Source organism: Acinetobacter sp. YH16032 (assembly GCF_013417345.1).
Taxonomy (GTDB): Bacteria; Pseudomonadota; Gammaproteobacteria; order Pseudomonadales; family Moraxellaceae; genus Acinetobacter.
This window is the reverse complement of the sequence record NZ_VPEE01000018.1, coordinates 1-56,521: the sequence shown is the minus strand read 5'-3', so window position 1 is coordinate 56,521 and position 56,521 is coordinate 1. Positions and strand designations below refer to the sequence as shown.

General features: G+C 37.6%; 50 protein-coding genes and 1 pseudogene. 18 read left to right on the top strand and 33 right to left on the bottom strand.

What is annotated here, in order from left to right:
- Positions 1 to 115 precede the first annotated feature (115 nt).
- A pseudogene (locus tag FTV32_RS10475) lies at positions 116 to 601 on the bottom strand (HAD family hydrolase); the annotation flags it as partial.
- 297 nt (positions 602 to 898) lie between these two features.
- On the bottom strand, positions 899 to 1,279 hold the full coding sequence (locus FTV32_RS10470) for a DUF962 domain-containing protein (protein ID WP_180028595.1): 381 nt from the start codon (positions 1,277 to 1,279) through the stop codon (positions 899 to 901).
- Positions 1,280 to 1,493: 214 nt separating this feature from the next.
- Here FTV32_RS10470 and FTV32_RS10465 point away from each other — a divergent pair, with 214 nt between their 5' ends.
- On the top strand, positions 1,494 to 2,960 hold the full coding sequence (locus FTV32_RS10465; protein WP_180028594.1) for a CYTH domain-containing protein: 1,467 nt from the start codon (positions 1,494 to 1,496) through the stop codon (positions 2,958 to 2,960).
- Positions 2,961 to 2,999: 39 nt separating this feature from the next.
- Here FTV32_RS10465 and FTV32_RS10460 read toward each other — a convergent pair whose 3' ends face one another.
- Positions 3,000 to 3,647 carry a TetR/AcrR family transcriptional regulator gene (locus FTV32_RS10460; RefSeq protein WP_180028593.1) on the bottom strand — a complete coding sequence of 216 codons (648 nt, stop codon included), beginning with the start codon at positions 3,645 to 3,647 and terminating at the stop codon, positions 3,000 to 3,002.
- Between the two features lie 117 nt (positions 3,648 to 3,764).
- Here FTV32_RS10460 and FTV32_RS10455 point away from each other — a divergent pair, with 117 nt between their 5' ends.
- The 3 genes from FTV32_RS10455 to FTV32_RS10445 all read left to right on the top strand — a co-directional run bounded on the left by FTV32_RS10455 (position 3,765) and on the right by FTV32_RS10445 (position 6,717).
- A complete protein-coding gene (locus FTV32_RS10455) occupies positions 3,765 to 5,003 on the top strand; it encodes an MFS transporter (RefSeq protein WP_180028592.1) in 1,239 nt (412 codons plus the stop codon).
- A 416-nt stretch (positions 5,004 to 5,419) separates the two neighbouring features.
- Positions 5,420 to 5,644: a hypothetical protein gene (locus FTV32_RS10450; protein ID WP_180028591.1), complete on the top strand. Its 225-nt coding sequence runs from the start codon at positions 5,420 to 5,422 to the stop codon at positions 5,642 to 5,644.
- A gap of 383 nt (positions 5,645 to 6,027) precedes the next feature.
- Positions 6,028 to 6,717, top strand: a complete 690-nt coding sequence (locus FTV32_RS10445; RefSeq protein ID WP_180028590.1) for an aspartate/glutamate racemase family protein — start codon at positions 6,028 to 6,030, stop codon at positions 6,715 to 6,717.
- Positions 6,718 to 6,885: 168 nt separating this feature from the next.
- On the opposite strand, the gene FTV32_RS17770 is transcribed toward FTV32_RS10445, so the two are convergent.
- From FTV32_RS17770 to FTV32_RS10430, 3 genes are all read right to left on the bottom strand, one after another.
- Positions 6,886 to 7,146, bottom strand: a complete 261-nt coding sequence (locus FTV32_RS17770) for an ATP-binding cassette domain-containing protein (RefSeq protein ID WP_373683346.1) — start codon at positions 7,144 to 7,146, stop codon at positions 6,886 to 6,888.
- Positions 7,147 to 7,159: 13 nt separating this feature from the next.
- Entirely contained in the window at positions 7,160 to 8,596 is a 1,437-nt protein-coding gene (locus FTV32_RS10435; RefSeq protein WP_180028589.1) for an ATP-binding cassette domain-containing protein, read from the bottom strand.
- 144 nt (positions 8,597 to 8,740) lie between these two features.
- Entirely contained in the window at positions 8,741 to 9,373 is a 633-nt protein-coding gene (locus FTV32_RS10430) for a hypothetical protein (RefSeq protein ID WP_180028588.1), read from the bottom strand.
- A 115-nt stretch (positions 9,374 to 9,488) separates the two neighbouring features.
- On the opposite strand from FTV32_RS10430, the gene FTV32_RS10425 reads away from it, so the two are divergent.
- Together FTV32_RS10425 and FTV32_RS10420 are read left to right on the top strand one after the other, a co-directional pair.
- Positions 9,489 to 9,878 carry a DUF3144 domain-containing protein gene (locus FTV32_RS10425; RefSeq protein ID WP_092767127.1) on the top strand — a complete coding sequence of 130 codons (390 nt, stop codon included), beginning with the start codon at positions 9,489 to 9,491 and terminating at the stop codon, positions 9,876 to 9,878.
- Between the two features lie 141 nt (positions 9,879 to 10,019).
- The gene (locus tag FTV32_RS10420) at positions 10,020 to 11,084 is read left to right on the top strand and encodes an amidohydrolase (protein WP_180028587.1); all 1,065 of its coding nucleotides are present in this window, start codon (positions 10,020 to 10,022) and stop codon (positions 11,082 to 11,084) included.
- A 54-nt stretch (positions 11,085 to 11,138) separates the two neighbouring features.
- Here FTV32_RS10420 and FTV32_RS10415 read toward each other — a convergent pair whose 3' ends face one another.
- The 5 genes from FTV32_RS10415 to FTV32_RS10400 form a co-directional block, all read right to left on the bottom strand.
- Positions 11,139 to 13,928: a pitrilysin family protein gene (locus tag FTV32_RS10415; protein ID WP_180028586.1), complete on the bottom strand. Its 2,790-nt coding sequence runs from the start codon at positions 13,926 to 13,928 to the stop codon at positions 11,139 to 11,141.
- 72 nt (positions 13,929 to 14,000) lie between these two features.
- Positions 14,001 to 14,828 carry a PhzF family phenazine biosynthesis protein gene (locus FTV32_RS10410; RefSeq protein WP_180028585.1) on the bottom strand — a complete coding sequence of 276 codons (828 nt, stop codon included), beginning with the start codon at positions 14,826 to 14,828 and terminating at the stop codon, positions 14,001 to 14,003.
- A 173-nt stretch (positions 14,829 to 15,001) separates the two neighbouring features.
- Positions 15,002 to 15,127 (bottom strand): hypothetical protein, encoded by a 126-nt coding sequence (locus FTV32_RS17505; RefSeq protein ID WP_257219857.1) that lies wholly within the window; start codon positions 15,125 to 15,127, stop codon positions 15,002 to 15,004.
- A gap of 104 nt (positions 15,128 to 15,231) precedes the next feature.
- Positions 15,232 to 15,423: a hypothetical protein gene (locus FTV32_RS10405; protein ID WP_180028584.1), complete on the bottom strand. Its 192-nt coding sequence runs from the start codon at positions 15,421 to 15,423 to the stop codon at positions 15,232 to 15,234.
- 238 nt (positions 15,424 to 15,661) lie between these two features.
- Positions 15,662 to 16,201: a M23 family metallopeptidase gene (locus FTV32_RS10400; protein ID WP_180028583.1), complete on the bottom strand. Its 540-nt coding sequence runs from the start codon at positions 16,199 to 16,201 to the stop codon at positions 15,662 to 15,664.
- Positions 16,202 to 16,505: 304 nt separating this feature from the next.
- Between FTV32_RS10400 and FTV32_RS10395 the strand changes: the two genes are divergently transcribed.
- Positions 16,506 to 17,288, top strand: a complete 783-nt coding sequence (locus FTV32_RS10395) for an rRNA large subunit pseudouridine synthase E (protein WP_180028582.1) — start codon at positions 16,506 to 16,508, stop codon at positions 17,286 to 17,288.
- 126 nt (positions 17,289 to 17,414) lie between these two features.
- Positions 17,415 to 17,810 (top strand): hydroxyisourate hydrolase, encoded by a 396-nt coding sequence (uraH, locus tag FTV32_RS10390; RefSeq protein ID WP_180028581.1) that lies wholly within the window; start codon positions 17,415 to 17,417, stop codon positions 17,808 to 17,810.
- A 108-nt stretch (positions 17,811 to 17,918) separates the two neighbouring features.
- Here the strand turns inward: uraH and FTV32_RS10385 are convergent, their stop codons facing one another.
- Positions 17,919 to 18,530: a hypothetical protein gene (locus FTV32_RS10385; RefSeq protein WP_180028580.1), complete on the bottom strand. Its 612-nt coding sequence runs from the start codon at positions 18,528 to 18,530 to the stop codon at positions 17,919 to 17,921.
- Positions 18,531 to 18,657: 127 nt separating this feature from the next.
- On the bottom strand, positions 18,658 to 20,361 hold the full coding sequence (locus FTV32_RS10380) for a M61 family metallopeptidase (protein WP_180028579.1): 1,704 nt from the start codon (positions 20,359 to 20,361) through the stop codon (positions 18,658 to 18,660).
- 179 nt (positions 20,362 to 20,540) lie between these two features.
- Here FTV32_RS10380 and FTV32_RS10375 point away from each other — a divergent pair, with 179 nt between their 5' ends.
- The 4 genes from FTV32_RS10375 (at position 20,541) to FTV32_RS10360 (ending at position 25,426) form a co-directional block, all read left to right on the top strand.
- Positions 20,541 to 21,851 carry a D-alanyl-D-alanine carboxypeptidase family protein gene (locus FTV32_RS10375; RefSeq protein ID WP_180028578.1) on the top strand — a complete coding sequence of 437 codons (1,311 nt, stop codon included), beginning with the start codon at positions 20,541 to 20,543 and terminating at the stop codon, positions 21,849 to 21,851.
- Between the two features lie 123 nt (positions 21,852 to 21,974).
- Positions 21,975 to 23,261, top strand: a complete 1,287-nt coding sequence (locus FTV32_RS10370; protein WP_180028577.1) for an NAD(P)/FAD-dependent oxidoreductase — start codon at positions 21,975 to 21,977, stop codon at positions 23,259 to 23,261.
- 135 nt (positions 23,262 to 23,396) lie between these two features.
- Entirely contained in the window at positions 23,397 to 23,879 is a 483-nt protein-coding gene (locus tag FTV32_RS10365; RefSeq protein WP_092767151.1) for a peptidylprolyl isomerase, read from the top strand.
- A gap of 131 nt (positions 23,880 to 24,010) precedes the next feature.
- Positions 24,011 to 25,426, top strand: coding sequence for a deoxyribodipyrimidine photo-lyase (locus FTV32_RS10360; protein WP_180028576.1), 1,416 nt, complete (start codon positions 24,011 to 24,013; stop codon positions 25,424 to 25,426).
- On the opposite strand, the gene FTV32_RS10355 is transcribed toward FTV32_RS10360, so the two are convergent.
- The gene (locus FTV32_RS10355) at positions 25,415 to 26,044 is read right to left on the bottom strand and encodes a metal-dependent hydrolase (RefSeq protein ID WP_180028575.1); all 630 of its coding nucleotides are present in this window, start codon (positions 26,042 to 26,044) and stop codon (positions 25,415 to 25,417) included. The two genes, FTV32_RS10360 and FTV32_RS10355, sit on opposite strands and share 12 nt — an antisense overlap.
- A gap of 33 nt (positions 26,045 to 26,077) precedes the next feature.
- Positions 26,078 to 26,857, bottom strand: coding sequence for a peroxide stress protein YaaA (gene yaaA / locus FTV32_RS10350; protein ID WP_180028574.1), 780 nt, complete (start codon positions 26,855 to 26,857; stop codon positions 26,078 to 26,080).
- Positions 26,858 to 26,980: 123 nt separating this feature from the next.
- On the opposite strand from yaaA, the gene FTV32_RS10345 reads away from it, so the two are divergent.
- Positions 26,981 to 27,610: an alpha/beta hydrolase gene (locus tag FTV32_RS10345; RefSeq protein WP_035267316.1), complete on the top strand. Its 630-nt coding sequence runs from the start codon at positions 26,981 to 26,983 to the stop codon at positions 27,608 to 27,610.
- A gap of 67 nt (positions 27,611 to 27,677) precedes the next feature.
- On the opposite strand, the gene FTV32_RS10340 is transcribed toward FTV32_RS10345, so the two are convergent.
- The 4 genes from FTV32_RS10340 to FTV32_RS10325 all read right to left on the bottom strand — a co-directional run bounded on the left by FTV32_RS10340 (position 27,678) and on the right by FTV32_RS10325 (position 32,962).
- A complete protein-coding gene (locus tag FTV32_RS10340) occupies positions 27,678 to 28,052 on the bottom strand; it encodes a hypothetical protein (RefSeq protein ID WP_180028573.1) in 375 nt (124 codons plus the stop codon).
- A 111-nt stretch (positions 28,053 to 28,163) separates the two neighbouring features.
- A complete protein-coding gene (locus FTV32_RS10335; RefSeq protein WP_180028572.1) occupies positions 28,164 to 30,410 on the bottom strand; it encodes a bifunctional prephenate dehydrogenase/3-phosphoshikimate 1-carboxyvinyltransferase in 2,247 nt (748 codons plus the stop codon).
- A 19-nt stretch (positions 30,411 to 30,429) separates the two neighbouring features.
- Positions 30,430 to 31,539, bottom strand: coding sequence for a prephenate dehydratase (gene pheA / locus FTV32_RS10330; protein WP_035267321.1), 1,110 nt, complete (start codon positions 31,537 to 31,539; stop codon positions 30,430 to 30,432).
- Between the two features lie 280 nt (positions 31,540 to 31,819).
- Complete coding sequence (locus FTV32_RS10325) at positions 31,820 to 32,962, bottom strand: acyl-CoA dehydrogenase family protein (RefSeq protein WP_180028571.1); 1,143 nt, start codon at positions 32,960 to 32,962, stop codon at positions 31,820 to 31,822.
- Between the two features lie 211 nt (positions 32,963 to 33,173).
- Between FTV32_RS10325 and FTV32_RS10320 the strand changes: the two genes are divergently transcribed.
- Positions 33,174 to 34,175, top strand: coding sequence for a glycosyl transferase family protein (locus tag FTV32_RS10320; protein ID WP_180028570.1), 1,002 nt, complete (start codon positions 33,174 to 33,176; stop codon positions 34,173 to 34,175).
- Positions 34,176 to 34,224: 49 nt separating this feature from the next.
- On the opposite strand, the gene FTV32_RS10315 is transcribed toward FTV32_RS10320, so the two are convergent.
- Positions 34,225 to 34,491, bottom strand: a complete 267-nt coding sequence (locus FTV32_RS10315; protein WP_035267325.1) for a YeaC family protein — start codon at positions 34,489 to 34,491, stop codon at positions 34,225 to 34,227.
- Between the two features lie 2 nt (positions 34,492 to 34,493).
- Complete coding sequence (locus FTV32_RS10310; protein WP_092767167.1) at positions 34,494 to 35,435, bottom strand: NAD(+) kinase; 942 nt, start codon at positions 35,433 to 35,435, stop codon at positions 34,494 to 34,496.
- 227 nt (positions 35,436 to 35,662) lie between these two features.
- On the opposite strand from FTV32_RS10310, the gene mrcB reads away from it, so the two are divergent.
- Both mrcB and FTV32_RS10300 read left to right on the top strand, forming a co-directional pair.
- Positions 35,663 to 38,059: a penicillin-binding protein 1B gene (gene mrcB, locus FTV32_RS10305; RefSeq protein WP_092767169.1), complete on the top strand. Its 2,397-nt coding sequence runs from the start codon at positions 35,663 to 35,665 to the stop codon at positions 38,057 to 38,059.
- A 26-nt stretch (positions 38,060 to 38,085) separates the two neighbouring features.
- Positions 38,086 to 38,655, top strand: coding sequence for a tetratricopeptide repeat protein (locus FTV32_RS10300; RefSeq protein ID WP_180028569.1), 570 nt, complete (start codon positions 38,086 to 38,088; stop codon positions 38,653 to 38,655).
- 31 nt (positions 38,656 to 38,686) lie between these two features.
- Here FTV32_RS10300 and FTV32_RS10295 read toward each other — a convergent pair whose 3' ends face one another.
- A complete protein-coding gene (locus FTV32_RS10295) occupies positions 38,687 to 39,589 on the bottom strand; it encodes a thiamine phosphate synthase (RefSeq protein ID WP_180028568.1) in 903 nt (300 codons plus the stop codon).
- Positions 39,590 to 39,725: 136 nt separating this feature from the next.
- On the opposite strand from FTV32_RS10295, the gene hemP reads away from it, so the two are divergent.
- Complete coding sequence (hemP, locus tag FTV32_RS10290; RefSeq protein ID WP_035267337.1) at positions 39,726 to 39,896, top strand: hemin uptake protein HemP; 171 nt, start codon at positions 39,726 to 39,728, stop codon at positions 39,894 to 39,896.
- A gap of 101 nt (positions 39,897 to 39,997) precedes the next feature.
- On the opposite strand, the gene FTV32_RS10285 is transcribed toward hemP, so the two are convergent.
- The 5 genes from FTV32_RS10285 to tsaA all read right to left on the bottom strand — a co-directional run bounded on the left by FTV32_RS10285 (position 39,998) and on the right by tsaA (position 45,239).
- On the bottom strand, positions 39,998 to 41,332 hold the full coding sequence (locus FTV32_RS10285) for a sensor histidine kinase (RefSeq protein ID WP_373683343.1): 1,335 nt from the start codon (positions 41,330 to 41,332) through the stop codon (positions 39,998 to 40,000).
- A gap of 9 nt (positions 41,333 to 41,341) precedes the next feature.
- The gene (locus FTV32_RS10280; RefSeq protein ID WP_180028567.1) at positions 41,342 to 42,007 is read right to left on the bottom strand and encodes a response regulator transcription factor; all 666 of its coding nucleotides are present in this window, start codon (positions 42,005 to 42,007) and stop codon (positions 41,342 to 41,344) included.
- 146 nt (positions 42,008 to 42,153) lie between these two features.
- Positions 42,154 to 42,525: a NirD/YgiW/YdeI family stress tolerance protein gene (locus FTV32_RS10275; RefSeq protein WP_373683345.1), complete on the bottom strand. Its 372-nt coding sequence runs from the start codon at positions 42,523 to 42,525 to the stop codon at positions 42,154 to 42,156.
- A 108-nt stretch (positions 42,526 to 42,633) separates the two neighbouring features.
- Positions 42,634 to 44,391, bottom strand: coding sequence for a GspE/PulE family protein (locus FTV32_RS10270; RefSeq protein WP_180028566.1), 1,758 nt, complete (start codon positions 44,389 to 44,391; stop codon positions 42,634 to 42,636).
- 128 nt (positions 44,392 to 44,519) lie between these two features.
- The gene (gene tsaA, locus FTV32_RS10265) at positions 44,520 to 45,239 is read right to left on the bottom strand and encodes a tRNA (N6-threonylcarbamoyladenosine(37)-N6)-methyltransferase TrmO (RefSeq protein WP_180028565.1); all 720 of its coding nucleotides are present in this window, start codon (positions 45,237 to 45,239) and stop codon (positions 44,520 to 44,522) included.
- 105 nt (positions 45,240 to 45,344) lie between these two features.
- On the opposite strand from tsaA, the gene FTV32_RS10260 reads away from it, so the two are divergent.
- Positions 45,345 to 46,124 carry a ferredoxin--NADP reductase gene (locus tag FTV32_RS10260; protein ID WP_180028564.1) on the top strand — a complete coding sequence of 260 codons (780 nt, stop codon included), beginning with the start codon at positions 45,345 to 45,347 and terminating at the stop codon, positions 46,122 to 46,124.
- 236 nt (positions 46,125 to 46,360) lie between these two features.
- Here the strand turns inward: FTV32_RS10260 and FTV32_RS17345 are convergent, their stop codons facing one another.
- The 6 genes from FTV32_RS17345 to FTV32_RS10235 form a co-directional block, all read right to left on the bottom strand.
- Complete coding sequence (locus FTV32_RS17345) at positions 46,361 to 46,831, bottom strand: transposase family protein (RefSeq protein ID WP_218947401.1); 471 nt, start codon at positions 46,829 to 46,831, stop codon at positions 46,361 to 46,363.
- Complete coding sequence (locus tag FTV32_RS17340; protein WP_218947400.1) at positions 46,779 to 47,189, bottom strand: transposase family protein; 411 nt, start codon at positions 47,187 to 47,189, stop codon at positions 46,779 to 46,781. The genes FTV32_RS17345 and FTV32_RS17340 overlap by 53 nt, the downstream gene beginning before the upstream one ends.
- Positions 47,190 to 47,245: 56 nt before the next feature.
- Positions 47,246 to 47,701, bottom strand: coding sequence for a hypothetical protein (locus FTV32_RS10250; RefSeq protein ID WP_180028563.1), 456 nt, complete (start codon positions 47,699 to 47,701; stop codon positions 47,246 to 47,248).
- 18 nt (positions 47,702 to 47,719) lie between these two features.
- Positions 47,720 to 52,432 (bottom strand): RHS repeat-associated core domain-containing protein, encoded by a 4,713-nt coding sequence (locus FTV32_RS10245; protein WP_180028562.1) that lies wholly within the window; start codon positions 52,430 to 52,432, stop codon positions 47,720 to 47,722.
- A gap of 17 nt (positions 52,433 to 52,449) precedes the next feature.
- Positions 52,450 to 56,025 (bottom strand): type VI secretion system Vgr family protein, encoded by a 3,576-nt coding sequence (locus FTV32_RS10240; RefSeq protein ID WP_180028561.1) that lies wholly within the window; start codon positions 56,023 to 56,025, stop codon positions 52,450 to 52,452.
- 257 nt (positions 56,026 to 56,282) lie between these two features.
- The coding region (locus tag FTV32_RS10235; RefSeq protein WP_180028560.1) for an FAD-dependent oxidoreductase at positions 56,283 to 56,521 on the bottom strand (239 nt) is incomplete at its 5' end.

Sequence of the window (56,521 nt, the reverse complement as noted above, 5' to 3'; positions counted from 1 at the left end):
TCGGTTAATTAAGGCGCGGTTATAGGATGACCAATTGGTTGTACGGTAGATTTTAGAGGCAGGCTTATTCATTTTGAAATTATATTGCTGAATAAGCTTTTGATGCTAGGTTTGTGCAACAAAGCCGGTTACAAGCGTAAGCAAATATTTTTTTATCGGGCTTTCTCAAGCCAATCGCTTCTGAAACTATGATAGTCGAGAAATATTCGGTAAGACCTAAAGCATAAAAATTATGTTCCTGAAATGGGCTTTTTCCATTGGAGACTAACCCAATCTTATATCCCTTTTGATAAAGATCTGAAATGACTTTTTGGACGTCATCAAAACCAATTGAAAATTTATTGAAATCAGTAATGTAAGAATTAAGTAATTCATCAACAGTAAATTTTTTTATATTAAAATCTTTGATTAATTGACTGTAAACGATATCTTTCCAAACATTTCCATTATCATCCAATTCAATAAATTTTTTTATAAATGCATCTTTTAGTTCTTGTGGTACTAATTGGAAAAAATTTACTTGCCAACTTATAAAACGAATAAGTGACTCATTCCTATTCAAAATAGTTTGATCCAAATCAAACAGAAGTATGTTTCGCATTAAAAATACTCACTCTCATAATAAAAGTTCTATATATAGTTCATCTTCTTTTTTTTCAGTATTATTTAAATTAACATAATATGTATTATATGCGGTTTAACAGAATAATACCGTTAACTCATCTAACTGAATACGTTAATTTTTTTTATTTAATCCCAATATTTATAATTTGGATTTATTCATTGGATCTTAAGCCTTTCCAGCTATCATATAATCATATTTTTGTGTAGCTTTCTTAAAACATTTCATGACAAAAAAAGCCCAGAATCTGCTGAGCGTTTTTAACAATATATAAATTTAGCTATCAATTTTATCAAATTTACGATCTTTCAAACTCAAGTTTCCGCGCAAAATATCCGATAACATTCTCCAGTCTGAAATAAAGCTATACAACGGTTGTTTAAAGCTTGCTGGCTTATTTTTTTCAAAAACAAAATGCCCCACCCACGCGCATGCGTAGCCTGAAACTAATCCGTAGACTAGATATTTAGCTTTACGCTGACGAATCGCTTGAGTAAAAAAATAAATACCGATTGAGCTACCTGCTGCATGTAAACGACGACTCATAATGCTGCGGTGTTCAGTCAAATAAAAACGATAAAATTCTGAGTAATTCTTGATGGGTAATTGAAATTTAGCTTCTTCTTGCGATGAAGACGGCTCTACATAAGCATTCATTGTTGTATTCCTGTCCTTTTTTAGACCACCTTAATTCAAAAAATTGCACTTGAAAAGCTTATCTTACAAATATTGTGATTAATCATTCATTCAAGTAAATGTAAGTGAATTGTCAAGATTGTGGTTCTAACTGAATCAGTTACAATTCCCTTAAATTAAAAGGCAATCAAATGTCTTACTTCTATGAAAATGATTGATCAATTAGGAAAATCACATGCTTGAAATTGAATTAAAGTTTCAGATCCCAGAAGCTCGACGGAATGCGATTTTAAAAGCAATCGATCCAAAAAAGTCTGAACTCATTCAAATGCAAGCAAAGTACTATGACACTCCTGATCGCCTACTCTCTCAGCATGGGATAGCCATTCGACAACGTCTTGAAAATACCAATTGGGTTCAAACCTTAAAAGCGACGAAAAGTAAAAGCCATTTACACCGTTTCGAACATAATCATGATTTAGGTAATCTTGAGGCTGCACCGAATTTAGATTTATCTATTTATTCAGATAATTCCGAAGCTTATGAGGTCTTAAATGACGCATTGAAAGGTGATTTTGACCAATTAGTCTTGCAGTTTGAAACAGACATTCAACGTACAGTTCGAGTGATTAGCTTTGAAGATGCTGAAATTGAAGTGTGTCTAGATATTGGCGTTGTACGATCAGGTGATCGAGAACATGAGATTCATGAAGTAGAGTTTGAACTCAAACAAGGAAAAGTTGAATCATTACTAGCGTTTAGTTTTGAGTGGGTCAAAAAATATCAACTTTGGCTAGATGTTCGAAGTAAAGCTGAGTTTGGAAATTTATTGGTTTCAAATTTAGTTGTAAGCCCAGCGCGAACTGAAAAAGAATGGATCGTTGCAAAAAAAGAAAGCGCAGAAAAAACGATTCGAATGATGATCGGTCATCATATGCAACATTTGCTGCCGAATATTGCTGCGATTTCTGCGGAAGTGGCTGAACATGAACACATCGAACAAGCACATATTGCTTTGAACTATTTGTTTTTAAGTCTATCTATTTTTAAAGACTGGACATCAAAGAGCACAGATAAATGGGCACATCAGTTATCTGCATTTAAAAGTCATTTTGAAAACCTAAAACATTATGAGCATATGCAACACACCTTAGGTGCTATTCTGCAAAACCCTAAAACTGCTGAAATGCTCAGCAAAGATGTGCTCTACGCCCGAGAAAAATTAAACAACTTAGTCAAATCTACCCAAAACGTTCAACACTATCTTGAACTTTTGAGTTTTAGTTTAGGCAATTCTAAGAAGGTGCAACCCCAAGACCTCAAAACCTATGCTCAAAATACGCTTCAACAACAGTATAAAGTTTTACAGGAATGTCTAAATGAAGCTGATCCCTCTAACTTTGAAAGTCTTGACCAATTGGCAATACATTTAAGTGAATTAAGATTCAGTTTCCCAGTCTTAACACAAATTTTTGATGTGAAAAATTTACAAAAATACGGCAAGGCGCTTAATGATGCACATTATGCAGCTGAACAATATCAAGTATTATCTTCCTCATCATCCTACTTACAGCAAACAGAATTAGAAGCCAGTGACTGGTTCGCCTTAGGTTGGTTGACGGCAAAGCAAGAAATTTACGCTGAAAAACTTTTGGAAGCGACTGAACAATTCCTAGTCAGTCGAAAATTTATCAAGTCATAAAATTCAAGTCAGAACTTTTCGTCAATGAGAAGTTCTGACTTAAAAACAATCCCAAGTTTGCATCGCCATGTGTACAACACTTTCCAATTGTTCAAAAGTTGCTCCATCACGTGCTTGCAAGCTTAGCCCTTGTAAAATCGTCATATAATAATCTGTCATTGCCTGAATATTAGTTTGTGCACTAATTTCACCTGAGGCTTGGGCAGCTAATAATTTTTCAATTAAATTCGATTTAGATAGCTGTCTTTTTTCCGAAATTGATTGTTGTATTTGTTGATTTTGAATCGAACAGTTCATTGTCGACACGACCAACATACATCCTTTCGGTTTGTCTTTCTGCACCAGTCGTTTTAGATTTTCAATCAAATAGAGTTCCATTGCTAATTTTATGGAATGTGCCTGTTTAAAAATCATTTCCATCGAGCATGATTCATGCTTGAGATAATAGTCAATGCAACGATTAAAGAGCTCAGATTTATCACCATACGTACTATAAAGACTAGGTGCAGTGATTCCCATGGCGAATGTTAAATCACTCATTGACGTGGCTTCATAACCGTATTTCCAAAATAGTGTCATGGCTTTTTCAAGTGCTTGTTCTTCATTAAAACACTTAGGACGTCCACGCCCCTTAGATATTGATTTGGCACTATCCATTTGATTTATTGGCTTTGAACTTTCCTGCATATTCAACCCAATTAATTTTATAATGATCATTAATAAATTAATTGACCCAGATCTTAAATTCAAATATTTTATTTTTATAACAATCATTATGAAATTATTTTCAAGGAGCGTTGGTCAATGAATTCTGAATCTCATCTGACTGAAACCGCTGTTAATTCTCCATCTCCTACAAAAAATCAAGGAAATTGGTTTGCTGTTATTACACTTTCTATCACCGCTTTTATATTAGTGACCAGTGAGTTTCTCCCTATTGGTGTGCTCAATGCAATCGCATTAGATCTCAACATTTCAGTCGGTACTGCTGGCCTGTTCATTACCCTTCCAGGCGTGATGGGTGCTTTCGCAGCACCGCTTATCTCGGTCTGGGTGAAGCAACTTGATCGACGCTATTTATTAATCGCACTCACAGCGGTCATGGTCATTGCAAATTTCATTACGAGCTATTCAGAAAGTTTCACTTGGATTCTATTGAGTCGCTTTTTCTTGGGTATCGCGATAGGCGGATTCTGGGCAACTGCAATCGCCTTAAGTGGTCGTGTTGCACCTCCTCACCTACCCATCGCCAAAGCAACAGCTATCGTCATGGCTGGCGTGACTCTGGCAACTGTGCTGGGTGTTCCGGTTGGAACATGGCTAAGTGAAATTTACGGTTGGCGTAATGCCTTTATGATCACCTCGGTGATTGGTGCCATTATTCTGTTTTTTGAAATTAAATTCCTACCGAAATTACCGCCGACTTCAGCTATTCAATATAGTGATCTACCCGCATTGTTTCGAGATCCAAAAGCTCGTAAAGGGTTAATCATTGTTTTATTTATCGGATTAGCGCATTTTTCAACATACAGTTACTTGGCGCCTTTCTATAAAAATGAAGCAGGATTTGATGGTTCAACCATCAGTTCTTTACTTCTTATTTATGGAGCAGCAGGCTTCGTAGGCAATGCATTCTCCGGTTATAGCAGCAATATCAATGTCCGCTATACGCTTTTTGCTGTTGCATTGTGTTTAGCAATCGTATTCCTTACATTCCCTGTTTATGCCAAATTCTTAACTGGTGCATATATTCTTACAGCATTATGGGGTTTTGCTTTTGGTGCCTTTCCTACGACAGCCAATATCTGGATGTTTTTACATGCGCCACATGCGGTTGAAAAAGGGATGCCTCTTTTTGTCAGTATGTTCCAAATCATGATTGCAGCAGGCGCTTTATTTGGTGGTTTTATGGTAGATCACTTCAATACCAGTACCTTAATTTACAGTGTATTGATTTTTATCTCTTTAGCTGTAATTGCTGTATTTACACATAGTCGAGGATTGAATAATCCTAAAGCTCAGCAATGTACATCAATTAATTGAGTTGAGTTGAGTTGAGTTGAGTTGAGTTGAGTTGAGTTGAGTTGAGTTGAGTTGAGTTGAGTTGAGTTGAGTTGAGTTGAGTTGAGTGTAATTTTTTACGCTCAATTCTTAAATAATTCTATGAAATATAAACTCATTTCGTTGAGTGAAATCAATTCAAGAAATTAACGCGCTAAATTCTCAACCATCATTCAAATCGATCAATGCACCAATTCGGTGACATTTGCACAAAAATGATGAATTTTTTCATGAAAAATCCGTTAATCACTCCTCCATATTATTAATTATACCTAAATTATATATTTATCATTATTTATTAGTTGGCATACAAAATGCATTCATTATGATGAGTCTATCGTTTAACGCTAGTTATTCGATTTACTTGAAAATAAAATCAAACATGAATGGTGAATACAATGAATAATTCAAATCCAACAACTTTAAAAGAACTTACATTAGATGAAATTGAAGCAGTATCTGGTGCAGGTTTAGTGACTAATTTGCTTGGTACTGTCGGTTCTCTTGTAGGATTAAAAGATCCTTTAGTGAAAATTGGCACTGGCGTAAATGAAACACTTAATGGAACAATTGATTCACTAGGATTAGGTGTATTAAAAGGTGTTGTAGACACGTTGATTTAATTTTAAAAATCTTATGAACAATAGACTTTTTAATCTTTCAAATCACTCATCAAAAGGCTCGTGAATGAGCCTTTTGATTGATATCCTACAAGATTTTGAACTAGAATGCTCTATACATGGATTGTTCAGCAATACAATAATTTTCCTCTATTTATGGCATCTAAGTTCGGGGTTAATGTGAATTCTTCCGATGAGAAGCTTACTCAACCATAAGATTGGTAAATTCTGCTGCTAAACTTATATACATTCATCCCTAAAAATACACATCAAAAGCTGAACTTTTCTCACTTTGATTAAGTCATTATTTTAAAAAGTAGCAATTTCATACTCGATAATTTTCATTATATTGATAAATTAAATATTTAATTTTTAAAGGTGCGAACTTGAAGACAATTGGTTTATTAGGTGGGATGAGTTGGGAGTCGACTGATTTGTACTATCAACAAATCAATAAGATGGTTCAAACGAAACTTGGCAAGTTACACTCTGCTAAGGTTATTCTTATTAGCGTTGATTTCGCTGAAATTGAGGAGTTACAACGCAAAGGATTATGGGAAGATGCAGGAATCTATTTAAGAGATCAAGCCATACAATTAGAAAAAGCAGGTGCAGATGGCATAGTACTTTGTACAAATACAATGCACAAAGTAGCAACTTATATTGAGGAATCAACCAACGTACCATTTATTCATATAGCAGATGCGACAGCCATGGAAATCATGAGCCAGAAAATTACAAAAATTGGGCTGCTTGGTACTGCATTTACGATGGAACAAGATTTTTATAAAAGCAGATTGGAGGAAAAAGGACTTAAAGTAATAACACCTAATAAAGCGAGTAGAAAAATTGTTCATGATATTATTTACAACGAATTATGTTTAGGCATAATTAGCGAAGCTTCGCAAAAGAAATATATTCATATTGTCGAAGAATTAATATCTTCTGGCGCTGAAGGAATTATTTTAGGATGCACTGAGATTTGTATGCTTATAGGAGATCTAAAATTCTCAGTCCCTCTATTTGATACAACTTCTATTCATGCGCAAGCAGCTGTAGATTTTGTATTATCATAAATATTTCATAGCATAAAAATCATTCAGCTCATGCTAAAAAATATTTAACTGACATCAAAATCTATCATCAAGTACATGAATCGTTGCTCAAGACTAAATTTAATCAAATAAATACATATTTTAAAAAACGCTTTTTTTGATTGATATTCATGCCACAACAATCATCATTTAATCCTCATCGATAGAATTTAGAATGATGTTGAAATCAATAATTTCATCTGCGATTTCTGTCGCCATACGTTCATGAGAAATCATAATGACCGTTTCAACTCGCTCTTGAATAATTTTTAAAATTTTCGAACTTGTTTTCTCATCTAAGGCTGCTGTAGGTTCATCTAAGATCAGAAGCTCTGGTTTTTTTAATAATGCACGAATGATGTTTAATCGTTGTTTTTCACCACCAGAGAAGTTTTTATAAATTTCTTGTATATCATCGTCTAACTCAATTTGATTTTTTTTCCAGCAAATGGAGTAAATCGAACTCTTTTAGCCAATGTTTAAGCTCCTCATCAGAATATTTGATCTCAGTATTTTGAATCAAATTTTGTCTTAATGAGGTTGAATAAACGATCGGAGTTTGGCTGACCACAGCGATCTGATCAAATATCTTTTCTGAAAATACTGAAGTGATCTCTAAATTTCTAAAGAATAGTCGTCCAGATTTGATCTTTTCTATTCCCACCAAATAATTGAGGAAACTTGATTTTCCAATACCTGTTCGACCTTGAATTAAATATATTTTTCCACACACGATGTCTAAATTAAAATTTTCAATCGTCTGCTGACCTAGATCAAATGTCACATTTTGAAACGAATACGCCACCGCACTTTCTTTCTGTTCCTCAGCTGTTAGATCATTCGTACTGAATGACTCATGTTCCAATTCAAAATATTCTAGGTACTGATCAATAGCCACAATATGACCTTTCAAATGAATGATATTTTGAGACATCATCATTAAAGGAATGGTTAAACCTATAATATAGGTACTGACTAAAACAAAATCACCTGAACTAAAACTTTGATATTCAAACATATAGACTGATAAAACCATGAATACCAAAAGAAAAAATGACACAAATAACAGTTGATATATCATGAGATACTGAAGTTTTTTATAGGTATCCTGAGTCTTTATTTTATAGTCATCGATTCTGCGGCTAAACTCTTCAAATTCGTAATATTTCGAATGACTGAGTTTGATATCATAACTTTGTTGGAGTTTTTCAATCACAAATTGATTCAGTTGATTTCGAGCACCATACATAATCGTAAAGATATCTTGTGTCTTAAAGGTAATGATGAGCGATAAAGCAACTGTACAAGCTGAGAATACGAAAAAATACACACCAAATTCTAGGTTGATCGTATTTCCGAGCACATACACCATACCTAAGATTTTAAATACCGTAGGAACAATAACAAAAAATATAGTAAAAATAATTGTACCAAGTGCTTCGCTGCCACGAATTAAATTTGCATTAAATACACCGATATCTTGTTGACGTTGATCTTTTAATTTCAAATCTAGAAAATTAAATACACCAGCTTTAAGCATGGATGCATCAACATTTCTGATCATCATAGACATGGCAAAATTATTTACATTCTTCATCCCCTCATTGAAAAACCAAGCGAGTGCATAAGCAACGGCGAATAAATAGAGTAGATGAATTTGAAAAAAGTCTTGAATCGAATAGTAATGATCAGGCTCACTGGTCTGGTCAATCAGCAGCTTAAACAAATACGGTAAACCAACACTCGTACCAATAATTAAAATTTGAAGTATGGCTAAAACGAAGAATACACTTAATCCATTTTCATCATGTTGACGGAATAACATCCACGCCTTTTTAAATTGTTTAATCTTTTCAGTCATCATTCTTTAAATTAGTTATTTTTTGTGATGACTATTTTAAACAATACTAATCAATAAGTTTGGATATTGATCGTAGAAGCTTTGTACTTATAAAGTAGCTAATCATTGATTCTAATGCCTAAAAACTAAGTTCAATCAGCTCAACTAACGATATTTACCATAAATACGCCACGTGTTGTTATCCGCCAATGGATCGCTATATGAGTCATTTCGTTGCTTACGTGGTTTATCGCGAGCATCAACCAACTCGAAATGAGGCTCAACACTTAAGACAATACCATTTACATAAAAACGTGTTCTCGTATATTCACTTTGCCCATGCTGAAATACATAAGTTCTTAAATCTATAAATTCGCGATGCGCAACTAATGCAGCAGTGTCATCATGATCCAACCAACGACTCATTGCCAAAACTTGTTCAGGCTCAAACTGTCCACACTTCTCTACTACACTAGCAATACCACGAAAAGTCTTTGATTCCTTTGCACGTGTTTTGTTAATGCGAATTCGGTCTACATGAAAATAAAACAGCGGTAAATTTAGATGACTCGGTAAATGAATGGCATCTAAAACCTCATCTTCCATAAAAGGTTGAAATAAATCTTGTGCCCTTTCGATTAGACCTGTCCACTGCTGGTAATATGCAGCTACTTGCTCTTTGCTTCCATAATAAATGGGAAGACCTTCGACATTCGCAAGATCAACAGGTGGCCAAATATTCTGTCTCAGTAACGCAATATCACTTTTTAAACTTTGAACTGCGATAGCATCTTGCATAGAAAAGCTCATAAAAAAATTACTTAGGCTATTTTTAGATTAAGTGAAAGGTTTAGTTTATGCAAGCCTTTGCCTATAATAGTGCTTGAATTAAGTTATTTATTAGGAACAATTCATGGTTCAAAAGATTCAAGCGACTGATGTCACTGAAGAAGAAGCATTGAATGCGATTTTCTTCGAACGTGCTGATGAATTTATTAAGCAAGCCAATGAATTTTGCCGTGTTGAAAAAGGTTCTACTGTTAAACCAGCCGATGCTCGTGGTCAAGTCAGTGCTGCGATGCTATTTGGTACTGCTCGTTTTAATACATGGGTTGCTGCCAATAACTTTAAAGATGGCAATGAAATGCGTGATGCTAAAGAACAAGTGATGTCTTATATCATGCAACAGTTTCATATGATGCTTGAAGATAATTATGACGAATACTGCGAACAGTTTGAGAACTACCTTCGCTTCCGTCGTAATGAAGAGTTTCATGCAAATAAACATGACCACGAACATTAAATAGATTTGCATTGTGTGCATTGGGCCTCCTTTAGGGGGCTTTTTTAATGCTTAAACTCTAATATTCAAACGAAAATGCAATTCAAAAATTGATCAATTTCTCGTATGTTATTCTTATTGATGACTCAACTAAGGATAGCGATGAATCAACTCAACTTTCCCATCGTCGATGCTCATATCCATCAATGGGATCCTTATCACACGCCGCATGCTGCCGCTTTAGCTGTTAAGCTTTTTGGAAAACATCCAAAAATATTGGATAAAGTCGTTCGTCTCGTAAAACCTAAAGATTTAATTGATACAGTAGGACTTACAGATTACATCACAGCACCCTATTTACCAGCGGATTACCACAAAGACATTGGACACTATACTGTGAGCCGTGTTGTACATGTCGAAGCCAGCTGGCATCATCAAAAAGGGACTGGCGTTGTAGAAGAAACGCAATTTATTCAGCAGCTTCCTTTTTCTCAAGAAAACATCAAATTGGCTGGAATCGTTGCAACAGCTGATCCTCGTGAAAGTAATTTCAAAAAAATTCTTAAAATGCATAAAAAGGCATCTCCGCATTTTCGTGGTATTCGAAAAATGGCTGCACATCATGAAGATGCTGGAATTCATGCATGGAACGATGATCCCCACCTCTACACTGATCGAAAATTTTTAAAAGGTTTTGAAGCCTTAGCCCAGTACAATTTAAGCTTTGATGCTTGGGTTTATTCTAGCCAGCTTAAAGATGTTATTGCTTTGGCAAAACGTTTTCCTGAGACTTCGATTGTCTTAGACCATTTGGGCACACCAGCAGGTTTATTCGGCCCAGTAGGTAAACACACAGGAATCACCCAAACTGCGCGAGACAATATCTATTTCCACTGGAAAGAAGATCTTGCAGAATTAGCTCAATGTCCGAATGTATATACAAAAATGTCTGGACTCTTCATGCCTGTTTTAGGTCATCAATTTCATACACGACGAACACTAGCATCTAAACAACAAATCATTGAATTGGTCTCTCCTATGATTATTCATGCTTTACAATGTTTTGGGCCTTATCGTGTCATGTTTGCATCCAACTTCCCGATGGATAAAGTGAGCACATCACTCACAAATATCATTGATGCCTTTAGCGACATTGTCGCTGCCTATAATTCAGATGTTGTTGAACAGATATTTTGTAAAAATGCGCAGCAATTTTATAAGCTTTAAAAAAAAAAGCTCATTCACGATCGAATGAGCCTTTTTGAATCGTACATTGTGGTTCTAAGTTTTAGGCTTTGAAATCATGTCAGGTTGTGGTTTACCATACTGATCTGCCATAACTTCAACCAAAAACTCAGGCTTAATATATTTTTTGATCACTGCATCTATATCTTGCTTCGTCAGTTTTGCAAATGCCTGATCTCGCTCTAGTCTTGAAAGCTGTGTTTTATTTTGCTCAAGCTGACTGTTCAATCCACGATGAATACGGCGCTCATCCTCTAAATTCGTGACACGCTGTTTCATAATATTGGCTTTAGCCGCTTCAAGCTCTTGCTCCGTCACACCATTCTTTAATAAGTCAGTGAATACTTTATGCACACCTTGAGAAACTTGAGCTGATTTTCCTGCTGCATAATTAGCATTTACACCTAGAGCACCAGCATTGATAAAATTATCCAAACTCAAACTACTTCCAAAGCTGTAAACCAACGCATTTTTTTCACGTAACTCCATGGCAAGGCGTGATGATAATTGTGACTCGCCTAGAATATGGCTCAACACATATAATGCTTCTGCATCAGGATGATTATTACCAACTGGAATGGCAATAACCGCTTGATAATTACCAAATTGACGCTGTTCAGCCAGCGCATGAACTTTTTGAGCAGGATAATCTATATGACTGCCCTGCAAACGTTGGTATGGTTCTTTTGTCTTAGACTGACCTAAAGATGAGTTCAAATATTTCAGAATGGCTTTGTCATCAAAATCACCAGTCACCGATATTTGACCATTTTGAGTTGTAAAATACTTTTGGTACAAAGCTTTAATTTGATCATTGGTGATGGTTTCAATTTGCTGCTTTGCTAGCTCAGGTTCAAAATGATATCGCAAATCACCTGGTTCATATCGCTCTACGATTCTAGCGATAGTCAGTCCTGCAACAGTTTCAGGCTCTGTATATGGTCGATTTAATGACGACAATGTTTGCGATTTGATGAGGTCAAACTGACTTTGCTCAAATTTCGGATTATTCATAACGTCGACAATAAACTTGAAGAATTCTGGAAATTTTTCTTTCTTCGCAGATACGTTAATCACAATACCATTATCAACAGCAGACGCAGATGCTCGACCACCCGCCTCGATTGATTTGTCTGCAATATCTTGCAGGCTATACTGCTCAGATGCTCTCAATAGCAAATAAGACATAAAGCCTAGTGCTTCACCTTGATGCTTGAGTGATTGTGCTGTCCCGAAATTTAAAGATATCGATGCGTAAGTTTTGTCATCGCGTGTTGACGTTGGGAATAGTGCATACTGCATCCCATTTTTCAAAGTACCACGCTTGATTTTTTTCTCTAAATTTTCAACATACTGTTTGGAATTTTTTAGGTGCTCAGCCACTTCAGCTTTATACACAGCTGGGTCTTTTAAAGGCTCTTCTTGAGTTGTAACTTGATCTAAAGTTTTTGATTCTTGCTCATGAGCGTCTAGCTCGAGTGCCTTTTTTTGATCCTCAGGCGTAGGTTGTATGTCTCCCGAAATACGATGCTCAGCAACCAAGAATTGATTTATTGCCTGATTAACTTGATCGACATTTAAACTTTGTATCTCTGCTTGATCTTTAAAATATTTTGCCCAATCCCCATTGGATGAAACAACATAATCACTAATGAAACCGCCCACAGAAGAAGCATTGGTCATCATGCTCTCTTGACCATTTTTAATCATGTTTTTGACACGATTTAATTCTGTTTCATTAAATTGATGCTTTTTCTCAATTCCTTTTTCTAGAGACTGGGCAACTTTTTTCTCATCATGATTAGGAGCATACACTGCCCCCATAAAAACAAGATTAAAATCAGGTGTTAACCATGTCGTCGATTGAACCTGTGTAGCTGTACCTGTTTCCACAATATCTTTGTACAAATGACCACTAGGTTGCATTGTAAATAAATAAGGTGCTAAAGCGAGTGCGGTCTGTGTTTTTTGCTGGGCACCATTGAGATAAATATTGTATTTACCTAAATCACTTCCCTTTTGCACGATAAATTGACGATCTTTGATCTTGGTCGAATCAAGCACTGGAACTTGGGTTGACTCAGGAATTTGACGCGCAGGAATTTGATTAAAATTTTTATCCACTGCTTTCAGGATATCCGCTTTATTAAATTTACCTGCAATCACTAGAACTGCATTATTCGGTGCATACCATTGTCGGTAAAATTGATTCAGTTCCTTCATGTTGATTGACTGAAGCTCAGTTAAATCACCAATCGGTAGACGACCTAGATACTGATTTCCGTAAGCAGATTTCCAAATTTGATCCATCAATACTGAAAAAGGTTGATCCATTCGAACCTCACGCTCTCGTTTTACGATTGCGATTTCTGACGGAACAAATTTTTCCTGAAGTACGAGCTTATCCATTCGCTCTGCCTCAAGATACAGCATTTCATCAATGGCTTTTTTTTCTGGACGGATGACACTCATATACTGGGTAGAGTAGTAGTCAGTCATCGCATTACTCATGAGCGTATGCTGATCTAGACGACGTTGAAACTCATCTCCTTTTACATTTTCTGTGCCTTTGAACGCGAGATGCTCAAGTAAATGTGCTAAACCACCTTTACCTTGTGGGTCATTCAAAGCTCCAGTTAAATACACCATATTCATAAAAATTTTATTTTCTTTAGGTATCGGTGCCAAAATTACCCGCAAACCATTTTCTAGTTTGTATTCTTCAATATTTTGTTCAGTCTTGACCAAAATAGGTTGTGCTAAACCGCTAGAACTGACCGCAACGATCATTAAAGTAAGTGAAAGTTTTTTAAAACGAGTTAGCATTGTTCTTCCAATTATTGATATAAAAAAATTGATCACACGACTGCTAAGGGTGTGATCAATAGGGTTTATGCTTTAAAGGTAAATTTCAGCTTTCATATAAAGTTTGGCATAGCCAGAAATTTCAATTCTTTGATTCTCTTTAAGTTGGCAATACAACACGCCACCTCGTTCTGAGCTTTGAAAAGCAATAAGTTCTGTTTTATTCAATTTCTCAGCCCACAAGGGTGCTAATCCTGTATGCATAGAACCTGTTACAGGATCTTCATTGATGCCTTTATGTGGTGCAAAATAACGTGCCACATAATCATATTGTTCTGATGCTGCAGTTATAGCAATATCGGGATGATCGGATGCTGTAATACAAGTACTAACCTCATATGCTTCAGCAATCGCATTAATATTGGCAAAATTAGGTTTGGCATCAAGCACATCTTGTTCACTTTCCAAGACTAAAATATAAGCCTGTTGATTTAGATAAATTTCCTTGATTGGACGATCAACCACTTCTTTTAATAATTCAGGAAACTCTTCAGTTAAATGAGGGATTCGAACTGGGAAATTCATTGAGATTTTTCCATCGTCTTGTCGCATGATGGTAAAAATTCCTAAATCTTTAACATGAAATTTAATTTGTTTCGCTTGAGTAAACTCATTAAATAGTACATAGCTGCTCGCTAAAGTGGCATGACCACAAAAATCGACTTCAACTTTAGGTGTAAACCAACGAATTTCATAATTTTCATCATCAATAATTTTAACAAAAGCCGTTTCAGCCAAATTATTTTCAAATGCAATATTTTGCATGAGTGATGTATCAAGCCATTCTTCACTGACCACTACAGCTGCAGGATTCCCCTTAAACAAAGCTGTAGTAAAGGCATCAACTTGATACATTTTCATAAAAAACACCCTAATATTTCCAAACTTCTAATTGAGAATAATAATCTTTTATTATTTCAAATCATAGATTAATTTCACTCTTGACTATAAATTATTGCTTCACAGAGATTCGTTCATGAACTGTATATTTCTAATGATCTTCCATAAAAAAACCCTCACATGAGGGTCTTTTACTATTTACGCTTTTTGAGCGCTTTCTTTAAATCTTTCAACTTAGATTCATGCTTAGAAATTTTCTTAAGTCTCGATTTAATTTGATCTTTTAAATCTTTAATTTTTAACTTGGACTTATTCGCCATACCTTATCTTCCTCGTGTCATTCACTTGAAATCGTTAATAATTGAGTTTACTGACAAGAATGGGGCTTCATCCCTAAATTCCCATTCGATTTAAAATTAATGATTTAACGATTTTGTTGATCTAAATCAGATTGCAGTTGTGATTGTTGACGGGACTGTTGCTGATTCTGTTGCTGTTGATCTTGTTGCTGTTGCTGCTGATTGGGCTGCTGTTGATGTGGCTGTTGACCTTGTTGACGTTGCTGGTGATTTTGTTGCTGTTGCTCATTTTGATCTTGATTGTATTGATTACTCATTTCATATCTCCATGATTATCAGATTTTGATACTGATCTTGAATTCTTTTTCACTTGAATGAATTAGACCAGTACAAATAACCATAACCCTTTTGCATGAAACTGCGACCATAGAGCTGTATCAAAATACTGCATCGTAACTTTCATTCTGTAAGCTATATAAATTTCAGAGGATTAAAATTGATACGTGTTACGAGGCTTACAAGGCTCTCTCATTTGTTTACTTGTATTAACGAGACTTATTCCTTTAGTTTTAAATATGGATATGGATTTGTAGCACCACTCGTTAAATAAATCCCATAATGTAAATGTGGAGGTGTATTGATCGCATTGCCAGTATTTCCCACATATCCTAATACTTCACCGATTTCAATCCAGTCACCTTCTTGGATGTGTGCTGCATATTCATCTAAATGTGCATAGTAATGGCGACTTAACTGAGGTCCTACCACCCAGACGACTTTACCTCCCAAACTATTTGTGCCGATACGACTTACAATACCTTGAGTTGCACTCAATACAGGCGTACCTCGTTTGGCAAAAATATCAATTCCTTGATGTGTACGACCATTTGAACGTGCCGCGCCCCAAGTATCTGCTAATTGAGTTTCTTTTACGCCTTCAACAGGTATCGCTAATGGCACTGTCAACGCTTGCTGTTGAAGTGTCCAGTACAAATATGGATATTGTATTCCTGCTGTTTCGCCCGAAGTTGGGGGCTGACAAGCAGTAAGCATCCAACTGATTGCAATGAGTGATCCAATAATCCTTTTTTTCATATACAACCTAACATCTTAAATTGAGTTAAATTTTAGCGTCTGATCGACGTTTGCATTGTATTGATTAAATTAAAAGCACTTGTCATAAACCAATAAAAGCCTGCTTATACCGATTAAATCGTCAGAATTACATATTTTTTTTGATCAATACGATACTTTCTTTTTTGAATCACGCATAATAGTCACCAATTCCCCTATTTATTTTGTTTGACTTCATTGATCGAATCCTCAGATCAATTCAGGATGTTCATAAATTCTTGATAAGTCAGACCTTTCACTATTTGCACATTATTGAAGTTTTTATATGAAAATCGTCATTCTCAATAAACCTTATGGCGTTCTCTCCCAGTTTCGTAAAGACGAAGCACATATGACAATGTCTGATTTCGTTGACGATCCGACTTTACGTCTTGCTGGACGTTTAGACATGGACTCTGAAGGTCTAGTGTTTTTAACCGACCATGGTGGTTTAAATCAGTACATTACCAACCCTGCCAATAAGAAATTTAAAACTTATTTGGTTCAAGTTGATGGTGATGTGACTGAAGAGGCTTTAGAACAGCTTCGTAAAGGTGTAGAGCTTAAAGACGGTATAACTCTACCTGCAAAAGCTGTAAAAGTTGAACAGCCTGAGTGGTTATGGGATCGTGATCCTCCTGTTCGTTTCCGTGCTTCTGTACCTACTTCTTGGGTTGAAATTTCGATTTGCGAAGGTCGTAACCGCCAAGTTCGACGTATGACTGCAGCAGTGGGTTTCCCAACTTTACGTCTTATTCGCACTAAAATTGGATCAATCGACTTAGTACAGATGGGTCTTGAATCTGGCGAAACTAGAGAAATTGAACCATTACTTTATCCTGACTTTCAAAATGTTCCTGCAGAAGAGCCATACCGCTCACGCTCTTATGTGAAGAAACCGGGCGGTACAGGTGGCAAGCCGATTAATAAGAAAGTCAATAAAGATGGTACTAAGAAAAAATCGGGTACTAAACGTATTTGGCAAATGGAAGAACATGAGAAACCACGTCGTAAGACCAATGGTACTACTCGCCCAAATACAAAAGCTCCACGTGGACGCGCACGCTAAGCTCAAGCTATTGTAAAAAAAGTAAAAAGGATGCGATTGCATCCTTTTTTTATACATAAATTAACTTAAATAATCTCTCATTTTAAGTACACTTTTCGATTATTTGCTTACTGTGAGTTGATACTTATGAAAAAATTTACGCTTGCTCTTTCAAGTTTTGCATTTTCAACATTCACTTTGGCAAATCCTTTAAGTGTTCATGTGCTTAATCAAGAAACTGGTCTTCCGTCTTCTAATATTGCAGTTACACTTGAAGCGCAGCAGGGTGAAAAATGGGTAAAGCTCAACGAAGCTAAAACGGATGAAAATGGTCGTATCAAGGGTCTATATCCAACCGAAACAGATCTTCAAAAAGGTGTTTACAGAGTAACTTTTAAAACTGGCGACTGGTTTAAAGCAAACAACAAGCGTACTTTCTTCCCTGAAGTGCCAGTGGTTTTTGTGATTGACGGTAGTCTAAATCATTACCATATTCCGTTGTTATTAAGTTCATATGGTTATTCAACCTATCGGGGTAATTGATTTTAGAAGACATCCTTCAATCTAAATCAATCCATTTCTCTATCTTTTCTAGTAGCTCTGTCATATTGAGTTCAAATAAACCACTTGAGAAATCTAGTTTTTTATCTCCTAAGCGCCAACCTGAGTCAATTTTTTTCTATGAAACTCTGGATAAAATTTACCAATTTGTGCAATGTTTCTAGCCATTGAATCCCAGAGTTCACCATGCTTAGGAGATACTTCGTTAGCAGTTATGCTCAAAAAATTAAAAAGTTCAAAAGAAGATTCACAAATTTCATAAAAAGCTTTTTCTGCTAATGAATTATAAATTTTTTTATTATCTAATTGATCTTTTACTTCTTTTAAGAAAATTAAATGTTTTTTCTCAAATGGTAGGCAATGAATATAATGTTTATCCCAACTGTACGGATTACCATTTTTTGCTTCAATAATTAACATCAAAGCTTTATTTAATCTCTTTAACTTGGAGTTTTTAACTCTATTTTCTGGTAAATAAATATTTAAATACCAAAAAATTGAACTAACTAATATACCAATACTCAATGCATTTAATATGTTATTCCCTTCTGCAAATTGATAAAAAAAGCTTTCTAAAAAAGTACCTTGAATTAATGAAAATATAGGATCACTACTTGTCTTAAAATAAACTAACAATGATACTAAACATAAAACAACCATAGAGTAAAGTTGCTTCTTATTTTCAGAAAAATTATTTAACATTTTGATTTTGATAAAATTATATATAAGTATCATTATTATATTATCTGTTTTTAATTTTCAATTTTTTATAAAACTTTTCAAAAAAAACCAGTGCATAAACACTGGTTTTTTTAAATCCTAAGTTAAATTAAGCTTTAAGCCATTTATCAACTTTAGATTGATCGGAAACCTTAAGTTCTACTTCAGGGAGTTCACTACCACCTGATTGAACTTCAAATTGCATTAATTCATCACGACGGAAAGCATGCACATTAAAAGTACCTTCCAATTTTGCATACTTATCGAGTTGCTTAGTGGTCGCCTTTAAACCATCAACTGCGATGATAATATCATGAGCAGAAAGCCCAGCTTTAACACCAGCGCCATCACGACGAGCAGACTGAATTAATACACCTTCAGGTTTATCTACAAGTTTTAAACCAAATGGTAAAGATTTATCATGCTTTAAAACATAGTCTAAGCCAAATTCAGGGAACAATTGATCAAGCGGTAACTCATCCGTGGTATTAATCAAATGATTAATTTGTTCAGACCAATCATCACCTGTTAATTCTTGGCATAATTCATAGATGGTACGTTCATGAACCTGTATACCCTTTTGCGCATTTTCATACAGCTTACGCATCAATGCATCAAGACTTGAACCTCTTAAACGTAAACCTAAATCTAGACACAGCGCTACTAAGCAACCTTTGTTATAGTAACTTGTGCCAGCATTGTTAGAGTTTTCATCTTGACGATAGAATTTGACCCATGCATCAAAACTTGACTCTGCAACAGTTTGAACAAAACGACCTGGATTTTGCAAATAACGATCGATCTGCGCCTTTAACAACTTCAAATAAGATTCCTGAGAAATCACACCACTACGCAGTAGAATCAAATCATCATAGTAGGACGTAAAGCCTTCAAAAATCCATAACAAAGAGGTATAGCCTTCTTTGTCTAAATCATAATTCACAAAATTTTCAGGGCGAATAAATTTCACCAACCATGAATGAAAATATTCATGGCTACACAACCCTAAGAAACGCTGATAATCAGCGGAAGGTTCAACAGGCTCATTGGACTTAGGTAGATCATCACGTGGAGAAATCAAACTGGTTGAGTTCGGATGCTCTAAACCACCATAACTGTTACCCGTCGCGATGGTCATAAAGGTGTAGTTTTCAAAAGGTGCCGAACCAAACATGGATATTTCTGTCGCACAGATTTTCTCAATATCTTGTTTCATACGTTCGACATTCATCGCATGTTTGCCAGAAACCACAAACTCATGTGGTATACCATTTGCTTCAAAAGCAAAACGAGTTTGATCTGCAAGTTCAAATGGTGCATCAATCAATTCAGCGTAGTTTTTTGCCTTAAGCGTATAGCGACCACGCACTAAACTTTTAGATGCCAATCCTGTAGCGAGTTGGAAATGTTTCAATTCATCTGGCAAAAATAACTCAACTTCTACCGCTTTATCTTCTTGTCCTTCTAAACCTAAACACGCACAAGCAGGATTCACATATAAGCGTGTTTCATCAACATAAGCACCACGTACTGAGAGGTCGTATGCATAGACGTCGTACTCAACCGTAATCAGCTCAAAATCAGTATTAAATAACTGCCACTTATTTTTTTCATTTTTACGTATCTTGAGTATTCGACCATCTTCATCATAAGCACGAACAGACTCAATATGCTTAGAAAACTCTCGAATGAGATAACTTCCAGGAATCCAAGTTGGCAAGCTCAATACTTGAGTTGGTTGAGCAATGAAACGAACAGTAACGTGAATGAGATGCTGACGAAAGTCGTCAAATTCGATCTGATAATGCAACATAATGTCTTAATTGAGAAACTATAGAACCAACTTGTATTTAGATTAGCATTTTTTTACTTGGAGTTGCGCGATTCGTATTAATTGTCTACAAATCTGACTAGAGTTTCAAAAAAAAAAGGCATAGCATGCGGTGTGCTTGATGATCTATGCCATTGGATTGGCTTATATAGGTAAACCCGTTGAAACTCTACTCTGCTCTACTCATAATTTTTAGTTTTTTTATAGTAAATATCACACATGCTTCCTTGTTCGAAGTTGCACCAGAAAGTTTAGAAGCTGAAGCATGGACTGTCTTAGATCCACAATCAGGTCAAGTCATTACTGAACACAATAGCCATGTCCAACGTGCACCAGCTTCGTTAACCAAAATGATGGTGGCTTACATCGCGCTGAAAGACATTCAAGCGGGTAAAATTAGCAAAAATGAAGTTATTACTGCCACACCAGTTGTCAATGTAGTTCAATGGGATGAGTCTCAGATGTATCTGAAGCCGACTCAACAAATTACGATTGATCAGCTTTTGGCAGGCTTAATTATCATGTCTGCCAACGATGCTGCTGTCACATTGGCTGAACGAATTTCAGGATCAGTGCCTGCATTTGTTCAACGCATGAATCAAGAAGCCAAAGTACTTGGCATGAAAGATACAAACTTTGCCAATCCCGCGGGCATTACAATGGATATGCACTATTCAACAGCGCATGATTTAGCCGTGCTCGCACAAGCACTCACCAATGAAACACCCGATTACCTTGACTACTCGAAACAGCAAAGTTTTACTTACAATCAGCATTTTCACCGTGCAACGAATATCTTACTTAAACAAGATGCTACTGTTGATGGTTTAAAAACAGGGTTTACTCGTGCTGCAGGCTATAACCTTGCACTTACAGCCAACCGACCAACTCAACAATTTGACCTCAATCAAAGGAGACTTATTGTTGTGGTACTCGGTGCTCAAAGTGGCTTTAAACGCGCTGAAATCGCACATCAACTTTTAAACCTATCCTATGCCTATACACGCAATGAAATTGCAATTAAAAATAAGCAACTAATTGCTGAACTCCCTGTAGTCGCATCGACCTTAAAAATGTTCAGAGTCGAAACTAAAAAGCCAAGTATCGTGACGACCTCTTTGTATAACGCGAATCAAATGATTGATATGCGTAATTTTGACAATCAAACTCATCGCTTAATTCAAACAGATGCTTTTGGATTCACTTCAGCTCTTGAGCCTTTACAGCAAACTCAAACGCATATGAACGTCGAGCTACTAACACAATCATTAACCGCACCTATTGCGCAAATTCAGCAGTTGGCACGTATTCATATCTATCAAAATAATCGACTCATTCAAACGGTATTGATTGAGGATGTACTTCAAATTGATGAAGCATCATGGTTTGAAAGTATTTTGAATTGGTTTAAACAATTATTTAGTTTCGGATCTAGCAGTGCAAATCAAGCAAAAATCTATCCTTTAAACTAATTGCAGTTTTTTATTGTAAATCTGTAACTTGTAATACAAAAAGGACAATTCTTTTAAAAAAGAGATGGCATATTAACCCCCATCTCTTTTTTATTTATGACGCTATAAAAATAGGAATATTAAATGTCGAATCTTCATCATATTGTCATTGTGGGTGGTGGTGCTGGTGGCTTAGAACTAGCAACACAACTGGGTGACACGCTGGGCAAATCTAAAAAAGCAAAAATTACATTAGTTGACCAAAAGCTTACACATATTTGGAAACCACTTTTACATGAAATTGCAGCAGGTACGTTAAGCCCTAGTGATGAAGAAACAAACTATTTTGGTCATGCTGCAAAACATCATTATGAGTTTGTATTGGGTAAATTTGAACAATTAGATCGTGAAGCCAAGACCATTCAATTGCTCAAACCTGTGGCGTCAACCTATGATCAATCTATTGATCATTTAACGCTAAGTTATGACACTCTTATTCTAGCGGTTGGTTCGGTTTCCAATGATTTCAATACTTCAGGTGTGCAAGAACATTGTCACTATTTAGATAATCCAAAACAGGCTGAACAGTTCCAGCAGCATCTACTTCATCTTTATATCGAAGCTCAAAATAATAATGACCATCGTGAGCTGCATATTGGCATTATAGGTGCAGGTGCAACGGGTGTTGAGCTTGCAGCGGAATTAGTTCAAGCCAAACAAAACTTCTTTAAATACGGTCTTAATAAAATTGATCCTAAAAACGTCAAAATTTCACTAATTGAAGGCGCGGATCGTATTCTACCGGCTCTTTCTGAAAAAATGTCAGACCACAGCACTAAGCAGCTTAAGCGCATGAATGTGGATATTTTAACGTCTAAGCGTGTCGAAAAAGTGGATGCTGATCAAATTTACTTTAATGATGGAAGTTCAATTCCAGCACAATTAAAAGTTTGGGCTGCGGGCATTAAAACTCCAGCAGTGATTCAAAACCTAGAAGGCTTCGAAAAAGATCGTATGGGTCGCTTACACGTATTTGCAACACTCCAAACAAAAGCAGATCCGAATGTTTTTGCATTCGGTGATTGCGCATACTGTATTCTAGATGCGCGTGAAACAGCTTTAGGACCGCGTGCGCAAGTTGCAAGTCAACAGGCTGCTTTCCTCGTTGATGCAATGAAAGCGCGAATTTCAGGAAAATCACAACCGATGTTCAATTTTTCTGACAAAGGTTCACTTGTATCTTTAAGTGAGAATAAAGCAGTTGGTGAATTACTTGGTCAGGTCAATGTTCAAGGATTTGTGGCGAAGTCGATGTATGTATCGCTTTACCGACTGCATCAAGCCACGATTTATGGTTATGCACAGGCAGGATTACTCACAGCCAAAGATTTTGTGACCAGAAAAATAGCACCTAAAATCAAATTGCATTGAAAAATCTAAAAGACGCCCCAATGTAATATTTAAGCGTTATAAATTATCGAAACTGCATTTTTTTTAGAAAATTGTCTACAAAAATTGGTTTTCACTTTATGATGTACCCTTAAAATATTTGAATGGATCATTAACATGACAGTTATTGCAAATGACCTTGTGGTTTTATTTAACTATAAATTGACTAATGCAGAGGGTGAAACTCTCGATCAATCTCAAGGTGAACCACTTGCATATTTGCAAGGCGCTGGCAACATTATCCCTGGCTTAGAAAAAGCAATGTTAGGTAAAACGACTGGTGACAAATTCACAGTAACGATTCCTGCTGCTGAAGCTTATGGTGAGTACAACACTGATTTAGTTCAAGAAGTACCTAAACAAATGTTCCAAGGCGTAGACAACATCGAAGCTGGTATGCAATTCCAAGCGCAAACTGATGATGGCGTTCAAATTGTGACTGTTAAAGCTGTTGAAGGCGAAAACGTAATCGTTGATGCTAACTTCCCGCTTGCGGGTCAAGACTTAACATTTGATGTTGAAATCGTTGAAATCCGTGAAGCAACTCAAGAAGAGTTAGATCACGGTCACGTTCACGGTGTAGGTGGTCACCACCACTAAGATCAACGGATTTTAGGACAAAAAGGTGAAGCTTCTGCTTCGCCTTTTTTTTATGCAAAAAATTACAATGCTTAACGATTTAAATGATTCAAATTCTTATAATTTCCTGAGGATATTTGGATATTAATCATATGAATCTCATTTGGTTTCGTCAGGATTTAAGAGTTAGGGATAACACGGCGTTAATGGAGGCAAACCGGCATGGGAATACTTGTGCATTGGTGATACTTTCACCTGAACAATGGAAATTGCATGATGATGCAGTGATTAAAATTGACTTTTATCTTCGCCAACTTAAATCACTTGAAAGTGAGTTAAAGCAATTCAATATCCCACTTGTGGTGGAAATCGTGCCCCAATGGGACGATGTACCAGCTAAAATATTAACTTTCGCAAAAAAATATCAAATTACTGCGATACACGCTAACATCGAAATCGGCATGAATGAGTTGAATCGTGATGCGCAAGTCCAGACCTTATTAGAATCGCATCAGGTGACTGTCGAGTATTATCATGACCGCACAATTTTCCCACTTGGATCAATTCGTAATAAGACGCGCCAGCCTTATCAAGTTTTTGGTGCTTATAAACGTGCATGCTATGAAATCTTGAATATCTCTGTTCCTCAACCACTCGCTGTACCGAAGGTACAACCTCATGAGCTTATACAACGCTTTCATACCTCCAAAATTCCATCGATACATGATTTTTATCCTGATGCTCAGATTAAATATCAATGGCCTGTTGGAGAGTCATATGCACTACAAATGCTCGAGAAATTTGTTGACGAGAATTTAGAGACGTACAAACAACAACGCGACTTTCCAAACATTGATGCAACCAGTCAATTATCACCGTATTTAAATCTAGGATTTATTTCGATTCGACAATGTTTGGCTGCAATTTTTAGTCGCTCAAATGGCAATTTTCATCTCTACTCTGATGGTCAACAAACTTGGTTAGATGAATTATTATGGCGAGAATTTTATCAACACATCCTGTTTGACTTTCCAAGATTATCGAAATATCAACCATTCAATTTAAATACATCTAATGTGCCATGGCGTGATGCACCCGATGAATTAAATGCTTGGAAGTTTGGACAAACGGGTATTCCAATTGTGGACGCTGGAATCCGTCAAATGCTTCAAACAGGATGGATGCACAATCGTGTCAGAATGATTGTCGCCATGTTCCTTAGTAAGAATTTGCTCATCGACTGGCGTAAAGGCGAACAATGGTTTATGCAACATTTGATTGATGGAGATTTAGCGGCAAATAATGGTGGCTGGCAATGGTGTGCTTCAACAGGTACAGATGCTGTACCTTATTTCCGTATTTTCAACCCCATTAGTCAATCACAAAAATTTGATAGTCAAGGTGATTATATTCGCAAATGGGTACCTGAATTAGCTCATCTTGATGCGAAAATCATTCATGAGCCTTACGCTAAAAATCCGAATCTTAAACTCAATTATCCAAAACCTATTGTTGATTTAAAGATGAGTCGACAGCGCGCATTAGCTGCTTTCAAATCAGCTAACTAATGCTCGTTCTAAATTTTGTTTGGCTTGATTTTCTAAAGTGTCATGAAAATATGCTGTTTTATAAATGGATTCCATTTGATAAAAGCTATTAAGAACTTCATTTCGTTTTAGTGTATAAATTTCAGAGGGTACCCAACTGAATTCTTGATGAATTTGCTGCTGATATTCTTCAAAACGTTTGGCGGTTGAACCAAGAATTGCAAGATCAATATCAAGTAAGTAGTTAAGATCCGAATCAACTGAAGCACGATGCTCTTTGGTCGCTAATATCCACTGATAAATTTTCTCACATCTCCTCATCTCCATGTGGGGAGATATGATGTTCAACATCATATCAGCACTTTGTTGTTCATTATCGTGTGCCTTAGGCTCATAAATGACATCATGAAACCAAAGAGCTATAGAGACTGATAAAGGATCTTTTAAATTTGGTAGAACCAATTGTAAGTGATCCATACATTCAACGATATGCTGCACTGTATGATAGTGACGATGAGGCTCACTGTAATGAACTTCTAATCTATCAAGAATAGATATGGAATCCTCTGAGGATAGTTCAAGCTGTTGTGCAGTAGCGGCCCAGTATCTTCTCAACTGGTTTAAGTATGAATCAATCATCAGACACCTTGCCCCGCTACCGCCTATTTATTTTTAAGCCGCCTGCTCATCACGTTTAAAAATGAGCTCACCTTTCAAAGAACTTTCAGCATCGAAATAATAGCCGTCTGTATTGAATGATTTAAGATCATCCACAGTATTAGGTTTATTTTCGATAATATAACGTGCCATCAATCCACGCGCTTTTTTAGCATAGAAGCTTATCACTTTATATTTCCCATTTTTCTGGTCTAAAAACACGGGCTTGATAATTTCAGCTTCAATTTTGCTTTCTTTCACCGATTTATAATATTCATCGGATGCGATATTGACCAATAAATCACTCTTGGCTTCTGATAAATCTTGGTTGATCAATTGGGTAATTTCATCTCCCCAAAATTCGTAAAGATTGTGACCGCGTGGATTTGCTAATTTCGTGCCCATTTCTAAACGATAAGGCATCATCAAATCCAGTGGTCGAAGTAATCCATAGAGACCCGATAGCATTCTTAAATGGCATTGAGCATATTCTAAATCAGCTTGCGTAAGCGAATACGCATCCAGACCTGTATAAACATCGCCCTTAAAGGCAAAGATTGCTTGGCGTGAATTTGATAAATCAAAGTCTGATTGCCAATCTCTAAAGCGTTCCACGTTAAGATTCGCAATTTTTTCACTCACACTCATTAATTTGGCGATTTCTGAAGCAGACAGTTTACGACTTACGTCTATAAGCTGTTGTGAGTGGTCAAGCAATCTTGGTAAAGTATGTTTATCAGTTGGAAGTGTAGATTCATAATCTAATGTCTTAGCAGGAGAAATTAAGGCAAACATAGAAACCTGATCAAAAAACAATTAATCAAACTATAACAGTAGACTTATTTTATTTCCAATTGTGTTTTTTTTAATTATTGACGTTAAAATATACGATTCTCCTGCACGTTAATCGGTATTTTTATGTCTGAACAAATGTTCATTCAAGGCCCTGTTGGCAAAATTGAGGTTTTTGTAGATTATCCTCAGTCTGAAGTAAAAGGATTTGCGGTCGTTTGTCACCCTCACCCGCTTCAAGGTGGTACTCCTCAGCACAAAGTTCCCACTCTGCTAGCTCAAATGTTCCTTGAGCGTGGTTATATCGTTTATCGTCCAAGTTTCCGTGGATCAGGTCAAAGTGAAGGGGTTCACGATGAAGGATTTGGTGAAACAGAAGATATTTTAGAAGTCATTCGTCAAGTACGTGCAAAACACCTTACATTGCCTTTCTATGTTGGAGGCTTTAGTTTTGGTGCACATGTTATGGCGAAGGCATATCATGCACTACCTCAAGAAATTCAACCTGAACAAGTCATTCTATGTGGTTTACCAACAGCCACAGTTGCTGGTATCCGTCACTATGTTACTCCGGCAATTAAAGGTGATATCCTGTTTATTCATGGTGAGGCAGATGAAGTCACTTTATTATCCGATTTAATTGAATGGGCAAAGCCTCAACGCCATATTATTACAGTGCTACCTGGTGCTAATCACTTCTTCACAGGTTATTTGAAGCAACTTCGCGTCGCGATCACTCGCTTCCTTACGGCTTAATATAAATATTACGTGTTTCAGAAAAACCCAGTGTAGATTCTTTACATTGGGTTTGTTTTATTCCTCGTTAGGATTTCCACTCTAGCGACTGGAACAACTCATCTTCTTTTAATGTCTGCTCTACTGCTTGCGCAAGTTGTTTAATCACACTCTGCGTCTCAATTTTTTGGAACCAATCCTGTTCCTCATCTGCATGCGCACTTATTTCACATACAAAATGTCCTTCGCCATCTGGTTGATTACAGTTCACCCCTAAAGCGATTGGGTGATCAGAGACACTGACTTCTAATTCATGCGGATTCGTAGTTTGAGTGTGAAATCCATGTTGCACCAACTGTTCAGATAACAATGCTGTAACGTAAGTTTGTGCATTATCATGAGAATGACTTGAATGAGCCTTAGCGTATTTCGTTTGATCAACTAAAAATTGTAATTTTTTCATTTCCTCATCCAAAGGCTTTTTAATTATATAGAATTAGAATAAGCAATATAAACAAAACAGCCAAGCTTTTGCTTGGCTGTTTGAAAAGAAATATACAAATCTTTGGTCGTATTATTCACTAACTTGAATAGATAAACCCGCTTGTTCAGTGAGTTGAGTAAATGTTGGGAAACTTGTTGCAACGGTTTCAGTTCCCACAATTTTAATTGCGCCTGAAGTACGCAGACCCGCAATGGAGAAACTCATGGCAATACGATGATCATGATGTGACTCAATTTCACCACCTGTAAAGATAGCAGACCAATCACCAGACTTACCTTTACCTTCAATAATAATACCGTCATCCGTAGGCGTACAATCAACACCCATTGTTTTCAATCCATCAGCCATCACTTGGATTCGATCAGACTCTTTTACACGAAGTTCAGCTGCACCAGTTAACACTGTTTGACCTTCAGCACAAGCTGCAGCAATAAATAATGCTGGGAATTCATCAATCGCTAAAGGTACTTGATCTTCAGGCATGTGGATGCCTTTCAAAGTACGAGTGCCACGAATTCGAATATCAGCGATTGGTTCACCACCTGCAATTCGTTCATTCTCGACTGAAATATCAGCCCCCATTTGCTTCAAAATTTCGATCACCCCAGTACGAGTAGGGTTAATACCCACTGCCTCAAGTGTTACATCTGAATTTTCAGTAATGGCAGCACCCACCATAAAGAACGCAGCAGATGAAATATCTGAAGGCACTTGAATATTCGTGCCAACTAACTTACCACCACCTTTTAAAGAAATACGGTTACCTTCAGTTTTCACATCATACCCAAATGCACGTAACATACGCTCAGAGTGATCACGTGTCGGTTCTGGCTCAGTCACCGACGTTACACCTTCTGCCCATAAACCAGCGAGCAGAATGCCAGACTTCACTTGTGCAGAAGCCATCGGTAAATCGTAATGAATACCTTTAAGTTGCTGATTACCTGTGATCGATACTGGCGGTGTGCCACGCTCACCTGTTGTTTGAATTTGAGCACCCATTTCACGGAGTGGCTTTGCAATACGTTCCATAGGACGTTTGCTCAACGATGCATCACCAGTCATTACTGAGTCAAATTTTTGCGCAGACAACATCCCTGACAGAAGACGCATCGAAGTCCCAGAGTTACCCATATAAAGCTCACTTGCTGGAGCTTTAAGGCCATGCATTCCTACACCATGAATGGTGACTTCACCATTTTTTGGACCTTCAATATTTACACCCATATCACGGAATGCTTGAAGTGTTGCTAAGGCATCTTCACCTTCTAAGAAACCAGTAACATGTGTTGTACCTTCAGCGATCGCACCAAACATGATTGAACGGTGTGACACAGATTTGTCACCTGGCACGCTAAATTTTCCAGAAAATGATTTAGCACCCGGCAGAATAGTAAATTGCTGTGTCACAGTTTTGTTCTCCATTAAAGGTTTCTTGGCAAGCATATGGTTAAAATGTTGGCGTGCTGCTTGAGCATGTCCAAGCAATCCCATGAGTGCTTTTGAATCTTCGTTTTCAATGAGCTGTCGAATATGAGCCAATTGGTTCTCAAAGCCATCAACAGCATTCAAAATCGCTTTTTTATTGGCAAAGAATATGTCATGCCACATTTGTGGATCACTCGCCGCAATGCGAGAAAAGTCTCTGAAACCACCAGCTGCATAGCGGAAAATGTCCAGATTATCTTCACGATTTGCCAGTTGCTCAACCAAATTGAATGCCATTAAATGTGGCAGATGACTTGTATGCGCAAGCACTTCATCATGCTTTTCCACATCCATACAAATTACTTCAGCTTGAGCAGCTTGCCATAACTGAATCAGTTTTTGCACTGCCCACTCAGCACTTGTTGCTAACGGCGTTAATATCACTTTGTGGTTAGCAAATAAATCTACTTTACCTGCATGAACACCAGTATGTTCAGCACCAGCTATTGGATGCCCTGGAACAAAACCTGCGGGTAACTGCTCACCAAAAACCGCAATTGCAGCCTCAACCACATTGCCTTTGGTACTGCCCACATCTGTAATTATAGTATCAGGAGCAATCACAGATTTGATCGAGTTTAATACAGATTGTGTAGCTCTCACGGGTAAAGCAAGAACAATTAAATCTGCATCAACCACTGCATCTTTGGCATTAGCATATCCTTCACTAATCAAACCTAAAGCTTTAGCATCTTCTAAGGTTTGAACAGATCGCGTAGATGCCACAACATTTTCAGCAAGACCATGTGTTTGAATGACACGTGCTAAACTTGATCCAATCAATCCTAGCCCAATAAATGCAACTTTTTTAAATAAAGGTTGAGACATATCTAAGTATCAACTCTTTTTAAAGTACCGCAATCGGGTATGAACCAAGAACACGGATTTCTTTGACTAATGGACGAATTTCTTCGACAGCCGCACGTACGTTCTCTTGTTCGATATGCCCTTCTAAATCGATAAAGAATACATAAGCCCATTTTTCAGGCAATGCAGGTCTTGTTTCGATACTGGTCAAGCTAATGTTATGTTTAGCGAACGGCGCTAAAATTTCTAATAACGCACCTGCACGGTCATGTGCAGAGATCAATAAAGAAGTTTTATCATTACCACTTTGTGGTACTTTTTCACGCCCAATAACTAAGAAGCGTGTTGTATTTTCTGGATTATCTTCAATATTGCTATGTAAGATTTCTAAATCATATAAGCTCGCAGCTGTTTCAGATGCGATTGCCGCAGAATGCCATTCATTACGGATACGGCGAGCAGCTTCAGCATTCGAACTCAAAGCCACACGTTCAACACCTGGATAATGAGCATCGAGCCAGCCACGACATTGAGCTAAAGTTTGTTGATGCGCATAGATTTGTTTAATGCTGTCTTTACGCGTATTTGAAGAAATCAAAAATTGATGATGAATACGTAATTCAACTTCACCAATCACATTTAAATGTGACGCTTTAAAACAATCAAGCGTGTGGTTAACCACGCCTTCGGATGAGTTCTCAACAGGAACTAAACCATAATGTGCACTGCCTGCTTCGACTTCACGGAACACTTCATCAATTGTAGGAAGTGGGCGCACAACCGCATCATGTCCAAAATGCTTCAGTACTGCCGAATGGGTGTAAGTTCCTACTGGACCAAGGAAAGCAATGCTTTGTGGTGCTTCTAAAGCAAGACATGCAGACATAATTTCTCTAAACAAACGCGCCATCGTCACGTCAGATAAAGGACCTTCATTACGCTCCATCACATTACGCAAAACTTGTGCTTCACGCTCAGGACGATAAAACATTGGATTTTCTTCAGAAGCAAATTTTGCTTTTGCTACAGCTTCAGCAAGTCGTGCTCGACGGTTAATCAGTTGTTGGAGTTGTTGATCTACTGAGTCGATATCTTCGCGGATTTTAGCTAAGTCTAAAGAATTCGTCGTGTTTTGATCATCGTTGATCATTGTAAAGTCGCCTTACAGAATCAGTTATGTAAACAGTATAACAATAGTTAGCTTTCAAATGTTAAGCAACCAAACTTTATGGCAATAAGACTTAAAAATATACAGTTGAAATAATCATCAATCCAATATGCGCTATAAATTAGAAAAAAGACAAGAACATTGAATAGGATAGCTTTAATCTTTTTTTAAAATCAGTGCGTTCTATAAGTTTTAAAATTGAAAACACATTCGAATACATCTCGCTTGTATTCATCAAGCGAGATGTAAATACGGATAAAAATTAACGTCCTAGCATGCCACGTGCTACGATTTCTTTCATGATTTCGTTGGTTCCGCCGTAGATTCGTTGAATACGTGCATCCACAAAGAAGCGTGAAATAGGATATTCCGTCATATAGCCATAGCCACCAAAGAGTTGCAGTAGGTTATCCGCCACTTTCATTTGAATATCTGTACTGAAACTTTTTAATGCAGCTGCTGTTTCAACATCCAATTTCCCTTCTTTATACAATGCTAGGTTTTGATTATAAAAAGCGGCCGTAGCCAGTTCATCGATTTTCGCTTGTGCTAAAACAAAACGAGAATTTTGGAATTGTCCAATTTTTTGACCAAAGGCCTGACGCTCTTGGACATATTGAACAGTCACATCAATTGAACCTCGAATTGCCCCTAATGCTGTCGCAGCAATCGCTGTCCGCTCACGTGGTAATTCTTGCATCAAATATGCAAATCCCTGACCCGCTTGACCTAAAAGCTGATCAGCTGGAACTTTTACATTGTCAAAAAAGAGTTCCGAAGTATCTTGGGAATGCAAACCGATTTTGTCGAGATTTGTGCCTTTTTTAAACCCTTCTAAATGAGTATCAACCAATAGAAGTGAGACGCCTTTAGCACGTGCCTGAGGATCTGTTTTAACGGCAAGCACAACCAAGTCTGCATGCTGACCATTTGAAATAAAAGTTTTAGAGCCATTCAAAACATAATGATTACCATTCAAAATGGCATTCGTACGGATGGCTTGTAAATCAGAACCAGCACCTGGCTCTGTCATTCCAATTGCCCCGACCACTTCACCAGAAACCATTTTTGGCAACCAGTATTTTTTTTGTTCTTCGTTCGCGATATGTAGAATATATGGTGCTGCAATTTCTGAGTGACATGAAATACCTGTCGATAATGCGCTATAACCTGCACGTGCCGACTCTTCAACCAACATTAAAGAATATTCTGTTGGAACACCATAACCACCATATTCTTCAGGAACATCTACGCACAAGAAGCCATTTTCACCAAGTGCATTCCACACTGAACGTGGCATTTTTCCTTCGCGTTCCCACTGCTCATAATAAGGAGCAACGTGCTCACTCATAAAACGTTTGAAATTATCACGGAATAATTCTAAATCTGCATCATATGCCAACATTCTTGTGTTCCTTACACTTCATTTTTTTATAAGTTTTCATGCTATCCCGTTTTTTTCCAGTTGTCATGGACAAAAGCGCTTGAAAATTCATACAATTTGGTCAGTCTCAAAAGCTAAAAATAATGCATGATCATTGAATTTGATATTTAGCTTTTATTCGAAGCATCATTCCACGTTACAATGTCATTAAGAACATCCAACTGCATTGATCATGAATACAAAACGTAATTTATATAAAGACTTTGAACATCCATTTGCGCAATTTGTTCGTATTCTTGGCAAAGGAAAAAATGGTGCGCGATCACTGACCTATGAAGAAGCCTATCAAGCATTTGAGATGATTTTAAAAAATGAGGTATTAGACGTTCAGCTGGGTGCTTTTTTAATGCTTTTACGAGTGAAAGAAGAATCTGTAGATGAACTGGCTGGCTTTGTGCAAGCGACTCGTGATCAACTTAAATTTAGAGCTATTGATGTCGACCTAGACTGGTCTTCTTACGCGGGGAAACGCAAACACTATCCGTGGTTTATCTTATCGGCGTTAACCTTAGCAAAACATGGTCATCGTATTGTAATGCATGGGGCTTCTGGACATACCATCAATCGATTATATACAGAACAAGTTTTACAGTATTTAGGTTATACCATTTGTCAAAATGAAAACGAAGTGGCATCAGAACTGAATCAGCATAACTTTGCCTATATACCACTCGAAGTCATTTCACCTACCTTGAGTGATTTAATTGCATTACGCAATATCATGGGCTTACGCTCACCCATTCATACGCTTTCACGACTCATCAATCCCTTCAATGCCAAAGCCACTTTGCAAGCGATATTTCACCCTGCGTATCGCAGTTCTCATCAACAGACTGCTGCCAAATTAGGTTACGTTAACAGTGCGGTGATTAAAGGTGAAGGCGGTGAATTTGAACGAAACCCAGATGCAAAAACCTTAATTTGCGGTATACGAGACGGTGAACTGTATGAGCTTGAACTTCCGAAACTCACAGCTGATCGTTCAGCAATTGAAGAAGAGTTGAACTTAGATACTTTCAATGCCGTATGGTTAGGTGATGCCCACCATAGCTATGGAGAGGTGGCTGTTATTGAAACTATGGCAATCGCAATCTACACTATGAATGTGGCTGAAACATTTACACAAGCACAGACCTTGGCTCAAGAATACTGGCAGTCACGTCATCGAGTTTAAATTCGGATTAAAAAAAGACACTATCAGGTGTCTTTTTTAACATAGAAGATTATACAAAACGTATAGGTTGAAATTCTGGCTCTGGAACATGTGAATCACATTCATCACCTTCCTCTTTATGACCTTTATCAATATACCCTGATCTTTCTGTTTCTGGCAGATTTTTAGCTTCCCAAGCAATGACTGCTTGCATTGAAATCTGACGCTGCTCTTGAGTTAAAGCTACACCGTTTGGCCATTTACCGATTTCAACGGCAGTTCTTAAACGAGCAACGATGTCTGCATCCAAAACTGATAACATTTGTTCAATATTCATGTTTAGTCCTGCTGATGAAATGAATCGTAATCTTGATTCCATCCTAGTTTGGTACGACATGCCATATAAAAGTCGTATCCAGGTGGATGTAATAAAGTAAGTTTGAAAGGATGTTTGCGAATATGCAACCAATCACCTTCATTTAAAGAAACACTGTGTTGCCCATCAGCACTCACCATTGGCAACACTCGATTCTTACGAATTTGAATTTTAATTTCACTTTGACCACCCACCACAATCGGACGAGAAGAAAGCGTATGCGGGTGCATTGGCACTAGCGCGATCGCATCCATACTTGGGTGCAAAATTGGACCGCCACCAGAAAGTGCGTATGCTGTTGAACCCGTAGGTGTCGATACAATCAAACCATCACTGTGTTGGCGATAAACATATTGACCATCAATATGAAGATCAAACTCAATCATATGGACTGACTTACCTGAATGCAGAACCACATCATTCAATGCTATTGCATCATAAATCAGTTCATTTTTACTACGAACTTCGACTTCTAATAAAAAACGGCGATCTAGCTGAAACTCACCTTTCAAGACTTGATCTAATTTAAATAACACTTCTGTCGGTTTGATATCTGTTAGGAAACCTAAACGCCCACGGTTTACCCCGATGACGGGAGTATTGTATTTCACTAAAGATCTAGCCGCTTGAAGCAATGAACCATCACCACCTACGACAATCACCAAATCTGTAACTTCACCCAATAAAGCTCGACTGACCGTTTGCGAATTTTTATAAGGGACCAATTTAGCGGTTTCTGAATCAAAAACTGGATGCAAACCTAAACTAATCAAATGGTCATGAATTAGACTTAAAGTCTCAACCACAGATGATTTATCTGGTCGTCCAATTAATCCAATATTACGAAATGACTTTGCTGAAAGTTGCACGTATGCTACGGCTCCAGATGAATTGTTGAGTATCATATCATCATCATTCTGTGACTTACATATTTCAAGCCTGTTTCATGTTATGAATTTCACGAATAATTTCACATTTCCCCAACTTAAAATCTTAATTTTCTCCTTAATATTGAATTAGATAAATCATTACATTTATCTAAAAAAGGCATAAATTCACAGTTTAATTATTGCAAATTATAAAAAAGCTTCGCATGATGAGCGCAATAAAACAGGGTTTTGCTTTTTGATCTATGAAGTTTGAACGTGGTATTGGCTTAATTGCATTGATTTTCTCAGTGCTGGTGATTTCTGCATTTGTGGCTTTTAGTATTTATCTAATCCGCTTAGATAATATTATTCGCGATAAATTTGAAGGCAATCGTTGGGATATTCCAGCGAAAGTATATGCACGCCCCTTGGAAGTTTATGCTAATGCACCCGTTGAGCAACAAAACTTCATTCAAGAGCTAGGTCTGTTGGGTTATAAAAACGCTGAAGACTATACCAAGCCAGGTAATTTTTTGGTTCAAGGCAATACTATATATGTCCACACGCGTGGCTTCGATTTTGGTGATAGTGTAGAACCAGAACAAATCCTCCAAGTCAGTTTTGGCGCTAGTCAAATTTCAGAGATTAAAGCAACAAAACCATCGAGTACGGGGATTGCCCGTCTAGAACCAATGTTAGTTGGGGGAATCTACCCTCAACACAACGAGGACCGTGTTCTCATTAAACTCAATCGTGTTCCTAAACCTTTAATTCAAGCGCTTATTGCCACTGAAGACCGCAACTTCTATCATCATCACGGCGTCTCGTTTCGTGGTACAGCACGCGCAGTTGTAAGCAACGTTACTGGTGGTAAGCGTCAAGGTGGTTCTACACTCACACAGCAATTGGTTAAAAACTTTTATTTGACCCCTGAACGTACAATCAAACGTAAAGTGAATGAAGCCTTTATGGCGTTGTTGCTTGAGTTTCATTATGACAAAGATGAAATTCTGGAAGCATATTTGAATGAAGTTAATTTAGGACAAAATGGTAATTACTCGATCAATGGCTATGGTTTAGCGTCTCAATTTTATTTTGGTTTACCACTTAGAGAATTGAGTATAGCGCAACAGGCTTTCCTTGTCGGACTCGTTCAAGGTCCTAGCTTATACAATCCTTGGAGAAATCCTGAAAGTGCATTAAAACGCCGTAATGTTGTTCTAAACAATATGTTAGTCATGGGATATTTGACTGAAGAGCAATATGAAACTGAGTCAGCTAAACCTTTAAACGTGATTAAAAAACCGACTTTAGGCCCAGCTCGCTTCCCTGATTTCCTAGACATCGTTCGTCGTCAACTCAAAACAGAATACCAAGAAAGCGATTTAACGAAACAAGGTCTTCGAATTTTCACCACATTAGATCCAATCGCACAAATCAAAGTACAAAAATCATTTACAGATTCAGTATCAAGACTGTCTAAGACCAATCCTGCACGCTTGAAAGAGCTTCAAGGCGCGGTATTAGTTTCTCACCCTGAAAATGGTGAATTGATTGCAGCCGTAGGTTCAGTATCTGACTTCACAGGTTTTAACCGCGCAGTTGATGCAAAACGTCAGGTAGGCTCATTATTAAAACCTGTTATTTTCCTAACTGCTTTGGAATCTGGTCGTTATAACTGGGCGACGGCAATCGAAGACTCGCCAATTAGTGTGCCAGTCGATCGCAATCAGACTTGGACACCCAAAAATTATAGCGGAACTTCGTATGGTTACGTCCCAATGGTTCAAGCTTTAGCCAATTCGTATAACCTATCTACAGTTCGCTTAGGACAAGAATTTGGACTTTCTTCATTTACCAATCATTTAATGAAGTTTGGCGTGACTTCACCTATTCCAAATTACCCATCGATTTTCTTAGGGGCTGTTGAAATGTCGCCTATGGAAATCATGAATATTTATGGCAACTTTGCAACTGGAGGGTTTAAATATCCTACAAAATCTATCCGAACAGTTGTTGATACCAATGGGCAGCTCATTAATCGCTACAGTTTAAATGTTCAACAAACGATCGACCCATCGGCTGCTTATATTTTAAATTACGGATTACAACGTGTGATGTCGGCAGGTACAGGACGTGCTGCTTATAACGGCCTCGCTCCGAATCTAAATCTAGCGGGTAAATCAGGTACGACCAATGATACAAGGGACTCGTGGTTCGCGGGGTATTCAGGTAATCATTTGGCAGTTGTCTGGCTTGGATTAGATGATAATAAAGTGACAGGCTTAACGGGCTCATCTGGCGCTTTACCCGTGTGGACCAACGTAATGAAGCAACTGAAGCAAAAACCTGTCAATTTACGTCAACCTGATGAAGTACAGTGGCATTGGATTGACTCAAATAGCGGTGAGCTTTCAGCACAAGGTTGTCAAGGTGCGCTCTATGTACCGATACTTAAATATACTGTTCCTCGTCGCGCAACAGCATGTGGCTTACCACACTACCAAGTAGAGCCGACTTACGTTCCTGAAACGAATGCAGAAGAAATTCCAGCAGAAGACAGCATCGACCAATATATTCGTGAGAGCGAAACAGAAATGGAACGGGATTTAAATACGAATGCCACTCGAGTACTTTCGAGTGGAAGTTATAATCCTTAAAATAAGTTTAGGAGGAGTTAAGGTTAATGACAAAACTGAATTTTAGCGTACTATTCGCCAGCATATTACTCTTAGGCGGTTGCCAAACTTTAACCTCCCCTCAAAACTCACAACCGTCTCAGAAACCTAAACAAGCTGAGACTAAAACAACACCATCTCAAAAAGATGCCGATGGTATTAAAATTACGCCTTATGATCGACCCGAGATTAAACGGGAAAAATTACAAATTGTTATTCCTGAACAGAAAAGCTCAACTCAAAAATTCGATGATGGCCGCCAACTTCCCGCATTTAAAAATCTAATGCAACAAACCCATCATGCATTTCGTCAAGCAAAATGGAGTGAAGCTGAGAAAGCCGCACTCCAAGCACAAAGACTTGCCCCTCAATCTGCAGAGACCTATATGTATCTCGCGATGATTGCCATTAAAAAAAATGAGGCAAAAAATGCTGAATCGTTGGCAAAACGAGGTCTCAGTTATGCTCAAACAGCAACGATGAAGCGACAACTTTGGCAAATTATTTTGAAATCAGGTCAACTCCAAAAAAATCAAAAACTCATCCAAGAAGCACAAAACAAAATCAAGAAATTTTGATGTAAGCATGAGTTTTGCTTTTTTAATGCCTTTAAAAAGCACGAATACCAGCAATTCCATAAGCTCCATGTTGTATGGCCTGATCTAATAATTCAGGCTTCATACCGCCTAGCGCATAAACTGGTATATGTATATCTTTTGATAACAATTCAAACTGCGTCCAACCTAAGGGTGCTTGCTGAGGATGCGATGTTGTACACAGTACTGGACTTAAAAATATTGCATCAAAACCTAACGCTACAGCTCGACTGACACTAGAATGGTCATGACAGGATGCGATGCGTTTAATGCCCTTCCATTCCTCCATAAATGAATCAGAATTTAATTGCATCAATTGATCATGTTTAAATTGTACGGCAAATACTTTTTTCTGATTTGATTCTGATAATCCTATCCACACATCACGATTGATAATGAGCTGATCCAGTTGATTATACTGGTTGAGTTGCAGCGCAAAATCTAAAGCATTTTCAGTTCTCAAATAGCTAACTCGATTAAGATCAATGATTGTATCGAGACGATCTATATTTTTTATTGCAATTTTATTCGGCCAGAGTAGTCGTTTAACAATGGCATCATTAGCTTTAGGAAAATTCAAAATGCTTAGTGCTGAACGATCATGCCATGTCCAAGGACTTTGAATATGATCTAGTAGAGACTGATCAACATAAGCCTGATAAATGTGTAATTTTACGATTAGATCTTCATATTCATGCGTAATAATATCGAATAAATAGACATGATCTAGAAAAATTCCCACCTCTTCTTGAACTTCACGCTTGCAAGCTTGTTCAGGAGTTTCACCTAACTCCACTTTTCCTCCAGGAAACTCAGCTTTATCCCCCTGATGTAAAGAGACTTCTCTCCATCCCACAAGAACTTGATTTTTGTGGAATAACAACGCTATAGAAACATTAAGTGTTTTTTTTGACATGATTTTCTTTCAAAAAATGAGTGCTTAATTGTAAGCATTTTATGTTTTTTTATAAATGAGAAAAATTATCGTTGACAGCTCTATTCGATAATGATTATCATTTAAATCTTTCACCACATACCACGGAGTCCAAGGAATGAACGCACCATTTAGCTTATTTACACGTAATAACGAAAACCACCAAGCATTACCAATGCTTCACTCAAATAATCTATTTGCTCTAGGCAGAGAAATTCGCATCATGCATGCAGGAGAAGAATATCGCCTTCGTCTCACACGAAATAATCGACTCATTTTGACAAAATAAAAATTCTAAAATTTGATAATAATAATCGTGGAACTAAGCAGTATGAATCAACGCATACTGCTTCTTTAATTTTATTTCTTCAACTTTATAGACAATTGGTTTTAATGAAATTTTATTTCAACTTTTAAACCACCTAACTCTGATTTCTTAAATACAATCTCGGCTTGATGTAATTCGACAATTTTACGGCAAATTGATAATCCTAATCCTGAGCCCGTTGTACGTGTGCCTAACTCACGATAAAATCTTTCTCCCAGCCGATCAATCACTGTTTGCTCAATGCCGTGACCTTCATTTTCAATCACAAATAGAATTTCATTATTATTTTGTTTGATTAAAATATCAACGATTCCATTCTGTGGCGTATAGCGGATTGCATTATCGACTAAATTTCGGATGCAGCTAAACATTAACTCAGGATTTGCCTTAATCGCATGATTTCCTAACTCAGTTTTAAACTGAATATTTTTTTCTTGGCTCAAAGGTTGTACTGAATGTAAAACCTCTTTCGTCAAACGGTCTAAATCTATGGACTGTATCGGTACATCTTGCGTTGAAGACGGATCAAGTCTGGCCAACAAAAGTAAATTTTCTAAAATAGTTGAGCCCCTACTCACATCTTTTAGAATCTGCTCTAAGTCTTGTGACAAATCCTCATGATCAGACTGGTATTTTCGTTTTAAAAGTTGTAACCGCATTTGAATCGCAGAAAGTGGCGACCTTAATTCATGGGATGCATCAGCTGTAAAACGTTGTTCCGCAGTAATTGCCCGATCTAAACGCTCCATCATTTGGTTTATTTGACTCACAATAGGTTGCAGTTCTTTTAGTTCTGGTTTTGAAGGTGTAATCGGTGATAAATCCTTAACAGTCTTTTGCGATATTAATTTTGAAAGTTGGTGAATAGATCTAAACTGACGTCGTATAATAAAGTGTAGAATAAACCATTGAATGCCCCATAAAATAATGAGAACACCACCGTAGCCCAGCAAACTTTTGAATAACTGATCAACACGCGCTGACATGGGTTGAAGCATAGTTAGAATTTGCTGATCACTTTGCTCACTGTAATAACGAAATAATCGTCCTTCTAGCCAAACAAAACCAAAGTGATCATTCTGAAAAAACACCTTGGAACCAATTTGATTGAAAGCAAGGTCTTGGGATTCAATCAAAATAAGTTCATCGAGCTTTAATTCATATTTGATATCAAATTGTTCACTTAAATCATCTAACTCATTTCCTACATGACTTGAAATATCACTGACCAGAATTAAATCGGCGATTTCATCCATCATATTGTCATGGGTCTGCATATTTTGGTAAAGAGAGATCACCAATAAAAGAATTAATGCGACAACGCCCGCCAACATCGAACTGAGCATTGAAGACTTAACAAGACGATGTTGTAAAGATATAGGTTGCTGATCCAACACTGTTCTACCTTAAGCCTGATCCAGATTCATTCGATAACCTAATCCACGAATCGTTTTAATCATGGTTGAACCTATTTTTTTCCGAATCTGATAAATAAAAACTTCAACTGCATTACTTTCGATTTCATCACCCCAGGCATATAAGGACTCTTCTAGTTGCTCACGTGTCACAACACGTTCAGGATGTTGCATTAACTTATATAAAATTTGGTACTCTTTCGCTGTGAGATTGACAATTTCTGAATTTAATTTAACAACTTTGGCTTGGGGGTCCAAACTCACGGATCCATACATTAGGATTTGAGACGTGCCTTTGTGCTGAGTACGTAATTGTGCTCTCACTCTCGCCGAGAGCTCATCTAAACTGAATGGTTTAACTAGATAATCATTAGCCCCCAAATCAAGTCCTCCAACACGATCTTGGATACTGTCTTGGGCTGTAATAAAAATAACTGGTGTATTGTGTTGGTGTTTTCTTAAATGTGTCAGAATGTCATCACCAGTTGCTTTCGGTAATCCACGATCAAGTAATAAACAATCATATTGATGCTGCTCAATTGCTAATATCGCATGATCTCCACGCTCGACCCAATCAACACTATATCCATCCATTTCTAACCAAGCTTTGATACTTTCAGCTTGTGACACATCATCTTCTGCTAATAATATACGCATGTCTCTCTTCACTAAGCCACAATTCATTCACTATAAAGTTTTTCAAAAAAAGATGCATAAAAAAACCACATTTCTGGAGAATGTGGTTTTTTTGGTTTGAGTACTTAAAAGCCATAAATCAAATACTCAATTCAGTAGATAGCTCATTAAAATTGAACTTGATCTACATCAATTTCTACACGCTTAGCAGGCTTATAATCAATATCCACTTCACCAATTAATACAACAGGTGTTTTTGCAGAGATTGGTTTACCTTGCCAAAGTTCATCATCAATATCCACAGTGATCACACCCGTGCTATCGCGGAATTGATATTTTTCATCACCAGTTGCCTTAACAATATAGCCTTTTAATTTCACTGGCGTATCATCTTTGGCAGTTAAAGCACTTTTAACAGTCGTAATTGCTTGTGGTGCAATGGCTGCATGATTAACAGCACTTTGGTTCACTGCCGTATTAGCCATTGCAAATGTAGTTGCACCGACTAAAGCTGTCGCAATTAAAGCTTGATTAAACATTTTCATTTTCTATACCTTTTCAAGTGATGTTTGTTTCGATGAAGCTATTAAAACAAACAAAGCTGAAGCGAATCTTAAGAAATATGAATATTTATTAATCTTTGACAATTAACTTAGTGGTACGACTCTTAGCACCTCTTCTAATGTCGTTACCCCTTCAAGGACTTTTCGAGCACCCGCAATACGCAACGGCTCTACACCTTCTTTTTTTGCGTGAGCACGTAATTCATCTAAATTAAGATTAGCACTGATTTTTTGTTTTGTTTCTAGAGACACAGGCATAAACTCATATATACCCACCCGACCCTTATACCCTGTGTGACGACAATGTTCACAACCTTTGGCATGATACACTTGAGCAGGCATCTTCACTAAATACCCATAGGTCAGATGCTCCCATTCTTGAGCATTAGTTTCCCGTTTTTCTTTACAATGAGAACATAATTTTCTGACTAACCTTTGCGCCAATACCCCTAAGATTGTTGCCGCTGTTAAAAATGGCTGCACCCCTAGATCATGTAAACGAGTCAAGCTTGAAGGTGCATCATTTGTATGAAGTGTTGAAAGTACGAGATGACCTGTTAATGCAGCTTGAATCGCCATATTTGCTGTATCTTGGTCTCGGATTTCCCCAACCATGATAATGTCTGGATCTTGGCGCATAAGGGCACGTACACCATCGGCGAAATGAAGATCAATTGCAGGGTTTACCTGCATCTGATTGAAGCTCGGCTCTATCATCTCAATAGGATCTTCAATCGTACAAACATTTAATTGCTCAGTCGCAAGTTGTTTCATTGATGAATACAAGGTTGTGGTTTTACCTGAACCAGTTGGACCTGTCACTAAAATGATGCCGTGACTATTTTTGGTAATGGCATTCCATTGCTCTAGCAGTTTTCCTTCAAAACCCAGTTGTTGGAAACTCCTCACTAATACTTCAGGATCAAAAATTCGCATTACCATTTTTTCGCCTGCCGCAGTAGGCAGAGTTGATAAACGTAGTTCAGTTTCTTGCCCCTTAGGTGTACGCGTTTTTAATCGCCCATCCTGAGGACGTCGTTTTTCTGCAACGTTCATACGACCCAGAATTTTAATACGAGAAATTACTGCCGTGAGTGTATTGCTAGGCATGTTATAAATCGTGTGCAGCACGCCATCGATACGGAATCTAACGCGTCCTTTCTCCGAACGAGGCTCAAGATGAATATCACTCGCACCCTGTTCAAAGGCAAATTGAAGCAACCAGTCGACTAATTTTACGATGTGCTGATCGTTGGCATCAGGATTTTGACTATCACCCAATTGTAAAAGGGATTCAACACCTCGGCTCTGTCGGTCGTAAGCTCCTGAATATTGAGAGGAGTTTACTGCTCGGCTCACTTGATAATATTCAATCAAGTAACGTTGTAACTGCTCTGGATTCAATAAAACCTTAACAATTTTTTTAGGACTTAAGCTCTTTTCTAAATTCTTGACCCAATCATCCAAGAATGGTTGATCTGTACCAATTAAGATCTGATCAGGATGCACTTCCACAGCAAGAATTTTATTTTTGAATGCATATTCTTGTGACATGACCTGAGTCAGTGCTGCAACATCTGCTTTAAGCGGGTCGATCACATAATATTGGAGTTGTGTTTTTAATGCTAACCACTCGCATAAACGTTGCAGTGTTAACTTATGTTGAGGTTGAACTTGATCTACCAATTCAAAATGAGCAATCCACTGCAATGGATGCCATTTAAATTGATCTTTTTGGCGGTGTCGGGTTTGTATGAGCAACTTATCTCGCTCTAAAATACGACCATCTTTTAGTAGTTGTTCTAAACACCATGTTGTATCAATTTCAAAATTAAAATTCATTCAAATTGCCCCATTCCTTGAGCCCAACTATAGCAAATTCTTTATTCAACATTAGCCTTTAGCCTATTCAGAATTTACAATTAAATTCATTAGATCAAATTCAGCTTTAAATACATCAGTCCAACAATTTATTCGTTTGCACAAAGTTCCAGTGCAACGATCTCAACCTCAGTATCCACTTTAAATTTGACATTTAAGAGGCCGAAACTTAGCCCATAAATTCGCTCAGGATCATTTTGATAAGATGGTCTTGGGTCAAATGACAAAACTTGTTCCAATTCCTTGATTAAACTTTCAGCGACACATTGTTGATCCAACAGTTGATTTCGCTGAATTTCAGCAGTTTTTGACCAAACAACTTTTTTTTGAATTGGCTTATCCTGTGCATAACCGCTCGTCGCCTCAACCACGGCATCAGAATATTGAATATATGGTTTGATATCGATAACGGGTGTTCCATCTAGTAAATCACTGCCAGACACATACAATCTCAAAGAATCACCTTCTTTAAAAAGTTTTTTGAATTGTACGACTGACATGCCGATAGGTGCTGGACGGTACATGCTTCTTGTCGCAAAGACTCCCACTTTTTTATTTCCACCTAAACGTGGTGGTCTGACTTGAGGCTTAAATTTTTGATTATCTTGATTTTTATTATCGTGAAACTGCCAAATCAGCCATAAGTGACTGAAATCATGTATACCTTCAAAAGCCAGTTCATCATTATATGGCGCCAATAGTTCAATATAACTTTCAACATTTACTAAATTTGGCTGACGTGGAATACCAAACTTTTCTTTGTAGGGAGATCTCATTATACCAATCACAGGTAAAGTCAGCTCATTCATAATCACTTTTTTTGATAAGCTCAATTAAATATATTCAGTTTATCGAGAATGGTTTTAGTTTAGAATAGCAAGCTGTTCTAATTTGATAATTTATTGAGACCTTTAATGGCTGCTTTTAACGTCGAAAAGATTACTCACGTACACCACTGGAATGACACATTATTCAGTTTTAAAACGACTCGCGATACAGCATTGCGTTTTAAAAATGGTCAATTTGTGATGATTGGTTTAGAAGTCAATGGCAAGCCTTTAATGCGTGCATATTCGATTGCTAGCGCGAACTATGAAGAAGAACTTGAGTTTTTCTCTATTAAAGTTCCAGATGGTCCTTTGACATCAATCCTACAAAAAGTAAAAGTTGGTGATGAAATTTTAGTTTCTAAAAAACCGACTGGTACACTTGTTCTTGATGATTTAAATCCTGGTAAAAACTTGTATCTTTTATCATCAGGTACTGGTTTAGCTCCTTTCCTTTCGACTATCCGTGATCCAGAAACTTATGAGCGTTTTGAGAAAATCATCGTTGTACACGGTACACGCTATATCTCAGAATTGGCGTATCAAGACCTTATTCAAAATGAAATTCCAAACCATGAGTTCTTTGGGGAACTTGGTGCGAAAGAAAAGTTAATTTATTACCCAACAGTTACACGTGAAGACTTCCATACTCAAGGTCGTGTTACAACTGCGATTGAAACTGGTGCTCTTTTCGAGAAAATTCGCTTACCTCGTTTTAATCCTGAAACTGACCGTGCAATGTTATGTGGTTCTCCTGCATTCCTTGACGATGTAGCTGCACTTCTTGACCAACATGGCTTAAAAGAATCTCCACGTATGGGTGTTCTTGGTGATTATGTGATTGAACGTGCTTTTGTTGAAAAATAAAATTACGTACAATAAAAAAACCGAGCTTTTTTGCTCGGTTTTTTTATTGAGTGTTATATTTACCCTATTATTTAAATCGATTTAATCTTGATTTAACTCTGTAGCAACTTTATTCAGCAATGTTGGACTAGAAGCAATATCGTCATTTCAAATATTCAACATTCACAGTAATCACTAACACTTAGTTTCTAATGTATTAACTTTAATACTAGTAAACAATAGGGTTCTTTCATAAATCATTTTTTACTCAGTTCTAAATTATAAATCCCTGCGATTAAACTGAATCTTAATCCCAATCTTTTGCCTCGATTACGGTATCGCTCAGCAAGGATTCTAAAGGTCTTCAAAGTCCCAAATACATGCTCAATCCCAATTCTTCTTTTATTGATTTCTTGATTGTAAACTTTTAGCTCAGGTTCTAGTTTACAGTGCTTTTTTGCTTTTAATGGCAATAGACTATTTGGATACACCGTATAAATCCTTTGATAGCCTTTATCTGCAAGGATAAAAGACCCTTTAGGAATTTGATTCAGGTTGCGTTTGAAGAGCTCGAAATCATGTACAGCACCACGACTCGTACATAAACTCAGAATTTGCTGAGTCTTAGAGTGGATGATGGCTTGTACTTTGAAAGTATGAGCTTTCTTCTTACCACTATAGCTTTTCTTCTGTTTTTTTAGGTCTTTGTATTGGAATTTCTGTGGCATCTACTATCACCACATTCCAGTCGATACCTTCACCTTCAGGCAAACTCTTGGGTAAGTTAAATAGATTGGACTTGATCAGGCAATCCTCTACGTGGCGGACGATTCTTGAAGCAGTAGGCTCTGACACACCATAACTCGTTGCGACATGAAACAATGTTCGATATTCACGCCAATAACTTAAGCACAGAAGGATTTGATCTTCTACACTTAACTTAGATGGTCTACCTTTAGCAGGTACAAGCATTTTTAGCTGTTTAGCCATTAAATCAAAGGTTGACCATGAGATGCCTGTATATCGCTTAAACTGTGCTTCTGAAAGCTTCTTTGAGTCGATGTATTTCGTTCGCAAATTATGCATGAATATTTAAAATTATTCGTAACAAATAATCAGCAAGGGATAGATCTTTTTTTGATTTATGAAAGAGATCTAATAGAGCTATTATTTTCTAATAATATATTTTCCCAATAATTTATTGAATCCTTATCTTTTTTATTAAGACTTTCATAACCCTTACTCATTTTAAATTTTTTTATTTTTAGAATTAAATTTGTATTATCCCTCTTTGATAATAATTCATTTAAAAGCAACAAACCACCACCATTATACTCTAAATTTTTTGAGCCCAATATTATTATTGAATAGTAAAAATCATCTTGGTCTTTTTGATTTTTTCTTTCAATTTCTAATGACTGCTTTTCTAACCCACCAAATAAATAAAAATCTTTAAGAAAAAAAGACATTAAAACTTTAGATGACTCTAATTGAAACCTCGAATCAATCGATTTAAATTTATATAATAAAGCTAAATATAATATCAATATAGCCAAAATTAATACAAAAAAAATGTAAGAAATTTTTTTTAAAATCATAACATATTCCATTCTAATTTATTTAACATGTAATATTCCATAAAGTTTAAGCTGTCTATTCTTTCTGTACCATTTATCCTCATACTCAATCGTTGAAGTCGATGTTTTGTCAAGCATTTCCTTTAATTTACCCCAACTCTCTCTACCTTGTTGATCAAAACTACTGATTGTTACACAACCATGACTAACAGTACGCGGATGAAGGCGAAAACCGAATCGTTTATTACCATATTGGTCTATAGTCTCATCATCAATTTTTTCATCAATTTTTAATAACCCGTACCAATGATTATTATTGGGTCTGTCTGGATTAGGATATTCCGTTATATAATATGATCCTGGTGGTATTGGTTTTTCGTAATTATTTCCATTAGCGTTAAATACTCCCTCTTGACTAATATGACCACCAGTGAAAGCACCTATCCTCATTGATTGTTTCGTATCAACATCTGTAATAATCACTGTATTATTTTTACTACTAAATCCTATTCCAACTTGCAACCCCATTGGATCGACCCACTGATTCGGATCACTTACATAAGCGAAGTTATTTAAACCACCTAATAGACTGATCGGGTCTTTACTTATATACCGTGCACTAAATGGTTCATAATATCTGTAACGGTTGTAATGTAATCCTGTTTCCTCATCATGATATTGCCCTTGGAAACGGATATCACTTTGTTCTAATGGGTTCTCTTTGTGCTTCACTTTGATCTGTTGTGTTTGTCCCCATGTATTCAGCGTTAACTCCCAAATACATTCACCTTGTTCATTACTTAAAGCTTGAGGTGTACCAACTTGGTCACAGTGGTAGAACGCAATCTGTTCTAACTCTGTTCGACTCTTCCTTGAGTCTGTTCTCCACACTGGATCTTTATGGATGGAATACGGTTCTGTTTTAAATCTTTCGTAATTCGGTGTTTCTATCAGTTGTATAAAGTGTTGATACCCTGCTTGGAATAGCGGTACAAAGCTATTCGGCTCATAGATATAGTGTTTGGTATAACTTTGACTATTTTGTTCTGTGTTATTTTTATCTGTTAATTTTGAACTGGTTTTTGATTCCCAAATCATTAAATCACCATCCCAGCCAAATAAGGTCAGGCTGTTATTTGATTTGTTGGCTTTATACAGGCGTCGTCCAAAAACATCGTAGCCGTATTCAGTGATTTGCCCGTTGTGGTCGCTTTCGATTAAGCGATTTAAGTTGTCCCACTTCAGTTTCAACTGTTGGTCTGCCTGCTGGGTTTCAATCACATTACCTTGGGCATCGTATTTGTAGTGTTTGCCTTGATAGTGTTTCACCAAGTTGTTTTTGATTTCTGCACTTTGCGTTGCAACTGGATCTATTAAGTTGCCCGCTGGGTCAAAATGGTAACGTTCAGTTTGCTTTGAGCTTTGCGCTTGTATTAAGCGACCAATCGCATCGTATTGATAACTAAGTTTACCTTTTTGACTATCTTGAACTTGAGTCAACAAATAGTTGGCATCATAAGTGTATTGGCGTTGTGCCTGATGTTGTGTTCTATTGGCTGTTTCTTGTTCTACATATATGCGCTGTGCAATCAGTAATCCAACGTCGTTGTATTGGTTGCTTTGGCTTAAACCATTGGCAAGGTAACGTTCTGTTTCTCGGTGTAGGTCATCACGTTTAAAACCAACCATGTCTTTTTTATTTAGGGCAATACCGTAGATATGTCCTGATCCATAAGTTAAGTGGCTAATTTCCTGACCATCCGGACGAACAGTTTTGATGAGATTGCCGAGTTCATCGTATTCATAGCGTAGTACTGCAGTCATTGGTTTCAGATTTGGCACTTGGTAGTGTTGGTGTTCTCTAACCAATTGTCCTATCGCATTATGGTAGAAGTCGTTTTGGCTCTGTTGGTTCTTTGCTTGAATTAACTGGCTATTCAGATTGTAAGTAAACTCTTCTGTTTGGTGTTGTTTGCTTTCGCGGTGGATGTAGGTTTTTGACGCAATTTGTCCGTCTTCATAGTAGCCAAATTGTGTGATGATATTCGGTTGTTGAATGTGGCTAAGTCGACCAAGCTCATCGTAACTATAGTGTTTTTCTTCACCATCAAAGGCTTGTTCTCGTGTGAGATAACCATAACTGTTGTATTCGAATACATATTCTGCATGGTTTTGGTTGATAAGTTTCTGTATACGCCCTTGTTTATCCCACTGATAGGCAATTTGGTGTTTGTTGGCATCAAGGCGTTTTTCTAATAGACCCACTGCATTGTAGTGGTATTGAGTCACCTGTCCTTTGGTATCAATGTGTTTGAGAAGGCTTCCTTCTTGGTCATGTTCAAAGTGTTCTTTTTGTCCATCTGGATAGATGATGGATTTAAGTTGTCCTTTGTCTATACCTTGATCACTATAGATGTATTGCACACCTGTTTGGTCTGCGGCTTGTTGTTGTTTAAGTTGTCCTTCTTCATCATATTGCCAAGCACTTTCTTTACCCGAACAATCGGTATATGACGTCATTTGCCCAAGGTCATTATACTGGATTTTTTTAGAGCCACCTTTGGCATCAGTAATTTCAATCAATTGACCTTCGGCATTGTATTTATATTGTGTTGTGTGACCCAATGGATTGATTTCTTTGGTCATCAAGCCATCTGCATTGTATTCGCGTTTCCAAATATGACCTTCAGGATCTTTTATTTCAGTTAGATTTTTATGTTCATCATAAGCAAATCGAATCACTCCGCCATTTGGTTGAATGATTTTAATCAGCAGACCTTCTTCATTGTATTGCTGTTGAGTTTCACGACCACTGTAATCAATCTCTCGAGTGATACGTTTATGTTGATCACGTGAATACCATTTTTCACGACCATCTGCTAATCGAATACGATAAGTAAAACCATCTAAATCAAAGTAGTAATAGGTCGGCACGTTGTAAGCATCATATACAGCGACTTGGCGCAGACGAGGATGCCATTTTAAAGTTGTTTTAAAGCTTCCATCATCCGCCCATTCTTCAATGGCTTTTGCATTTGGTTCATTCGAATCATAACGAATATTTTGACCACGACCTGATCGATCGGTATAACGTGTTAATTGATGATACGCATTGTATGAATACTGACGAGCGTGACCATTCTCATCATATGCTTCTACTAAATTTCCGTTATGATCGTACCCATAACGAGCAAGTGGTTGTTCTTGATCATCCACAAAAATAGCAATAATTTTTGCTTGATCATTGTAAGCAAATTTCAAAATTTGCTGAGTCTTCTTAAAATTAAAATGGACGGTTTGTAAATAAGCTTTGCCATTTAGCAAGATATAACGAAGATCGACTTGTTCTTGAGTTGATGAATTTCTCTCTTGCGTAAGCTGATAACTTTGACCTTGATCGAATGTACTAAATTGATAATCCCATTCTGTTCCAAAATTTAGGACTAATTCACCCTGTTCATTTAGATGTGTTGTAATACCTTGGAATGGAACTTCATAGGATTCACGCATAATGATCGATGGCAATTGTTGTTTTCTGCCTTTCGCATCAATAAACAAATAACCCTTTTCATTTGGAACAATCAAATTAGAAAAAGGCATTAACCAACGAGCACCCAAAGCACCGTTATCGAATTCCGCCATTTGGGAGTTATAAAGTCGATTGAATACTAATCCCAGCTTAGGTAGGCTGAAGTCTACATGGGAAACTCGTTCAGCACCTATAGAATAGCTAATACTATGAGCAGTATTGGTTTCAGCACTTGTTGTTGGTTCAGCTGGATTCAAACATGGAGGATCCATTAATGCATCTGCTTGCAAACTGACAAATTCAAGGATATCGCCATCAGTTTGACGCTCAAACTCACCAGTTTGATTAATCGGAACACTGGCATTTCCCTTATTTTGATTATCTTGAATAGCCTTAAGTGTTTGTTGAATGAGCCAACCAAGACTGTATTGCAAGCTTGGGTTTGTCTGATTCTGCAAATCGTTACTAATCGAAGTAATCGCCTCTACAAGTAAATTTTCAAAATGACTCGGAGTTGATTCAATTTTAGGCGTTAAATCTGCTCGAGGCTCAACACTGAGTAAATCTATTAATGGTATTGCCCAATTTTGAAATTGTAAATTTGGATCTCTTTTTTCAGCTGATGCGCTCGATGTTATTTCCGTTACAACAGACGATGATGAAGATGATTGAAGAGATTTTAGAATCTGAACAGCCAAGGCATTTGCATTCGTTAATAAGTCCGCTAATTTAGCTTGTGTCTCTTTTAGATAGGTCTCTAAATTCCCTGCCATTCTTGCATTAAGATGTAATTCCATACGTCGAATGTCAGTTGACTTAATTTTACCATTTTCAGGATATAGACATTCAGCCATTAATCCTAAAATGGGACGTAAACCCATCCTTGCATGTGCTTCATGTTTAGGCTCTGCAAACAATCCAATTAAATTCGCACCAAGCAAAGCATTTCGTTGTATTGAAAGCACTTCTGTTTGAGGAGACATTGCATACAACAATAAATCAAGCACACTTCCACTTAAAGCATATATATTAGCTACAGTAGTTATATGGGCATTTGCTTTGACTTTAAGTAATGATGTTTGGCCACAGACCACAAGGAAATTTTCAATTTGATTAGCAATAACTTGTAAGTCAGCTACACTACTCACACTGTCTAAATTAAATACAGCAAGTTCAACACTCGATTGTGCATTATTAGAAACTTGTTCGTTTTCAGTTGCCATGACTAACCTATATATTTTTAATCTTTTAAGTTTTTCGCGTTATATTGTTCTAAATCAGGACGATCATTACTCATTTTTAATCGAGTTGTTTCCGTATATTTAATGCCGCCAGATTGATAATATTTTTGTGAAATAAACTGATCATCTGCTGATGTTGAATTGTTTGTACTCACATCTACTTTATTCACTTGTATAGGCTTATTAATCTCAACAGTCTTTTGATTTGTTAACAATGGAGCTGGATTCGATTTCGTACTGATTCTTGTTGTTTCGGTATACGTTAATCCGCCAGATTGATAATATTTCTGTGCAATGTAGTCATCAGTTACAATGACCTTTTCAGATTGATTCGTAATATTTTCCTGATCCAATGCTGTATCAAAATTTGTATTTGGCATAAACCCAGTTGAATTCATAAAATTCGGAATCAACTTCGATGTGGCCTGCTGAGTTATAAAATCAACGCCTTGCGTACGAATCATATCTAGTGATTGAGAAGGATTTACTGCCATTTGGCTTATAGTCTTCAATTGATCAGGACTTAAACCTAAATTTAATTTTTCTGAAATTCCACCTAAAGTAGAACTTGCCACTTGATTTTTGAGTTGCCCAACAGTTTGGTCTGCTAGACCTTTTAAAGCATTCTTGCCTATATCCTTTAAATTCATACTATCAAGTTGAGTCAAATTATTTTTAACTTGAGCCATTAAATTCTGACCCAGCTGATTTAAGCTCGAGTTCACAAAATTAGATGCACCAGGAATTACTGCATCTGCCCAATCATAACTTCGCGAAAAATGACTTGATAATGCCCAAGGACTTCGCTCATCTTTATCAAAAATCACTTGTGCACCACCAGGAGCAATTCCTGTTACTTGAGCAAAACCATTCGCATCTAATTTCCCTGTTATTGTCTTCCCAAGAGAGTCAATAACTTTATATCCAGCTCCTTTAAAGAATTCACTTCCACCATAACTTCTTAAAAGATTCAATGCGCCTTTTAACGGTTGCATTGTTGGCAATTGAGCTGAAGTACTTACACTCGCTCCCGGCTTAAATAAATGTTGTCCAGCTTTGACTTCAAACTTACCAGCTGTGGTCGGTAAAACTCCCGAACTGCTAATTTCAATCTGTGAGCCGCCACCGATCAACACTATTTTTTTTGCCGCTTTAATTTCAATTCGATCTTCCGTGGAAATAATCTGCACACCCTTTCTTGCAATCAGATCAGCACCATCCCCTTGAGCTTGAATCTCGATCTTGCCTTTGCCTGCATAGAGTCGTGCCCCTTCTTGCGCTGCAAATAAGCTGATCTTTTTGCTGGCATGTCCGATGATGCTGTCTTGCGTGCTGGTGTTAATGCTTCCTTGTGCAATCTGGTTGATCTGTCCATCTGCACTGAGGTGGATGTCTTCGTTACTTTCTACGGCAATTGAACTTGGTGAAGCCAAGAGCATGATCGCTTGTTTAAAAGCCGCGGCTTTGCTTTGGTCTTCGCTCTCTAAGTTCTTGAGATAGCCCTGTAGGTTTTCGAGTAAGCTCAGTGGATCAGTTTGTTGGTTTTTTGCCACTTCACTGAGGGCTTTGGCGTTGTTTAAGCTACTTTCGAGTTGTTGTTTGGCTTCGCTTGCATCTAAATGGTTTGCTTTGGCTTGTTCTTGTTTGTAGGTGGAGATGAGTATGCCTTCGCCTGCTCGTACTGCACCCCATTGGTCTGTTCTAAGTTCGAAGCCTTCGCCGCGTCCTTCGCTTTCTGCTGTTGCTTTGGGATGACTGAGATTCCCTAGGTTGAGTTGGCTCGCCCCGTGGGTGTTTTGCAGTTGAGTGGAAATTTGTCCTGTGGTGTCATCAAAGCGGAGTTGTCCATAGCCTTTGCCTTGGACTTCTTTACTTTTAATCCCTGCGAGTTTTTTGGTGTCCGGCAGTTGGCCTTGACTGTCGAATCGGGTTGGGCTGCGTTGGGCTTCATGTAGGCGGCCCACCACAAAGGGACGGTCGATGTTGCCGTCAAAGAAGTCGATAACCACGATTTCATTGATTCGAGGAAGGAAGCGTGCCCCATAGCCTTCGCCTGCCCATGGGGTCAGTACATCGACCCAAGCTGAATCGGTATCGTTGTTGTTACTGCCTGCACCGCCATCAAATTGGTGGTCTTCTGCTCGGGTAAACAGGAAGCGTACTTTGATGCGCCCCCATTCATCGACATGAATTTCTTCTCCTGCAGGTCCCACCACTTTGGCGCGTTGGGGATGGGTGCTGGGTCGATGTTGTAAGGGGTTGTATTCGGGTACGGTTTTGATGTTGCGTCGTTGTAGGATGAGTTCGCTGGCTTGGCGTTCTTGATCCTTGTGGGTTGCTTGGTTGGTGTCTGTCTTGTGTTTTGGCGTCCATTGGCTGCGTTGTAGCAGTTGTTGGACTTGTTGGTCTAAGTCTTTGGGTAGGTTGTTTTGGTTGTAGTAGCGTTTGCCAACAATGAGGAATTCTTGATCAACTCCGCTGTGTTGTTCAATTTCTGGATGGCCATCGAGTTTGAACCAGTAGCCGACTTGGCTGTCTCTGACGCTGGCTTTGGCGATGAATTGTTTGCTTTGTCCAGCGTAGTAGTCGCTGAGGTGTTGGTTGAGTTTTTCAACTTGGCCGTTACCTGAGGCGGTGGCTTGGTCTTCGCCTTTGAGGTCTTGGATCCATGCAGGGCTGATGTGCCATGCTTGTTCGAGGCCTAGGCTGGCATTGTCTTGGTGGTCACTGTGTTGGTGTTTGCTTTGGACTGAGCCTGCGCCTTCTTCTTGTTCGAGGGCTGTGGCTTGCCAGCGTTGTAGGTGGACTGCGGTGGGTTGTAGGCTACGTTGTCCGATAAAGCTGGTGATGGTATCAAATTGTTCTGTCGCATCACTACGGTGGTAGCGAATGTTGCGTCGGTTAAGGGCTTGGTATTGGCTGTTGTCGTCAATCAGGCGGAGCTTTTGTGCTTCAATCGGGCTGTTGTTGCTCGATACAATCGGTTGGGCTTCATCAATGAGCCAGTTAATGCCTTCACTGCGTAGTAAGCGAGTCAGAAAGTCGTAGTCACTTTCGTTGCTTTGCATGATGAAGGGTCGGATGTCGTATTGTTGTTGTAATCCACTATGGTCTAGGCTGAGGCTAGAGGCAAAGAGTGGGCTTTTGTTTTGCCATTCTTCAAAGAGGATTTCCATCACTTCGACCACGGATTTATTCATAAATACGCGGCTGTTGCGGCGTTTGTGCCAAAGTGAAGTTGCATCGTTGAGCGTGAGTTTGTAGAGGGTCAGTGCCCCATCGCTTTGTCCTTGTGAGGCTTCGGTGATGATACCAGTGGTTCTAAACAGGGTGCCTTGATCAGTGACTTGATCGACGGCCACTTGTGTGCCGATGAATTGTTTGAGTGGAATTAAGGCATTGGTCGAGAGACAGACGAGTTCTGCTTGCACGCCTTCGTTAAGGGCATGGCTGCCATCGATGCGTTGTAGGAAGACTTGGCTATTCAGCTGTGAATGACTGAATTGGATGTGGAGGGCTCTGTTTTGGGCGGTTAGGCCGAGCTGTTCCAATGCCGAAAAGATGTTGGCAAGCATGGTTATTATCTGCTTTTATAATTTAATAAGGCTAAAGAATTTCTTAATATTTAAACAAAAAATAGACACGATAAACAGGTCGTGTTACACAAAACACCCATTTATTGTGAAATAAAATTACAAATAAAATACAGATTTGATTTAAAAAATAATAAAAAGCAAGTGAATGATTACAAAAAAAGAGGCTGAAGTGTTAGCATCTTCAACCTCTGTAAACTACAAAACTAAGAACTTCTTATTTAAAGAATATGATTGTACTACTGTCCAGAACGAATGATGTAATCAAACGCTGACAGTGATGCTTTCGCGCCTTCACCAGTGGCAATGATGATTTGTTTATAAGGTACTGTTGTGCAGTCACCCGCAGCAAATACACCTTTTACATTGGTTTCGTTGCGATCGTTAATCACAATCTCACCACGGTTGGTTAATTCAACTTGAGTTTCTTTTAAGAAATCCGTGTTGGGTAACAAACCGATTTGTACGAAGATCCCCG

Bases quoted from the DNA above. Each gene is read 5' to 3' on its own strand.
- FTV32_RS10470 (WP_180028595.1), bottom strand. From the start codon at position 1,279: ATGAATGCTTATGTAGAGCCGTCTTCATCGCAAGAAGAAGCTAAATTT.
- FTV32_RS10465 (WP_180028594.1), top strand. From the start codon at position 1,494: ATGCTTGAAATTGAATTAAAGTTTCAGATCCCAGAAGCTCGACGGAAT.
- FTV32_RS10460 (WP_180028593.1), bottom strand. From the start codon at position 3,647: ATGCAGGAAAGTTCAAAGCCAATAAATCAAATGGATAGTGCCAAATCA.
- FTV32_RS10455 (WP_180028592.1), top strand. From the start codon at position 3,765: ATGAATTCTGAATCTCATCTGACTGAAACCGCTGTTAATTCTCCATCT.
- FTV32_RS10450 (WP_180028591.1), top strand. From the start codon at position 5,420: ATGAATAATTCAAATCCAACAACTTTAAAAGAACTTACATTAGATGAA.
- FTV32_RS10435 (WP_180028589.1), bottom strand. From the start codon at position 8,596: ATGACTGAAAAGATTAAACAATTTAAAAAGGCGTGGATGTTATTCCGT.
- FTV32_RS10430 (WP_180028588.1), bottom strand. From the start codon at position 9,373: ATGCAAGATGCTATCGCAGTTCAAAGTTTAAAAAGTGATATTGCGTTA.
- FTV32_RS10425 (WP_092767127.1), top strand. From the start codon at position 9,489: ATGGTTCAAAAGATTCAAGCGACTGATGTCACTGAAGAAGAAGCATTG.
- FTV32_RS10420 (WP_180028587.1), top strand. From the start codon at position 10,020: ATGAATCAACTCAACTTTCCCATCGTCGATGCTCATATCCATCAATGG.
- FTV32_RS10415 (WP_180028586.1), bottom strand. From the start codon at position 13,928: ATGCTAACTCGTTTTAAAAAACTTTCACTTACTTTAATGATCGTTGCG.
- FTV32_RS10410 (WP_180028585.1), bottom strand. From the start codon at position 14,828: ATGAAAATGTATCAAGTTGATGCCTTTACTACAGCTTTGTTTAAGGGG.
- FTV32_RS17505 (WP_257219857.1), bottom strand. From the start codon at position 15,127: ATGGCGAATAAGTCCAAGTTAAAAATTAAAGATTTAAAAGATCAAATT.
- FTV32_RS10405 (WP_180028584.1), bottom strand. From the start codon at position 15,423: ATGAGTAATCAATACAATCAAGATCAAAATGAGCAACAGCAACAAAAT.
- FTV32_RS10400 (WP_180028583.1), bottom strand. From the start codon at position 16,201: ATGAAAAAAAGGATTATTGGATCACTCATTGCAATCAGTTGGATGCTT.
- FTV32_RS10395 (WP_180028582.1), top strand. From the start codon at position 16,506: ATGAAAATCGTCATTCTCAATAAACCTTATGGCGTTCTCTCCCAGTTT.
- uraH (WP_180028581.1), top strand. From the start codon at position 17,415: ATGAAAAAATTTACGCTTGCTCTTTCAAGTTTTGCATTTTCAACATTC.
- FTV32_RS10385 (WP_180028580.1), bottom strand. From the start codon at position 18,530: ATGTTAAATAATTTTTCTGAAAATAAGAAGCAACTTTACTCTATGGTT.
- FTV32_RS10380 (WP_180028579.1), bottom strand. From the start codon at position 20,361: ATGTTGCATTATCAGATCGAATTTGACGACTTTCGTCAGCATCTCATT.
- FTV32_RS10370 (WP_180028577.1), top strand. From the start codon at position 21,975: ATGTCGAATCTTCATCATATTGTCATTGTGGGTGGTGGTGCTGGTGGC.
- FTV32_RS10365 (WP_092767151.1), top strand. From the start codon at position 23,397: ATGACAGTTATTGCAAATGACCTTGTGGTTTTATTTAACTATAAATTG.
- FTV32_RS10360 (WP_180028576.1), top strand. From the start codon at position 24,011: ATGAATCTCATTTGGTTTCGTCAGGATTTAAGAGTTAGGGATAACACG.
- FTV32_RS10355 (WP_180028575.1), bottom strand. From the start codon at position 26,044: ATGATTGATTCATACTTAAACCAGTTGAGAAGATACTGGGCCGCTACT.
- yaaA (WP_180028574.1), bottom strand. From the start codon at position 26,857: ATGTTTGCCTTAATTTCTCCTGCTAAGACATTAGATTATGAATCTACA.
- FTV32_RS10345 (WP_035267316.1), top strand. From the start codon at position 26,981: ATGTCTGAACAAATGTTCATTCAAGGCCCTGTTGGCAAAATTGAGGTT.
- FTV32_RS10340 (WP_180028573.1), bottom strand. From the start codon at position 28,052: ATGAAAAAATTACAATTTTTAGTTGATCAAACGAAATACGCTAAGGCT.
- FTV32_RS10335 (WP_180028572.1), bottom strand. From the start codon at position 30,410: ATGTCTCAACCTTTATTTAAAAAAGTTGCATTTATTGGGCTAGGATTG.
- pheA (WP_035267321.1), bottom strand. From the start codon at position 31,539: ATGATCAACGATGATCAAAACACGACGAATTCTTTAGACTTAGCTAAA.
- FTV32_RS10325 (WP_180028571.1), bottom strand. From the start codon at position 32,962: ATGTTGGCATATGATGCAGATTTAGAATTATTCCGTGATAATTTCAAA.
- FTV32_RS10320 (WP_180028570.1), top strand. From the start codon at position 33,174: ATGAATACAAAACGTAATTTATATAAAGACTTTGAACATCCATTTGCG.
- FTV32_RS10315 (WP_035267325.1), bottom strand. From the start codon at position 34,491: ATGAATATTGAACAAATGTTATCAGTTTTGGATGCAGACATCGTTGCT.
- FTV32_RS10310 (WP_092767167.1), bottom strand. From the start codon at position 35,435: ATGATACTCAACAATTCATCTGGAGCCGTAGCATACGTGCAACTTTCA.
- mrcB (WP_092767169.1), top strand. From the start codon at position 35,663: ATGAAGTTTGAACGTGGTATTGGCTTAATTGCATTGATTTTCTCAGTG.
- FTV32_RS10300 (WP_180028569.1), top strand. From the start codon at position 38,086: ATGACAAAACTGAATTTTAGCGTACTATTCGCCAGCATATTACTCTTA.
- FTV32_RS10295 (WP_180028568.1), bottom strand. From the start codon at position 39,589: ATGTCAAAAAAAACACTTAATGTTTCTATAGCGTTGTTATTCCACAAA.
- hemP (WP_035267337.1), top strand. From the start codon at position 39,726: ATGAACGCACCATTTAGCTTATTTACACGTAATAACGAAAACCACCAA.
- FTV32_RS10280 (WP_180028567.1), bottom strand. From the start codon at position 42,007: ATGCGTATATTATTAGCAGAAGATGATGTGTCACAAGCTGAAAGTATC.
- FTV32_RS10275 (WP_373683345.1), bottom strand. From the start codon at position 42,525: ATGTTTAATCAAGCTTTAATTGCGACAGCTTTAGTCGGTGCAACTACA.
- FTV32_RS10270 (WP_180028566.1), bottom strand. From the start codon at position 44,391: ATGAATTTTAATTTTGAAATTGATACAACATGGTGTTTAGAACAACTA.
- tsaA (WP_180028565.1), bottom strand. From the start codon at position 45,239: ATGAATGAGCTGACTTTACCTGTGATTGGTATAATGAGATCTCCCTAC.
- FTV32_RS10260 (WP_180028564.1), top strand. From the start codon at position 45,345: ATGGCTGCTTTTAACGTCGAAAAGATTACTCACGTACACCACTGGAAT.
- FTV32_RS17345 (WP_218947401.1), bottom strand. From the start codon at position 46,831: ATGCCACAGAAATTCCAATACAAAGACCTAAAAAAACAGAAGAAAAGC.
- FTV32_RS17340 (WP_218947400.1), bottom strand. From the start codon at position 47,189: ATGCATAATTTGCGAACGAAATACATCGACTCAAAGAAGCTTTCAGAA.
- FTV32_RS10250 (WP_180028563.1), bottom strand. From the start codon at position 47,701: ATGATTTTAAAAAAAATTTCTTACATTTTTTTTGTATTAATTTTGGCT.
- FTV32_RS10245 (WP_180028562.1), bottom strand. From the start codon at position 52,432: ATGGCAACTGAAAACGAACAAGTTTCTAATAATGCACAATCGAGTGTT.
- FTV32_RS10240 (WP_180028561.1), bottom strand. From the start codon at position 56,025: ATGCTTGCCAACATCTTTTCGGCATTGGAACAGCTCGGCCTAACCGCC.